Here is a 56,286-nt window from a genome sequence, read left to right on the forward strand (position 1 = left end):
CAGAATGCCCAGGTGGCGGCCGAGAAAGAAGGCAAGCAGATGGTTGTCGGGTACACCACGGTGGAAACCCTCAAGACCGTCGCCGGTACTTTGCTGACCAAACCGGGGGGCTATATTTCCAACGACCGTTTCCCGCCGGGCCTGTGGATGGACAACATGCCGAGCTGGGAATATGGCGTGCTGGTCCAGGTCCGCGACCTGAGTCGTGCGTTGCGTAAAGACTTCGCCCGCTCGCAGTCGCAGTCCGCCGAAGACGCCGACCTGGCCAAGGCCGAGCCGCGTTTCAACTTCGACAACAAAAGCTGGGTGCTGCCATCCAGTGAATCCGAGTACCTGGAAGGCATCAACTCCCTGAGCCGCTATCAGGCACGTCTGTCGGGGCCTGACCAGAAAAGTGCGCTGTTCTATGCCCGCGCCGACAACCTGAACAATTGGCTGGGTGATGTCGGAACCCGTCTGGGTTCGCTGTCGCAACGGCTGTCGGCCAGTGTTGGTCGGGTCAAGCTCAACACCGCGCTGAAAACCGAAGTGCCGGCGCTCGGTCAGGTGCCGCAAGTTGACGAAGAAGTCGTCGAAACCCCATGGCTGCAGATCGATAACGTGTTCTATGAGGCCCGCGGTCAGGCTTGGGCGTTGTCCCACCTGCTGCGCGCGATCGAAGTCGATTTCGCCGATGTGCTGGCGAAGAAAAACGCCACAGTCAGCGTGCGCCAGATCATTCGTGAGCTAGAGGCTTCGCAAGAGCCGGTCTGGAGCCCGATGATCCTCAACGGCAGCGGCTTCGGTGTGTTGGCCAACCATTCGCTGGTCATGGCCAATTACATTTCCCGGGCCAACGCCGCGGTGATCGATTTGCGTCAACTGCTCAATCAGGGCTGAGTCATGGTCGATAGTTCCGTTGATGACATGCGTGAGGCCGCCCATCGCGCGGCCTCCGATGCCGAACAGATCGCCTGGGTCGACGAGCAGGACAACCTGCTCGGCGCGCTGGTCCGCTCCGAGCTGCGCGAACGCGAGCTGATCGGGCGCGGCACCTACATCATGCTGTTCAATTCTGCCGGTGAACTGTGCGTGCACCGACGTACCCTGAGCAAAGCGATATACCCCGGTTACTGGGACGTGGCGGCCGGCGGCATGGTGCTGGCCACTGAGACTTACGCCGAATCGGCGGCCCGTGAGCTGGAAGAAGAGCTGGGCGTGAGCGGTGTGGAACTGACCGCCCATGATCACTTTTTCTTCGAGGACACCGGCAACCGACTCTGGTGTTCGGCGTTTTCGGCGGTGTGGGACGGCCCGTTGATCCTGCAACCGGAAGAAGTGCTTGAAGCGCGTTTCATCCCGATCGATCAGGTCCTGCTGGAAATCACGCAGAAGCCTTATTGCCCGGACTCTCTGGCGGCCTTGCAGCGCTATCTTCGCGCCCAAGGGAATAACGTCGCAAAAGAGCTATAAATTGGCGCCGATTGGCTCTTAGCAAGTCGGCTTTTTGCCGTTACACTGCGCGACCTTTTCAAGCTGAACCGGTAATGCTTGTTGTAGGAGCTGCCGCAGGCTGCGATCTTTTGACTTTAGCTTTTGAGTCAAAATCAAAAGATCGCAGCCTCGTTGCACTCGTCAGCTCCTACACCGGGTTTTCCGTTTCAGTAGCGCTGCCCCTGCCTGAGTGGGGCTTCGCGGTCGATGGCATCTGCCACGACCAGTCTTTGTCCTCCCAAGAGGATTGCCGGTGGCCAAAAAAGCCGCATCCTTCGCCGCCCTTGGTGGCCTGGTATTTTCCACCGACGCAGGTCGTCATTGCCCGGATTGCAGTCAACCGGTGGATGCCTGCATCTGCAAACAAACCGTTATCCCGGCCGGCGACGGCATCGCTCGCGTGCGTCGCGAAAGCAAGGGTCGTGGCGGCAAGACGGTGACCACCATCACCGGTGTGCCGTTGGCCGAAGACGCGCTCAAGGATCTGGCCACCACGTTGAAAAAACGTTGCGGGACCGGCGGGGCGTTGAAAGACGGAATCATCGAAATCCAGGGCGATCATGTCGAGCTACTCTTGGCCGAGCTGATCAAACACGGTTTCAAGGCGAAGAAGTCCGGCGGCTAGCAGCCTCTGTGAAAACCACCCGCGGCTTGATCCAGTCCCGATTTCATTCTGGTCTGGCGTCGTCTCCATGGTTTTCACAGAGCCTGTTCATGACCGGTTTCTAAACTCACTGCGGTCAGCGAGGTCTACCCCCTCGTTGACGAACCGTCATTTTCATACTTTAGACTGCGCCGGCCTGAACCCAGGCGACGCTCTATGACTTCTTTATAGGGGACTTCGATGTCCGTACGACGCACACGCAAAGACGATGGCAGCCAATGGACAGTTGCGGACAGCCGCAGTGTTTACGGGATTCGCCATTGGGGGGCCGGGTATTTCGCGATCAATGACGCCGGTCGCGTCGAAGTTCGTCCGAACGGCCCGACCAGTTCGCCTATCGACCTCTTCGAGCAAGTCGACCAACTGCGCAAAAGCGGTTTGTCCTTACCGTTGCTGGTGCGTTTTCCTGACATCCTGCAAGACCGCGTGCGTCAGCTGACGGGTGCGTTCGACGCCAACATCGAACGCCTGGAATACCAGAGCAAGTACACTGCTCTGTACCCGATCAAGGTCAACCAGCAAGAAGCGGTGATCGAAAACATCATCGCCACCCAGAACGTTTCCATCGGTCTGGAAGCCGGCTCCAAGCCGGAACTGCTGGCGGTACTGGCGCTGGCGCCGAAGGGCGGCACCATCGTCTGCAACGGTTACAAGGATCGCGAGTTCATCCGTCTGGCGCTGATGGGCCAGAAGCTTGGCCACAACGTATTCATCGTGATCGAGAAAGAATCCGAAGTCGGTCTGGTGATCGAAGAAGCGGCGGCGCTCAAGGTCAAGCCGCAGGTCGGCTTGCGCGTGCGTCTGTCGTCCCTGGCGTCGAGCAAGTGGGCAGACACCGGTGGTGAAAAATCCAAGTTCGGCCTGTCGGCGGCGCAACTGCTGTCGGTGGTCGAGCGTTTCCGCGCTGCCGGCCTGGATCAGGGCATTCGCCTGTTGCACTTCCACATGGGCTCGCAGATCGCCAACCTGGCGGACTACCAGCACGGCTTCAAGGAAGCGATCCGTTATTACGGCGAGCTGCGCAACCTTGGCCTGCCGGTGGATCACATCGACGTCGGCGGCGGTTTGGGCGTGGACTACGATGGTACTCACTCGCGTAACGCCAGTTCGATCAACTACGACATGGACGATTACGCCGGTGTCGTGGTCGGGATGCTCAAGGAGTTCTGCGACGCGCAGAGCCTGCCGCACCCGAACATCTTCTCTGAAAGCGGCCGTTCCCTGACCGCCCACCACGCCATGCTGGTGGTTCAGGTAACCGACGTCGAGAAACACAACGACGACGTGCCGAAAATCGATAACAAGGAAGAGCTGCCAGAAACCGTGCAGTGGCTGGTTGACCTGCTCGGCCCGACCGATATCGAAATGGTCACCGAAACCTACTGGCGCGCCACGCACTACATGAGCGATGTGGCCACTCAATACGCCGATGGCAAGCTGACCCTGGCGCAAAAAGCCCTGGCCGAGCAATGCTACTTTGCCGTTTGCCGCCGTCTGCACAACTCGTTGAAAGCCCGTCAGCGTTCCCACCGACAGGTGCTCGACGAACTCAACGACAAGCTGGCGGACAAGTACATCTGCAACTTCTCGGTATTCCAGAGCCTGCCGGATACCTGGGCCATCGGCCAGGTCCTGCCGATCCTGCCGCTGCACCGTCTCGATGAAGAGCCGCTGCGCCGTGCAGTGCTGCAAGACCTGACCTGCGACTCCGACGGCAAGATCAAGCAGTACGTCGACGAGCAGAGCATCGAGACCAGTTTGCCGGTGCACGGTTTGAACGAAGGCGAAGACTATCTGCTGGGTATCTTCCTGGTGGGTGCCTACCAGGAAATTCTCGGCGACATGCACAACCTGTTCGGTGACACCGACTCGGTGAACATCTACCAGAACGCCGACGGCAGCGTGTACCACGCCGGTATCGAAACCCACGACACCATCGAAGACATGCTGCGTTACGTGCACTTGTCGCCGGAAGAGCTGATGACCCACTACCGCGACAAATGCGCCAGTGCCCGCATCAGCGCCGCCGAGCGCACCCAGTTCCTCGATGCCTTGCGTCTGGGCCTGACCCGCTCGTCTTACCTGTCTTCTTGAGGTAAGGCACCGTTCTCATCGGGTTGTCTGAAAATTCTCCATACGTTGGGGAAATTTCAGATGACCTGGTGCGACACTTCTCTCTTTTCAAGCGAAATGACCCACAGACCGGGCTATCCAAGCGATGTGGTCTTCTTTTCACGTAGGTCATTTCCTAAGTTGTACTTCTGCACTCTACTCGGCCATGTCTCTCAGCGAGAATCCCCGGCCGCCCCTCCTGTAGAGAATCGCCGATGTTCGATCCAGTCCACGAGCCGTCATTTCGTCTGGATATAGCGGGTCTTCCCGACCCCTTTGAGGTCTTGGCGTTTACCGGTAGTGAAGCCATCAGCGAGCCTTTTGTGTTCGACGTGGATCTGCTGAACGACGACCCAAAGCTGGACCTCGCAAGCCTGCTGTATCGCTCGGCCTTTTTGCACTTCGGACCCTTGGGGCAGGGTATTCACGGGCAGTTGCTGGGCCTCGTTCAGCTCGGCCATGGCGGTGAGCCCGGGCTCTGTCGTGTCCGTCTGGGGCCGAGGCTGGCGTGTCTGGCTCAGCGCTTCAATCAGCGAGTCTTCAGCCAGTGCTCGGTGCCGGAGATTCTCGCTCAGGTGCTCAAGGAGCACGGTATTGCCGGCAAGGATCGGCGCTTCGACCTGAGCGGCTATTACCCGTCTCGTGATTTCTGCACGCAGTACCGGGAATCAGACCTGCAATTTCTCCAGCGTCTGTGCGCCCAGGAACGGCTTCATTACTACTTCGAACACCGCACACGCGGACACTGTCTGGTTTTCGGTGATGGCTTGGGGCAGTTTAGCCGTGGCGAAGAGAGCGTCTTCAAGGGTGAGAACGAACGACCAGGTGTGCATCAGTTCAAGCTTCACGGTTGTGGGCAGATCGCCCAAGGCCAGACGAATCTGGCGACCCTGCGCAGCGGCCAACTGATGCCGCTGTCTGGCCATCCGTGTGTGGACTGGAATCGTCTCTGGCTACTGACCCATGTCGAGCATCAGGGTGGGCAGGACCCCGGGCTTCCTTATAGCAACCAACTACGGGCCGTTGTGCAGGAAATGCCTTTCGTGGCACCTCATTCGGGCGTGAAACCCAGGATGCACAGCCTGCAGCGGGCGTGGGTGGTCGAGGTCGATGAGTCTCAACCGGATCTGTCCCGACCGGTTGCGGTGCAGTTCGACTGGCTTTACCAGGGGGAGGGCGCAGCGCCCAGCCACTGCTGGTTGCCGTTGGCTCCCGAACTGGAAGGCGCAGACACCCTGCCGTTGAGTGAAGGGGCGCAGGTGCTGGTGAGCTTTATCGAAGGCGATCCGGATCAGCCCTTGATCAGCGGATTTCTTCCCGGCGCAACGTCGAGCGCACAGCCAGTCACACCCGACCTGCAACCCTCCTTGACGACCGATGCGAGCCCGGTGCTCGACGGCTTGCTGGGCATGCTGCAATCCAGCGAACCCTTGGTGCTCCTGTGTCTGCTGCCCGGCGGCGGCAGTTTCAGTCATTGCGCGCAGTCCTTTTGTACCTGCCGGGCGGCGATGCAGTTCGGCCAGAGCGGTGCGGCATGATCACCGCTCAAGCGGTCGACCCGACCCCGCAATGGCTGTTGCTCGACGTGCCGGGCGTGCCTCAGGCCGGCGTGAGTTTGCGGCAACAGTTTGCTCATGCCCGATGGTTCCGCCTGTTCGAAGGCACCGAATTTCACCCGTTGCGTGAGCACGGGCCGGTGTTGGTGGACCTTCGCGAATGCCCGGCATTGGCCGAGCTGTGCCAAAGTGCGCCACATACCTGGGGCGGATTGCTGCTGGTCAGTGAAGCATCGCCATCGCGGCTGCTGGAGCATTTGCGACGCATGCTAACGGTCACTTTGGGTCTGCATCACCGGGCCTTGTTGAGTTACTACAACCCACACACGGCGAGTTATTTTTTCGATGCCTGCGATGCGCAGGAGTTGAGTCGCTGGCTAGGTCCGATCGATCAGTTGCGCTGGTTCGGCGGCACCTGGGCCGACCGGGCCATAGGCTGTCAAGGCTGGCAGCAGTTGTTCAATCCGCGGCTTGCCGTCCGGCCGCTGGCCATCGAAGAAAACCTCAGCCCGCGTCAGCGAGACACCTTGCAAACCTGCCTGCTGGAACAACACGCCTGGCACTGGAGCCGATCCACCGGCACCGACTACAACAGCTTGTGGGCTTACTTGCAGGAAGGGCTGGCGCTGGGTTTCAGCGAACGTCCGGTGCTCGATGGCTGGTTATGGTTGCGCTTGCAGCATCCCGACGCAGTGGCCGGGCAGCCGCTGTCTGGAGCCACCCAGCAGGAGCGTCTCGATAACCTGCGCAACCTGTGGCAGAACGATCAATCCTGAAGCTGACCCTCGTCATCCGTTGAGCCAGCTGTCTTGCTTGCGCAAGTACCAGGCGAATGCGCCAAGGGTCAGACTGCGCAGCAACATGAACAACAGGAAGGTTATCCACAGTCCATGGTTGCCCAAGCCTCGCAGTGCCCAGGCGAAAGGCAGCAGCAGGATCAATGTCAGCAGCATGCCGTTGCGCATTTCCCGGGCGCGGGTGGCGCCGATGAACAGGCCGTCGAGCAGGTAACTCCAGACAGCAATCAGCGGCAGCACCGCGAGGTAAGGCAGGTAAAGGAAGGCGGTGTCGCGCACGCTCTGGATGTCCGTCTGCATCTCGATGAACAGGTGCCCGGCGAACAGAAACAGCAAGGCAAACCCCACACTCGCCAGCAATGACCAACCGCACGCCACCACCAGTGAGCGGCGCAGGGCCTCTCGGTCGCGAGCACCGATGGCGTGTCCGCACAGTGCTTCTACGGCATGAGCCAGACCGTCCAGGGCGTGGGCGGTCAGCAGCAGACCGTTAAGCAGCAACGCATTGGCGGCGACCGTGGCATCGCCCAGCCGCGCGCCCTGCACGGTGATCAGGAAAAACACCGACTGCAACGCCAGGCTGCGGATGAAGATGTCGCGATTGACCGCCAATAATGGGCGCCAACTCTGCCACAACGCCAGCGCCGCCCAAGCGATATGACCGGGGTAGGCGCGCAGGGCTTTGCGGGTCATGAACAGGCCGATCAGTGCGCCGGTCCACTCGGCGATCACCGAGGCCCGGGCCGCGCCGACCACGCCCCAATCCAGGCCGAGCACGAACCACAGGTTCAGCGCGATATTGACCAGGTTGGTGCTCAGCAGAATCGCCAGCGGGGCCCGAGCGTTCTGGGTGCCGAGGAACCAGCCCACCAGCGCATAGCTGGCCAGGGCCGCCGGCAAGCCGAACAACCGTGTGTGGAAGAACTCGCGGGTGAGCTGATCCAGCTCCGCCGACGGTTGCATGAAGTGCAACGCGACCCCGCTCAACGGCACGCCCAGCGTCCCTAAAAGAATGGCCAGGCCCATGGCCAACAACAGACCCTGGAGCAAAATCTGCCGCAACGCTGCGCCATCCCCACGCCCGGCAGCCTGGGCGGCGAACCCGGTGGAGCCCATGCGCAGAAAGCCCATGGCCCAGGCAAGAAAGGTATACAGACTGGCGCCCACCGCGACGGCGCCGAGTTGATGAGCGTGGGGCAAATGGCCGACGACGGTACTGTCGACCAGCGCCACCAGCGGTACGGAAATATTGGAGAGAATCATCGGGGCGGCGAGCGACCAGACTCGACGATGGGTCGGACGGTCGCGCCAGTCGGCAATCAGGTTGGACATGCAGGCTCCTTGGGGGCGCCTGCATTGTAGCGGCAGATTGTGTTCAGTTAAGCGAACGCAATCTACAAAACATCAGAGATCTAATGTGGGCGCGGGCTTGCTCGCGAAGGTTTTCTTACATTCAACATGTCAGTCGACTGACACACCGCTTTCGCGAGCAAGCCCGCTCCCACATTAATTGGGCGCCGCTTTAGTGAACAATCCAGCTCAGCAACCACAACCCCAGCAGCAACCAGATAATCCCCATGATGATCGACGCGTTCATGAAGGCGCGGATTGCTGCCCACAGCAGCATCAACCCGATGATCAGCGTGATGATGCTGACGATCGAAGTGTCCATGCCCAGCGCCTGGGCCAACCCTTCGACAAAATTGCTGCCGGCGTTGCTCAACAGGTTGAACAGACCACTGAGGGCGTCGATGATGAACCGGATGGCCGAACCGATTATCTGGCCGAGCCATTCGAAAAAGCTTTCTACCTGCATGTGTACGTCCTGGTGGAGTGGTGGCGTGGTTGCCGGATCCGAGCGTTGGGCTATGGATCGTGCTGCCGAGTTCCCCACAAGCATAGAGGGTTGCATCCTGCCTCCCACAAAAATCGCTTCCTCCGCTCAACCGTTGTCACTTGCCTTCACCCGCCATCCCCCTGAAGCTATACGCCTTCAGGAGAGCCCGATGAACCTTGTTGAACTGACCGAACGCCTGCACGCCATTCGCGACCGCAATGACTGGCGGCAATTTCACAGCCCGAAAAACCTGGCCATGGCCGCAAGCGTGGAAATGTCCGAGCTGGTGGAGATTTTCCAGTGGCTGACCGAAGACCAGTCGCGTCAGTTGCCGGCAGACAAACTCGCCCATGCCGGGCAGGAAATCGGCGACATCGTGCTGTATCTACTGCTGCTGTGCAGCGAGTTGGGGTTGGACATGAATGAAGTGGTGCGCAGCAAACTCGCGGACAGCGAACGGCGGTTCAGCTGATGAGCGACCGTCATTTCGATCAACTGGCGACTCGCTTCGCCGAAAAAATCTACGGTGGCGCCAAAGGTGCGATCCGTCTCGCGGTGCTGCAAGCCGACCTGGCCGAAACCCTGCCGGACCGCCCGTTGCGCGTACTGGACATCGGCGCCGGCCTGGGCCACATGTCGTTGTGGCTGGCCGAGCGCGGTCATCAGGTGACCCTCGCCGAGCCCGCCGAACCGATGCTTGAAGGTGCCCGCCAGCGCTTCGCCGAAGCGGGGCAGACGGCGACATTCATTCAGGCGCCGTGGCAGGACCTGCTCGGTCAGCTCACCGAACCTTACGATCTGGTGCTGTGCCACGCCGTGCTGGAATGGCTGGCCGAACCCCATGCGATTTTGCCGGTGCTGCATCAGCTGACGAAGCCGGATGGCTGGTTGTCCCTGGCGTTCTACAACCGCGACGCGTTGATCTACCGCAACCTGCTCAAGGGCCATTTCCGCAAGATGCGCAAGAACGACATGGCCGGCGAGAAGCAGAGCCTGACTCCGCAGCAGCCACTGGATCCTCGGGAACTGGCGGCGCAACTTGAGAGCATGTGGCAGGTCGAAACCCAGAGTGGGGTGCGGGTTTTTTACGACTATATGCCGGTGGAATTCCAGGGCCGCGTCGAACTGCCGGACTTGCTGGAAATGGAACTGGCCCACCGCCGTCACCCAAGCTTCGCCGGGCTTGGGCGCTATTTGCACTGGATCTGTCGGCCGATCTGATCGGAGCGCGAAATGAAAAGTCGTTCAGGGTTGCTGGTGATCTGTCTCGGGTTGATGGCCTGTCAGGGCAGCAACCCTTATGTCGCGACCTCCAATCCCCTGCCACCGGCACCGCCCCAGGCCGCCACCACCTTCGACCGCAGCGCCTACCCGGCGCCGCCACGGGATTACGGACGCTATCGCAGCTGGGCCTGGCTCGACGGGCGCCTGCCACCGGGCACGGCCTGGGCCGACTCGGCGCAGGTGGCCGAAGCGGTCAGCAATGCCCTCGATCAACGCGGCTTGCGTCCACTGCACGACAACCGCCCGGCGGACCTGTTGGTCAGCGCCGATTTGCATCTGGAAACCCGCTTGCGTCAGGTCCAGGACGACTATGGTTACGGCGGGGGGTATTACGGCGGCGGTTATGGCGGTTACAACCGCTACGGCAGCGGTTACGGCATGTACAACACGGTGCCGGTCATCCGTACTTATCAGGTACAAGTCGTGGTGGTGCGAGTCGATCTGTTCGACGCGAGCACCGGCCAGCCGGTATGGAGTGCCAGTGCCGAAACCAGCAATCAGGGCAGCCAGAGCGAGCGTGCCGATGCCATTCGCGAAGCTGTCGAAAAGGCCATGTCGGCGTATCCTCCTAGTTAGCTTCCCGTAAAGGAAGCATCCCGCAGGTGCATGTCCTCTATCGGAGAAAAATCATGTTCCGCCGTCTCGTTTTACTGGCCATGGCCGCGCTGCTCACTGCTTGCGCCGGCAACCAGGTCAATCATGACTTCGATGCCAGCCGCGACTTTGCCGCCTATCGTAGCTGGAGCTGGAAAGAGCCCGCCGTGCAATACCGTCCCGATGATCCACGGATCAAGAGTGACCTGACCGAACAACGCATCCGCCAATCCGTTGCCGATCAGCTGGATCAGCGCGGTTTGCGTCCAGCCGCCGCCGGTGCCAGCTCGGACCTGAAGGTGCAGGCCTACCTGATCGTCGAAGATCGCCAGCAACAGGTGAGCACTAACTATGGCGGCGGTTATGGTGGCCCATGGTATGGCTACTGGGGCGGGCCGATGTACACCGAAACCCGCAACGTCAGCTATAAGGTAGCGACCATCCAGGTCGACCTGCTCGATGGCAAGGACGGCAAACTGGTGTGGCGCGGCAGCGACGAGCAGACGCTCAGCCGCACGACGAACCCGCAGGATCGCAGCAATAAAATCCACGAGACAGTCGGGCGGATATTGGCGAATTATCCACCGCGCTAAGCGCTGAACTATCTAACACCACAGATCTATTGTGGGAGCGGGCTTGCTCGCGAAGGCGGAGTGTCAGACGACATCAATGGCGACTGAAAGGCCGCCTTCGCGAGCAAGCCCGCTCCCACATAAACCCATTCCCCCATTGAGTTTTTGTTGTCTTGGATGGCGCGTTGCCAGCAATCTGGCGAACCCTTGTCTACACTGCTTCACATCGTTGGAGGTAGCCCTCGGCAGTGTGCCGGCAAAGGAGTGTGCCATGTCTCCCTGCTTGCAGTTTCGTAGCCCGGCCCGGCAACGGGGAGCGATCGGATTGATGGCGGTGCTGGCTCTGGGCATGGCCTTGGTGTTCCTGCTGCTCGTGGTCGACAGTGGCCGCCTGTACCTGGAAAAACGCAGCTTGCAACGGGTCGCGGATATGGCCGCGCTGGAGGCGGCCACGCGCAACGGTGATTGCGCCACGGGTGCCACCGCTATTGCCTATGCCACCGCCAGTGCAAACCGCAACAATTTCATCCTTCCTGACCCCACGCGCAGCCTGACGGTGGCCTGTGGCGCCTTGACTCTGGACGCCAATAATCTTCGGGTTTTTACGGCTAATCCGAGCAGCAGTGAAGCCATTAGGGTGACCGTCAGCCATTCGATCCTGCAGAGTTTCGCCGGGGGTATTGGTGCCGTGTTCGGCGGCCCTCCAGCCGGTGCGACCCTCAACCTGACCGCGACCGCCGTCGCAGCGTTGCCGCCACCGCTGGCATCGCTGACCATCCGCACTACGGTGCTGACTGTCGATACCAGCAAGTCGGCCACCCTCAATGCGCTGTTCGGTGGTTTGTTGGGCGGCAATCTGAACCTCTCCGTGGCGGGCTGGAACGGTTTGATGAGCACCAACATCAGCCTGCTCGGTTACCTCGATCGATTGAAGGTCGACCTCGGCCTCAACGCCGCCGGGTATAGCCAGGTGTTGGGTACTTCGGTGGCCGTCAGTCAGCTGATCCAGACTGCCGTCAATGTGCTGGACCCCGGCGGCACACTCGGCGCGACGGCGACTATCGTCGGTCTGCAAGCACTCAAGGTTGCCGCTGGCTCAACGACCGTGGTGCTGGGCAATATGCTGCACGTCGAGAACGGCAGCAATATGTCGGCGTTGGCGACGAACGTGAGTGTGTTCAACTTGATTGAAGGCATCGTGCAACTGGCCAACAAGAAAAACGGTCTGGTGGCAACGCTGCCGATCAATCTGGCAGGGCTGGCGCAAATCACGGCCCGGGTGCAGGTACTGGAGCCGCCGCAACTCTCGGCAATCGGCAACCCGAAAAACGCGGCGCTGGATCCACTGGGACCCAATCGGATCTACGTGAGAACTGCGCAGGTGCGCACATTGCTGTCGATTGACCTGCCGGCACTCGACGCCATTGTGGCGCTGGTCAATGCGGTGACCGATCTGGCAGGACCGCTGACCAACACCCTCAATGCCTTGCTCAATCTCAACCTGGTGGCGGTACTCAATTCACTGACCTGTGCCTTGGGCGTACCCTGCCAGACACCCGACATCATGGTGTTGCCAGGGCCGATACGGCTCGACGTGGCGCTGGAGGTCGCCAGTGCCAGCAGTTACGTCACGGCCTACAGCTGCGTGAGTAACACCAACAAAACCCTGACCACCAACACCAGTACGTCGCTGGTGAACCTGAAAATCGGCCGGATCGATGCGGCCAGCATGTTCGGCAGCAACACCACGCCGCCGGCGGTCACGGTGCAGCCATTGAAGGTGATCGATATCGGGATCAAAACCTGTCGCAGGATTCTCTTTCTGCCCATCACCTGCGATCCGCGTGTGCCCGGCGTCGGTGGCGGTATCGATATCGTTGCCGACACCAGCGTGGCGGCGAACACCAACATTTCCCATATCTATTCCGCACCACCCGCCAGCAGCCTGCCGGAAATCAACCAGCCACCGTTCTACTACTCGTTTACCACCAGCAGTATTGTCAGCAACCTGCTCAACGCCCCGCTTAACATTCACGTGGATATGTATGGCCCGTCAGGCAGTCTCGTCAGTGGTCTGGGGACGATCCTGAGCAGCGTCACCACCTTGCTGATCAGCGCGATCAACAGCGTGCTCAGTCCGTTGCTCGACAGCTTGATCAACACCTTGCTGTTAAGCCTCGGGATCGATTTGAACAAGGTCGACGTCGGCGCCAATCTCAGCTGTCACTCGGGGCGCGCGACGCTGGTGATCTGATCGTCTGCGACAATCGGCAACTCGATACAAAACCGCGCGCCCTCGGTCGAGTTTCTTACACTTAAGCATCCGCCCATGTTTGCGACGATGCCGTAACTGACAGACAACCCGAGGCCGGTGCCGACGCCGACCGGTTTGGTGGTGAAGAAGGGTTCGAAAATCCGCTCCAGCAGCCGAGGATCGATACCGCCGCCGTTGTCCTCGACCCACAGTCGCACCGAGTATTCATCACGCTCGGCGTACACCGAAATCCACGGTTTGAACTCCCGATCGGCTTCGCGTTTGCTCAACAATGCATCCCGCGCATTGACCATCAGATTGATCAGCACCTGTTCCAGCTGATCGACGTAGCCGCGCACCTGCACTTCGAATCCGGTCTCGCTGACCCGCAGTTCGACGCCTTTGCCGCGCATGCCTTCGGACAGCAGTGACAGCGTGCCCTCGATGGCTTGAGCCGGATTGAACGGGTGCTGCTCGATCTCCGAACGCCGACCGAACACCCGCATGTGATCCACCACCCGCGCCGCGCGCTGGACTTGCGCGTCGATGCGGTTGAGTTTGTCTGTCAGGTAATCGATTTGCGCATCGCCATTGCTCAGGCGCTTGAGCACATTGACGATGGCCATGCGCATCACGTTCAGCGGTTGATTGATTTCATGGGCCAGCCCGGTGGCCATTTCGCCGAGGGTGGCCATTTTTGCGCTTTGGGTGAGCTGTTGCTGGGCGCGCCGGACTTCGGTGTTATCGCGGCCCACAGCCTGAATCTCAAGCAAGCGACCCTGCTCGTCGAACACCCCGCGATCCGACCAGACCCACCAGGCGTGTTCCCGACCCGGCAGTTGCAGGTTGATTTCCGCGGTGCTGACCGGGAACTCCGGGCTCAGGTGACTGAGCCGCTGGAGGAACGATTCGCGCTGTTCCGGCGACATCCAACTACCCAGGTTCACTCCCGGCAGCTTCTCGGGCTGGCATTCCAGATAGGTCGCCAGCGGGCGGTTGCCGAAGGTCAACGTCAGGTCTGGAAGGTAGCGACAAATCATCGCCGGGGAATCTTCCACCAGGATCCGATAGCGCTCTTCACTCTGTTTTACTTTCTCGGCGGCCAGGGTCGCCTCGGTGATATCCAGCCACAGCCCCACGGCTTCCACCGGCAGCCCGAGGTCGTCGCGCAGCAGTTTGGCTTCGTCGAGCAGCCAGTGGTAATCGCCGCGACTGTCGCGCAGCCGATAACGGGCACGCACTGAACCTTCGCGCAGCAGTTGCCGGGTGCGCTCGAAATAGCCGTCGCGGTCTTCGGGGTGAACCCGTTCCACCAGCGCGCCGGCGGCACAATCGGCGAGCGACCAACCGAGCAGCGGCAACAGGCTGTCGCTGAAAAATGTCGGTTGCAGCGCACCTTCGACATAGCGCTGCACGTAGATCACCGCCGGTGAACTGGCGATCAGGTTGTCCAGCCGGGCATGGGCGGCAGCAGCGTTCTGCTCCTGATTTTTGATGTCACTGATGTCGAGCATGAAGCCCACCAGCCGCCGGTTTCTGCCGATGCCCAAGGCCTGACCTTGCAGTCGATACCAGATCGGCGTTTGCGCCGCGTCGGGGCGATGCAGGCGCACGCACAGCAGCAACGGCGCGCCTTCGTCCCGCAAGGTTTGCAGGCGAATCGTCAGCTCTTCACGGTCGGCGGGGTGGATCTGTTCGAGCCAGTCGTGCAGCGGCAAACGAGTGCTCGCAAGGTTCAGCATGCTTGCCAGCGACGGCGCCAATTGCACCTCGGCATCGTCGCTGAAAACCTCCCACCAGCCGGTGCCGAGCAATGCTTGCAGAGACTCCAGCCGCTCCAGTTGCAGATGGTGCTGATGCTCGCGCAAACGCTCAAGCAACGGGCCGGCCAAAGCGGCGGTGAGTTGCAACCAGTCGCGCTCGCTCAGGTCGGGGGCACGTTCTTGCACCGGGTAGAAACCACAGAGCAACCAGGCCACCACGCCCAGGGCATTGTGGTACGGCACCGCGAACCCTTCGGCATTGCCGAAGATGCCTTGCAGGCGCGGGTGTTCGCTGGGGGGCAGTTGTTGGGGGGCGGAGCCATTCAAACTGTCGAGCCCGGTGCCCAGGCGTTGGTCGATTTCCCACAAGCCGGGTGCATCGAAGGCCACGTAATGCTGGTGGATCAGCCAACCCTCTGCCTGTTCGTCGAGCAAGGCCATGGCGATGCATGGAATCTGAAAGCGCTGGGCCAGACCTTGCAGTTGCTCCGCCAGCACCTCAGGCAAGCGCGTCAGGCTGCACAGGCGCAACTGTTCGCTGATCTGCGCCGCAAGTAATTGACATTGTTCGCGGCTGCGCGCTTGTCGACGTTCGAGCAGCAGATCGCCGATGTCGATCAACTGCAACAGCCAGTTTTCGCCCAACGGCTGCACCCATCCCCGCAGATGCAGCGGTTGTTCACCGAGGCTGAAAAAATCCAGGTCCAGACTCTGCCCCTGCCACTCGGCAGGCGCGCCTTCGACCGACAGCTCGCTATGGGGCATGAGGTAATCGAGCAGATGCGGTGCCTGCGCGCCGGGCATTTGTTGCGCCAGCAGATGCCGCAGAGGGCCGGTCAGCTGAATCACCCGGCCCTCGTCATTCAGAAGCAGCTGCAAACCGAGACGTTGCACGCTCTGAGTGTCCGCACTGGTCGAGGGCTGCGGCGGTTGGCGGTTGAGCAGGCGCCCGAAGAGTCTGTCCCCGGAACTCAAAATTGCAGGCTCGATCGGGCGGTAAGGGTCGCCGGCAGATTGGGCACCGAGCCGATCCCCGGCAGCACCAGAAACGGCAGGACCTGATTCAGTTTACTGGTGGGGTAATTGATGGTGACCGTCAGCACGCCACCGATATAGGTGGCGCTGGCATCGGTGGCCACATTGAAGTTCAGCGCGGCAGGAATCCAGGCCAGCTGCCGGGTCAGTTCGGTGGTCGCTATGTTTTTGACGGCGGTGTCGTAATTGGCGGTGCTCGGGTCCAGCGCCACACTGCGGCGCACCGCTTCGGCCGTCGACTGATTGAACGATTGCATCAGCAACAGCGGCAGGCTGTAACTCACCAGCCCATAAAACACGGCGAAAAAGATGATGAACACCAAAGCGAACTCAATCGCCACGGCACCTTTTTGTTTGCGGGGGAGGCCTGTTTTCATGAGTGCGTCTACCCTGACCATCACGACGTAGTATCAGCATAGAATCATTCAGCCAAAACGGACGTTTTTTACCGGATGCAGAACTTTGTCCTACTTATCTGGCTGACGCTTTGCGCAGCACAGGATGTCCGAGAGCGGCACATCGCCAATGGCCTGACCCTTGGCGCGGGTGTACTGGCGCTGGCGTATCTGTTGTGGACGGGCACCACATGGTTGGGGGCCGAGGCGGTACAGGGCGGCTGGGCTTTGTTGTTGGCACTGGCCTTCACCTTGCCCGGTTATGCATTGAAACGTCTGGGGGCGGGCGACGTGAAACTGATGGCCACGCTGGGCCTTGCGACGGACGGTATGCACCTGCTTGGCGGTTTTATCGGCGCCGGATTGGCCAGTGCATTCTGGCTGCTGCTGGCGCCAAGACTCTGGCTGTATATGGGGCAAGGGCTTAGAGATCGTCTTCGTTACCTGGGACCTGGAACGTCAAAAAAGCAGCCCTTTGCACCGTTTGTGCTGGTGGGTATGTTGCTCACACTGGTCTGGATGCATTAGTCGCCGGGCGCCACTCGTTCTATGTACATAGTTGGAAAGTGCGTCTACTTTCAAAACAGTTGTTGTACAGCCTTTGGAAGTGGGTACAGGAACGGTCAAGCCTGGAGTGACACGTGAACAAGCTTATCTCGGCAATAAAAGTCCTTGTGGTCGATGACGAACCATTGATTGTCGAAGAACTTTGCGAGTTCATCGAGCGCAATGGTTATCGCTGTGTTCCTTGTCAGTCCGGCAAGCAGGCGATCGAGCGTTTCAATGAATATGAGGATATCGGCCTGGTGCTCTGTGATTTGCAGATGCCTGACATGGATGGCATTCAGCTAGTCCAGGCGCTGCGACGGTTGTCCGGCAAGCACCGGGCGTTCGAGGCGATCATGCTCACCGGTCGCGCAGACAAGCAGGATGTGATCAAGGCCTTGCGCGCGGGGTTTGCTGACTACTATCAGAAACCGATTGATCTGGATGAGTTGCTCGAAGGTTTGCAGCGCCAGGAAGTGGTCTTGCAGGAGCGGCAGAAAAACCTGCAGTTGGGGCATTTGAGTCAGAAGCTGCAGTACCTTTGTGAGTCGATCGACGAGTTGTATCAGGATTTGGATAAGGTTCGCCGGGGACCGTCTTCGGTGCCTTTATCTGATTCGGCTGACGGTGAGGCGGGGCGTTTGGAAATGCCGGCGGTTTTCAATCAGCTGTCGCCGCGGCAGTTGGAGGTGGCGCGGTTGGTGGGCAAGGGGCAGACCAACTATCAGATTGCCTGTGAGTTGGGGATTACCGAGAACACGGTGAAGCTTTATGTGTCGCAGGTGTTGCGGTTGACGCATATGCATAATCGCACGCAAGTGGCGTTGGCGTTGTCGCCTGGTAATGCTGGTGTGCGGCGGCTTACTGCGCACTGAGTTTTTTGAAGGCTTTTGATCTTGGCGGCCTTATAGCCGACCAATCTTTCTCTGATAGACACCGTTCAACTGTGGGAGCGGGCTTGCTCGCGAAGGCGGCCTGACAGCCGACCTGTATTTTGGTTGACTGAGTACATATCCATTTCTGCGGTAACGGCAGCTTATGGTTTCGCCCTTACGGCGAGTCCCTTTTGGCAAACGCCCCAAAAGGAACCAAAAGGTCTCGCCCCAAGCGTCCGGCCCCTCGCCTAGGCTCGGCGTTCCTTCGTTCCGGTATCCATCTGGGGGCATCGCCCTACGGTCTGCTTCGCTACGACCTACATGCGATGGGTTCGACTGCGTCGAACGGCGCTGCGCGCCAATCCCCAGATGAACACCTCCACTCAGCCTCCCGAAGGGGCGGGTGGATCAAAATCAAAAGCCAGATCAAAAGCGGCAGGCGAGCTAACGCTCGGCCTGTTGAGTGGTGAGGGGCGGGCGTACGCCGCTCCACTGTGGGAGCGGGCTTGCCCGCGATGGCGGCCTTACAGGCAACGATGTTTATCGATCAGTAAAAACATCAGAACCTTCCCACATGTTTTTCAGGTTGCCCGTCGGAAGCTGTGTCTCTAGCCTTTGTCCGTCGCTGACCATTCAGCGTCCGGGCGTCGCGGCTCGATTCTTGAGGCATAATCGCTCCACCAAACAACAGCACTTTTGGGTGTCTGTCGTTTCGTGTCATGGCGACTGTGCGCGGGATACCTTCGGGTATGCCGAGCTGCCTCGGGGATCGGTCCGCGAACCCGCGTACAGCTGCCACCCCAAATTGCATCGCGGCAATTTGGAAGTGGCTCCATTTCATCCCAGAGGTGTAATCATGTTCAAAGCAACCCCGAATCCCCCAGAAACCGACAACGTTTCCCCTTACGAATCTTCTGATTCAAAAAAATTCCACGACGCCGCTAACCGCGCGCTCGATCACTACCTCAATCCCACCCCAAACAAAACCGAAGGCCGCAAGCCAAGCAAGATGTTTATGGTTGCGCCGGATATGGATAACGAAAGCCTGTTAGCCCATGTCTGCGAGTCGCTGGCTTCTGCGAGCGTCATGACCAGCGACATTGCCGCGTATGTCGAAGCCCCGCAGCGGCATACGATCCTGGCGATTCAGCAGGTCATCATGCTGGCCGAGCTGGCGGTGAATCGGATGCTGGATAACGTCGACGTACCAAAACCCGCGCCACACAGCTGATCCCCTTGTGGGAGCGGGCTTGCTCGCGAAGACGATTTCACATTCGACATTGATGTCGACTGACACACCGCTTTCGCGAGCAAGCCCGCTCCCACAGGATCGCCGTTATCCTTGTGATAACGATGATTTTTCAACGACCAAAAGCCCGGGCCAAAGCGGTGAAGCTGGGCCCGGCCAGTACGATCAGCAATGCCGGGAAGAGAAACAACATCATCACGACGGACATTTTCGCGGACATCTTGGAGATGTATTCCTGCAAGCGTGTCAGGCGTCGGTCATCGAGCAGTAGCTTGAGCCCCAGTAGTGATTTCATGGCGCCGCCGCCCTGGTGGATCAATTGCTGAAGAATCACGCAGGTGTCGGTGAACTCGTCCACCGCCAGCAACTGGGTGGCCTTGTTCAGTTCTTCGCCCAGTTCCAGACCCGAGTCGACCCGGGTCAGTATCAGGCGCAGTTCGTGGGTCAGGGCCGGCAGTAATTGTTTGCCTTCGATGCTCAGCACTCGCAGCGACTGCTCGACCGCCATGCCGGATTCGAACAGGATGCGCAGCAGTGGAATGAAGGTCGAAATCTCGATCGCCAGTTGTCTTTGCCGACGGTACGCGGCGGCGGCCAGCAAGCGTTTGGGCAGCAAATAACCGAGGGCGGTGGCGAAGGCCGGAGTGATCCAGTGGTTGTTCACCTGCGGGAAGAACACGCTCTGGATCAACAGACTCAGGACCAACGCAAGCACCGGTATGCCGATCTGGCAGGCAGCGAACAGCGAGCGTTGCCGGGCGCTGCGCCAGCCGAGGCGGTTGAGCAGCATTTGGGTTTCGTTGTCCAGTTTGACCGAGCGCTGGCCGATGCGGCTGTCGCCCAGCACTTGCAACCAGTGACGGACGCGATGGTCGCTCAGTGGTTTGCCGTCCAGTCGTTGAGCCACTTGGCGAGCACGCCGATGTTGGTCCAGCAGCCCACTGAGCAGCAACAACGTGGCCCCGAGAAATAACAGTGCGCTGATCAGCAGGGCTATTTTCATACGCTACGCAACATGCGCCACAGCGCCAGGCAACCCACGACCTGCAGGCCGAACGCGGTCGCGAGCATCATTTGCCCCGAGTTGCTGTTCCACATGGCGAGCAGGTATTTCGGATTGGACAGCAAGAAGTAAGCGGCGAGCCCCACAGGCATCAGGGCCAACACCACCGCCGTGATGCGGGTTTCGCCCGTCATGGCGCGCAGTTGGCGCGCAGCCTGGTCGCGTTCACGGATCATTTTGATCAGGTTCTCAAACAGCTCACTGGCATTGCCGCCGTAGCGGTGATTGACCTTCAGACCCAGCGCAAACAAGCGAAACTCGTCCTTCTCGTACAGTTCGGCGAAGTCCGTGACAGCGTCAGGCAGGCTGACGCCCAAATGCACGTTGCGCTGAACCCGGCCCATGGCGTTTTTCAGTGGGTCTTCGGCGGCGTCGATGGCGACCAGCACCGCATCGGCCAGGGTGCGTCCGGACTTCAGACTGCGCACCGTGTGATCGAGCATTGGCGGCAGCTGTTCGATCATGCGCTTGAGCCGGCGCTGGTAGCACCAACTGATGTACAGCCGCAGAGCCAGAGGTGGCATCAGCAACAACGCCAGCAAACCGATCCAGCTCGCGAGGGCAAACCCCAGCAAGATGCCCAAGGCCCAGAGCAACAGCCACAACCCCAGGCGCTCGGTGGGACGGCCAAGGCCGGCGCGTAGAAAGGCCCGTTCCAGGCCAGCCCAGGACGATTTCGCCACCGCCAGTTGCGGTTGCCCCTGCATCAAGCGACCTAGGGTTCGATCGATGCCGGTCTGGCGCAGACCGTTGTAGAACAAACGGATCGACAGGCCCAGCAACGTCAGGCAAATCAGGATGAGCAGCGTCGGTTTGAGCATGCCATGACCCTTCAGTGCGATAAGGGAGAGAGCGCCGATTCACGACGCAATTTATCGCCGGCGGGGTTGACCGCCTCGCGCAGAAAACCGAAACCGGTGCGTCGGTCGAAGCGGAACAGCGTATTGGTCACGTAGATGTCATCACGAATACCCACGACCTCCACCACTTCGCTGACGCAGCGGCGGCCATCGGGCAGGCGCGTCAGTTGGATCACCACGTCCAGCGCCGCGCAGATCATTTGCCGCAGGGTCCGTTCAGCGATGGAGCGCCCGGTCAGACCTACCAACGTCTCCAGGCGCAACAGCGCATCCTGGGCATTGTTGGCGTGCACGGTGCTCATGGAGCCGTCGTGGCCGGTGTTCATCGCGGTGAGCACGTCGACCACTTCGACGCCGCGAATCTCGCCGAGGATGATCCGGTCCGGGCGCATCCGCAGCGCGTTGCGAATCAGATCGCTGGCCTTCACTTCGCCGTGGCCTTCGGCATTCGGTGGTCGGGTTTCCAGGCGCACCACGTGAGGATGGCCCAGTTGCAATTCGGCGACGTCTTCGATGGTGACCAGGCGTTCGTGAGGGGCGATCAACTGGCTGAGAATGTTCAGCAGCGTGGTCTTGCCGGTGCCGGTACCGCCGCTGACAAGGATGTTGCAGCGCTTGCCCACGGCCTCCTGAATAAATTCAAAGATCGCCTGATCGATGGTTTGCATCGCCATCAGGTCGGAGCTTTTGAGCATGTCTTTGCGGAATTTTCGAATCGACAGGCACGGGCCATCGAGGGCAATGGGCGGGATGATCGCGTTGACCCTGCTGCCATCGGGCAGGCGCGCATCGACCATCGGCGAAGACTCGTCGAGCCGTCGGCCCAGGGGCGCGAGAATCCGTTGCATCACCCGTTCGACGTGGTGGTCGTCGATGAATCGCAGGTCACTCAGGTGCAACACACCCTCGCGCTCGACGAACACCCGGTGCGGGCCGTTGACCAGGATCTCGGTCACCGAGGAGTCGCGCAGCAACACCTCCAGCGGGCCGAAACCGGTGAGCTCGTCGACGATTTCCTCAGCCAGCCGCTCCATCTCATAACGGGAAATCGCCAGGTGCAGACGGGCGATGTACTCGGCGACTTTGTCGATGACGAACTGCGACAGCATTGGCCGCGAACCTTCCAGCAGGTTTTTTCCGGACTCTTCGATGGCGTCGATGATGTAGCGGTGCAGCACCAGTTTCAGGCCATCGTGGTCGGTATTGCCGGCCGGCCCGTGGGAGGGCGCGCCGAAGAGTTTTTCCCCGCTCATTGCGCGCCCCTCAATCGGTCGAACCAGCCAGCCTTGGGTTTGTCCTGGTCTTCGGAGCGTTTGGCCAGTCGTTCGCCGAGGGCACGCAGGCTTTGGGTCAGGTTTTCGCGCGGGGCCAGTTCGAACAGGCTCACCCCCTGATTCTTGGCGTTGAGCCGTACTTCCGGGCTGTAGACAAGGACCGCCATAACTTCCATGCCGAAGCTTTTGCTCAAGGTGTCGGAGTCTGGCGCGACGTTGCGCAGATAGCGGTCCACCAGCAACCTGGCATGGTCGAGCTTGAGGCCTTTTTCGCGCCAGCGGCCGAGCACCTCAAGGTTGCGTCGGCAGTCGAGCACATTCTGATCGGTGTACCACAGCAACTTGTCGCAATGGCTGACGAAGGTGCGCAACGCCTCGCTGTCCGACTGGCCGGTGAGGTTCACCACGATGTGCTGGAAATGTTGACGCAAGGCGCTGAGCAGCATGTACAGCTCGGCGGCACTGGTCTGCTCCAGCGGTTCGTCGTTGCTGGCGTAGGCGAGAATCCGCAGCCCGGCGTCACAGGTGGTAAAGGCGCTGTCGATCAGCGTCGCGTCGAGGCGCCTCAGATGTCGCAACGCGTCGCCAAAATGAAACGAGCTCTCCAGCCCCAGCAACGCAAGGCTGTCGCCACGCGGCAGGCCCAGATCCAGCAACAGTGTCTGTTGACCGCTCTTTTGCACCACGTGCGCCAAGTGGTTAGCGAGCAACGCTCCGTCGGCATTGCTCTGCGCACCGTAAAGCACGGTCAGGCCACCCTGTTGACTCTGTTGCATGTTCGGCGCCACGGTCGGCAGGCGTTTACTCAGGCGGCGCACCAGGCCGGCAACTTCACTGGAACGCGAGCCGTAAGAGACGAAATCCCGCGCACCGGCACGCATGGCATTGAGCACGAGTTGGTTGTCCATGCCGTCGCCCAAGGCAACGATCGCCAGCATCGGTTTGGCTTCCAGGGCACCCTCGATCAACGCGCTCTGGGCCACCACATGCTCACGGTCCAGACCCACGAACACCAGGCTGGCGAAGGTCACGTCCACCAGCGTCAAAAGCTCATCGAGGTTGCCGCCACCGGCGCTGATCACTCGGCCCAAAGGGGCGAGCGCACCTTGCAGCCACTCGAAGTCGGTGCTGTTGCGCGTGATCGCGAGGAACGTCTGACTCAGGTTCTGGGGTTGGCTCATAGCGATAATCCGCCGCGTTTATCGACGTGGCCGTTTTCGAAGAAGTACCGCGTGAAGCGTCTGCGCATGGAGAAGCGTCCTCGCTCGATTCAGGGCGTTTGTTGGGTGACTTCATTGCCGCGGATGACTTCCACACTCGTCTTGCGCGGTGCTGCGCCGCCGGTGGCGGGTTTGGGTGTGCCGTCCAGGGCCAGTTGACTGAACTGCACCAGTTCGCGATTGGCACTGGCCAGGCTCGCCTTTGAATCGCGGTTGCCGGCCCAGTATTGGTTCAGGCGTTTTTCCTCGGCGCTGCGCACGGCCAGGCGCAAAACCCCGACCTGAGCCGCGAGCATCAGGCGACTCAATAGGGGTTCGGGGACGGCGAGCAAAACGGTGCGGGCGCTGGCGCGCTGCTGTTCCTGCTTGAGTCTTTCTTCGGTGCTGCGCGCCGGGTTGGCAGGCTGCCCATCGTTCATCAACCCCAACTGGTCGCCGACACCGAGCACCCGCAACGCCGGGACCACGACCTGGGCCGATTGCTGGAGGTTGTTGGTGTCCATGCGCAGAAACAGCAGAACATCGACATAGTCGCCTGGGCTCAGTTGACCGCCGACATTGATCACGTCATCCGCCGCCACAGCAAGGGCGCGCTCATCGGGGCGGATCATTCGCGCCAGCGCCCCGCCGGTTTCGAAACTTTCATCATTGAGCCAACTGCCGGCAGTCAGCGTGCGCCAAGGCGTACGGCCAATGGCTTGATCGAGACGAGACAGGCTGCCGGCCGGGGCGGTACGGAGTTTTTCCACGGTCACGTCGGCGGCGGTGATTTGTTGGAACGGTGCTATGTCACGCAGCAGCACAACCACCGGCTGGCGGGTCGGATCGTCCACCGACGCCAGTATCGGGGCCGATGATGTGCCGGGTTGCGCGATGGATTCGGGTGCCGGTTGGCGACTCAGCGCCAGCCCCCAATAACCGGCAATGATGGCGCCTACCAGAAACAGCCCGGCCAGGCCCATGGTGACGCGGCTGTTCATGACGGCTCTCCCTTTCCTGCTGCGTAACGCCCCCCAAGAGTTCTAACGAGATGACTTCGCAATCAGGCAGCTATGAACATGGAACTATTTCGCTATTTGACGGTAGCGCAGGTAGAGCAAAAAGCCATTACAGGGCGGTAAATATCTGACAAAAGTAACGGGTTGAAGCCAAAAGCGCTGTTTATTGACGGTTAATACTTAAGTATTAATAGGTTCTTACAGTTGTTGGTCTCGGGTTTGCCGACAATGCTGATGCTGGCATAGGGGAATCATGTTGCGGCCGTGCAACATCCGCTGTCATAGGAGACACGTCATGTCCTTTACTAAAGTTGTTCAGAAGATCAAAACTGAAATTATTTTGTTCAAACACCTGGCTAAAGATACGGAGGGTGCGTCGGGTATCGAATACGCGATCATTGCGGGCATGGCAGCGGTTGCGTTGGCGGTATTCATGACGCCTATCTCGGGTGCGATAACCGACATTTTTACCGTGATTCAGGAAGCGCTGGTGCCTCCTGCTTGATGCCGACAGCTTGCTAACCTGCCAGGGCGGTTCTAACGTCAACGCTTAGTCCATTGCAGGTGGTTTACCCATGAATGCTCCCGCGCTGCCACGCCAACAGCTTCTTCTGGTCGACGATGAGGAGGATGCGTTACTGGAACTGGCCGAGTTGCTGGAGGGCGAGGGCTTTACTTGTTTTACGGCAACGTCGGTCAAACTCGCCCTTCATCATTTGACTTGTCATCCTGATATCGCGCTGGTGATTACTGATTTGCGGATGCCGGAGGAGAGTGGCATGTCGTTGATCAAGCGGTTGCGTGAGCATACGTCTCGTCAGCATTTGCCGGTGATTGTGACGTCAGGCCATGCGGATATGGATGATGTGAGTGATATGTTGCGGTTGCAGGTGCTGGATTTGTTTCGCAAGCCGATTTATCACGTGCGGTTGTTGGAGACGTTGAATAATTTGTTTCCGGGGGTGGTTAGTTCCTGATCTATGGTGCCCATGTCCCAAGGTAAGCACTGAACTGTGGCGAGGGGGCAAGCCCCCTCGCCACAAAATCAGGCAACAGGCCGCCACTGCCCAACCATGTGTTCCAAATCCCCCGCACCCATCAACTGAAAATCCCCACTGGACCCCGCCGCGCTGGACATCAGCGTCACTTCACTGGGAAGGCGCACCGGTTTCCTGAACTGCACCGCAATGTCGACGTTTGCCGTCGGCAAATGATCGGTCAGGGCTGCCAGCGTACGTGCCTTGTTCCACAGGCCATGGGCGATGGCGCTAGGGAAACCGAAGAGTTTCGCGCTGATCGCACTCAGGTGGATCGGGTTGTAGTCCCCGGACACCTTGGCATATCGGCGGCCAATGTCCGCGGGCGCTTTCCAGTGGGCCACTTCGGTCAGCGACAGCGTCGATGCGAACGCTTCCTCGACCGGTTCGCCTTCCAGTTTGACGCCGCGACAGAGCATCTGGCTTTCCGCCTCCCATAGCGGCCCCAGCTGATCGTCGAGCGTTGTCACCAAATCGAACGTCGCTCCCTTGGCATGGGGTTGCAGGTTCTGCACGTTCACGCTGACCCGCACCCGGTGCACGCCACCCATGGGGCGCAAGATGCGGATGCGATTGCTCAAGTGAATCAGCCCCAGCAGCGGGAACGGAAAAGCTTTGGCAGTGAGCAATTGCATCTGCAAGGCAAACGCCAGGATGTGTGGATACGTCGGTGGTAGCAGCCCGTTGTCGGCGAAACCACAGACCTTGCGATAAGCCTCCAGGCGTTTCGGATCGACATTGACCCAGCAGTGATAACCCAGGTCAGGCAGCGTGGTGCCGGTGATTTTGCGGCGCGTTGCTGCCTTCACATACAGCGTTTGCAGCCCTGGTTCGCTGTCGAGTGTTTGCCAGTGGGTGGTCATGGTCAGGCTCCCAAAACGCTTTGCCCGCACACGCGCAACGCTTGCCCGGTAAACGCTCCGGTGCCCGGTTGTGCCAGCCAGGCCACGGCTTCGGCGACGTCTTGCGGCAGGCCGCCCTGGCCCAATGAACTCATGCGTCGCCCGGCTTCGCGCAAGCCGAAGGGCAGGTGCGCGGTCATTTGGGTTTCGATGAACCCTGGCGCTACGGCATTGATGCTGATGCCGCGCTCACTCAGCTGCGGCGCCCAGGCCTGGGCCAGGCCGATCAACCCGGCCTTGCTCGCCGCGTAATTGGTTTGCCCGCGATTGCCGGCGATGCCGCTGATGGACGCCAGCAGGATCACTCGGCCGTTGTCGCGCAAGGTGCCGCTGTCGAGCAAAGCCTTGGTCAATACTTGCGGCGCGTTGAGGTTGACCGCCAGCACCGCGTCCCAGAATTCCGGGGTCATATTGGCCAGGGTTTTGTCCCGGGTGATGCCCGCGTTGTGAACCACGATATCGACGCCGTCGGGCAAGTGTTCGATCAATTGTGCGGCGGCGTCTTCGGCGCAGATATCCAGGGTGATGCCGCGCCCGCCGAGGCGTGCGGCCAGGGCCTCGAGATCGTTTTTGGCCGGTGGCACGTCGAGCAGGATTACCTCGGCGCCGTCGCGGGCCAGGGTTTCGGCGATCGAGGCGCCGATGCCGCGCGCCGCGCCCGTCACCAATGCCTTGCGCCCTGACAAGGGGCGACTCCAGTCCATTACCTGCGCCTCACACGCCTTCACGCGAATGACTTGTCCGGAAATGAACGCACTTTTGGGCGAGAGGAAAAACCGCAATGGGCCTTCCAGTTGATCTTCGGCACCTTCGCCGACATAGATCAGCTGCAAAGTTCCGCCGCTGCGCAGTTCCTTGGCCAGCGAACGGCTGAAACCTTCCAGGGCGCGTTGGGCGCTGGCGGCGAACGGGTCGCTCAAGGTCTCAGGCGCCCGGCCAAGAATCACCAGGTGCGCATGGTGATCGAGGTTTTTCATCAGCGGCTGGAAGAACTCGCGCAGCTGTTTCAACTGATCGACCTGCACCAGATCACTGGCGTCGTACACCACGGCTTTGAGTTTCTGGCCGTGGCCGGGAATCCAAGCGGTGGCCAGGGTCGGATCGGTGCCGTAGCTGTAAATCGTGTCGGTCAGGCGGTTGGCGAGAGTGCTGACTTTTTCCGCCAACGGGCCACCGCCAATCAACAGCGCCCCCTCGATTGGCCGCAGCCGGCCTGCTTGCCAGCGTTCCAGTCGTACCGGCGACGGCAGACCCAGGGCACCGACCACACGATGGCCGATGGACGAATTGGCGAAGTCGATATAGCGATCAGACATGAATCACGCTCCAGCAGCTGGGGTTAAAAGTGTGGACCAGGAATTGCAATTAGTCGTTCGATCCACGAGATACGGCCTACGCTTGATCATTGCAGGTTAGTTTGAGATTGGGTTTAGCAGGACTTTCAGGAACTGGTTTGGTGTTCATCGTTGATTAAAAGGAGCGTTTTCATGACTCAGCTGCGTCGCGTCGCGATTATCGGTGGTAACCGTATCCCCTTTGCCCGGTCCAACGGGCCGTACGCCACTGCCAGTAACCAGGCGATGTTCACCGCAGCGCTGGAAGGCCTGATCGAGCGCTATAACCTGCACGGTGTGCGCATGGGTGAAGTGGCGGCAGGTGCACTGCTCAAGTATTTGCGCGATTACGGCCTGACCCGCGAATGCGTGCTGGGCTCGCGGTTGTCGCCGATGACGCCGGCCTACGACATCCAGCAAGCCTGCGGCACGGGGCTGGAAGCGACGCTGTTGGTGGCGAACAAAATCGCCCTGGGTCAAATCGAATGTGGCATTGCCGGTGGCGTCGATACAGCCTCGGATGTGCCGATCGGGGTCAACGAAAGCCTGCGCAAGATCCTCTTGCAAGCCAACCGCGCCCGAAGCACCGCCGACAAACTGAAAACCTTCCTGCAACTGCGTCCCCGCCACTTGATGCCCGACTTTCCAAGCATCGGCGAGCCGCGCACCAACCGGTCGATGGGCGAACACTGTGAAATGATGGCCCAGACCTGGAGCATCCCGCGTGACGAGCAGGATCAGCTGACCCAGCAAAGCCATCAGAAACTGGCCGCGTCCTACGCCGAAGGCTGGCACAACGATTTGATGACGCCGTTCCTCGGCCTGACCCGGGACAACAACCTGCGCCCGGATCTGACCCTGGAAAAACTCGCCTCACTGAAACCGGCCTTCGAGAAAAGCGCCAAGGGCACCCTGACCGCGGGCAATTCCACGCCACTCACCGATGGCGCGTCTGTGGTGTTGCTGGGGAGTGAAGAATGGGCGAAAGAGCGCGGCTTGCCGATTCTTGCCTATTGGCGTGACGGTGAAGCGGCGGCGGTGGATTTCGTCAATGGTGCCGAAGGGCTGCTGATGGCGCCGGCTTATGCCGTGCCGCGTTTACTGGCGCGCAATGGCCTGACCTTGCAGGACTTCGATTACTACGAAATCCACGAGGCGTTCGCCGCGCAAGTGCTCTGCACACTCAAGGCCTGGGAAGATCCGGAGTTCTGCAAAACCCGTCTCGGCCTCGACGCACCGTTGGGCTCCATCGACCGCAGCCGCCTCAACGTCAAGGGCAGTTCACTGGCCGCCGGGCATCCGTTTGCCGCCACCGGTGCGCGCATCGTTGCCAACCTGGCGAAGCTGCTGGACGCGGCAGGCAAAGGCCGAGGGTTGATCTCGATCTGCGCAGCGGGCGGTCAGGGCGTGACGGCGATTATCGAGCGCTGATTGCTGATTACTGGGGGTTGAGCACTGCCGCGCTTTGCTGCGCGGCCAGTTCCCGGTTGCGGTTGGCGTAACCCTCGGCCATCACCGAGCAGACGATCAGCTGCAACGGGTGATAGATCATGATCGGCAGCAGGATCAAGCCAAGGCCGGGGTTGGCGCCGAAGATCAACGCCGCCATCGGTGCACCGGCCGCCAGGGATTTTTTGCTGGCGCAGAACACCGCGGCAATCTCATCGGCAGGGCTGAACTTCAGCGCGCGAGCGGTGCGGGTGGTCATCCACAGGATGATTGCCAGCAGAATCGCACTGCCCAGCAGCGCAGTCAGAATCACGCTGTTGCCCTGTTGCTGCCACATCCCCGACACCATCGAATTGCAAAACGCCGAGTACACCAGCAGCAGAATCACCAGTTTGTCGGCGATGTTGGTATAGCGCTTGTGCCGAGCGAAAAACTTGCCCAGGAGCGGCCGCAGCAATTGCCCGAGCACCAGCGGCAACAGCAGCATGGCGCACAAATCGAGCAGGGTTGAGCCCAGATCGATGCCTCCCGCGCCGCTGCCAACCACGAAACTCACCAGCAGCGGTGTCAGAAAAATCCCCAGCACGCTGGACAGGCTCGCGTTGAGAATCGCTGCCGGCACGTTGCCGCCCGCGCTACCGGTCAGGGCCACGGACGAGGAAATGGTCGAGGGCAGGGCGCAGAGGTAGAGGAAGCCGAGCATCAGCAGTGAGGGGATGTGCGAACCCAGCAGTTTGTCGCTCAGCAGCCAGATCAATGGAAACACCGCAAAGGTGAAGGCTTGAACCATCACGTGCAGCTTCCAGTTTCTCAGCCCGTGGCGGATCTGCTCGCTGGAGAGATTGACCCCGTGCAGGAAGAACACCAGAAACACGCCGATGTTGATCACGTACTCCGCGTGCATCCCGCCGCCAGTGGCGCCGAAGGTCGGGAAAAAATACGCCAGCAGGGTGGCGATCAGCATGCCGCACAAGAACCAGTCGGTGACCACGCGTTTGAAGTGTTTGAAGGCATGCATGATGGGCACCGAATCCGTTTGTAAGAATTGATGACTTAGCCTAACGTCGGCTCCATCAGCCGTCTTGCGACATAAGGCCAATCAATGCCGACTAACGGACAACTTTCCCTCGAACGGACCATCCCGGCGCTGATGGCGTTGCCGCGTCCGTTGTATGCGCGGGCGGAAAGTCTGAACGCCGGTTCGTGGACGCCGCCGCATCGTCACGATTGGGTGCAGTTTTCCTACGCCATCAGCGGCGTTCTCGGTGTGCATACCGCCGAGGGCAGTTTCTTTGCGCCGCCGCAGTGGGGCATCTGGATTCCGGCGGATCTCGAGCATCAGGTCGTGACCTCGATGCGTGCCGAGATGCGCAGCCTGTACGTGCGCCGCGAGGACTGCCCATGGGCGGACGGGCGTTGCCGGGTGCTGGAAGTCACGCCATTGGCGCGGGAGCTGATCAAGCGTTTTTGCCTGTTTCCGGTGGAGTATCCACAGGGCGACAGCCAGGAGGCGCGATTGGTGGGCGTGCTGCTGGATCAGTTGGCGAGTCTGCCGGAGGTGGGGTTTTCCTTGCCGCTGCCCCGGCATGAACGGTTGCTGGGCTTGTGCAACGAGTTGATCGACAGCCCTGAACGCAATGCGACCTTGCAGGAATGGGCCGAGCGTTTGGGCACGTCGGAGAAAACCTTGATGCGCTTGTTCCAGCGTGAAACCGGCTTGAGCTTCCGCGGTTGGCGGCAGCGCATGCGGCTGCTGTCGTCGTTGAGTTTGCTGGAAGAGGGGAACAGCGTGACCCATGCCGCGCTGTCTTGCGGGTATGACTCGACGTCGGCGTTTATTGCGGCGTTCAAGGGGTTGTTCGGGTTTACCCCGGGGGAACTGTTTAGGCAGTAACACCACCGAACCAATGTGGGAGCGGGCTTGCTCGCGAAGAGGCCATCACATTCAACATCTCTGTTGGCTGACAGTCCGCTTTCGCGAGCAAGCCCGCTCCCACACTGGATCTGCGGTGTTCTTGGATATTAGGTTCTGAACCGCCGAACCAACCCATCCAGCTCATTCGACAACCCCGCCAGGCTCTGAGAATCCAGGCGCGCCGAGTTCGCCAGTTCCGCCACCAACTGCGCATCGCCATGAATCTGGCTGATGTGGCGATTGATGTCTTCCGCCACTTGATGCTGTTCCTCTGCCGCCGTGGCGATCTGAGTGTTCATGTCGCGAATCACATCCACCGATTCACGAATCTGCCCAAAACTGCTGCGTGCTTCACCGATACGGGTCACCGATTGCTGCGACACTTCCAGGCTCGCGTGCATCTGCTGCGTCACCTGGCTGGTGCGTTTGGCCAGGTTGCCCAGCAACCCGTCGATTTCCGCCGTAGAGTCGGCCGTCCGTTTGGCCAAGGCGCGAACTTCATCCGCCACCACCGCAAAACCACGACCCTGTTCACCCGCCCGGGCCGCTTCGATGGCGGCGTTCAGTGCCAGCAGGTTGGTCTGTTCGGCGATGGAACGAATGGTCCCGAGGATCGACTGAATGTCGTTGCTATCGCGCTCAAGCTGTTGCATCGATTGCGCCGATTGTTCGATTTCCTGGCTCAAACGATCAACACTGCTCACGGCGGCATCGATCTGCTGCTGACCTTCGCGCGCCTGGCGCTGGCCGCTGTCGGCCGACTCGGCGGCCTGGCTGCAGGAGCGTGCGACTTCGTTGGCGGTGGCGACCATTTCGTGGAACGCCGTGGACACCATGTCCACCGCTTCACGCTGGCGCCCGGCGGCTTCGGCCATGTCGCTGGACACCTGGGTCGAACTCTTGGAGGTGGCGAGGATCTTGGTCGCGGCGCCGCCGATGCTTTGGATCAGGTTGCGAATCGCCGCCAGAAACTGATTGAACCAGTTGGCCAATTGAGCCGTTTCGTCGCTGCCACGGATTTGGAGATTCTTGGTCAGGTCGCCTTCACCTTGGGCGATGCCTTCCAGACCGCTGGCCACGCTGCGGATCGGCCGCACGATCAGGCTGGCGAAACTGGCTCCGACGATGGCGAAGAATACCGCCAGTACCGCTGCAATGATCGCGATCAGCCAAGTCAATTGGGTGGCCGAGCTCATCACGTCGGTCTGCTTGATCAGGCCGATAAAGGTCCAGCCCAGTTGTTCCGACGGCCAGACGTTGGCCATGTAGCGCTCGCCATTGAGCTCGACTTCCACCAGCCCTTTGCCGGCCTTGGCCAGTTGCGCGTAGCCGTCGCCGAGACTGTTGAGGGCCTTGAAGTTGTGTTCCGGTTGCTTCGGATCGACCAGCACTTTGCCGGTGTTTTCCACCAGCATCAAATAGCCGGTTTCGCCGAGTTTGATCTGTTTGACGATTTCGGTGAGCTGCTTGAGCGTCACGTCGATGCTGACCACGCCGCCATTGCTGCCCAGTTTGTTGTCGATGGTGCGCACGGTGCTGACGTAAGTCGCGTCATCCTGAGCCCAGTAATAGGCCTCGGTGCGAAATGGTTTGCCGGGTTTGGCCTGCGCGGCTTTGTACCAAGGGCGCTGGCGCGGATCGTAATTGCTCAGTTTCGCATCGTCCGGCCAAGACACGTAACCGCCCGCCGCCGTACCGAGGATGGCATAGGCGTAGGCCGGGTGGCTGTTGCCCAGGTCCTGGAGGAGGGCGAAGACCTTTTTGTCCGACTCGCCTTGGGGAATGCTCTCGGCGTTGGCGCTCATGTAGGTCTTGAGGCTGTCGTCGGAGTCCTTGATCAGCGGTTGGGTGGCCAGGTAATCGACGTTCTGGCTGATGCCGTCAAAGAACAGCTGCATGGCATTGCTGACCTGACGAATCTCACGGCCGCTGCCGTCGACAAAATTATCCTTGGCGTCGCTGCGCAAGTTCAGCACCACGAGGGTGGCGACCAGCACCACGGGCAAGCAGGCGATGATTGCAAACGCCCAGGTCAACTTCTGTTTGATGTTCATCCGCGCTCCAGTTTTTTCTTGTAGGCCCACGCAGTGCAGATGACTCGCGGATTATTGGCAGCCGAAAATGTTCGATACCCCGATCCTTGAGTGCGCCCTCGTTATCATTGTCGGGGCGATTGTCGGACAATTCCTTTTCTCTCTAATGACTTCGGCTGACGAACGTGGAAATTTAGGCCTGTTGAGAAAAATCCGGCGAAGGGTAGGGGCTACATGTCAGATTCTGTCGCAAATGCCCCTGTAGCCCTTCGTCAACAAGTGGCGCAGGCTCAGCTATGATCCTGAGCGGTCAATGAGTTGTGCCCGTTTATCCGGCACATTGTGTGCTTCTTGATGTTCATGGGAACGTTCATAGGTCGGCAACCCCTCCCGCGAATGAGAGGATTGCCGTATAACGAATGACTTTCGCGTGTTTGGTAATAAAGGACCCACAATAAAAGCTGATGAAGACTCCAAAACGCATTGAACCCCTGATCGAGGACGGTCTGGTCGACGAGGTGCTGCGCCCACTCATGAGTGGTAAAGAAGCAGCTGTTTATGTGGTGCGCTGCGGCAACGAGCTGCGTTGTGCCAAGGTCTACAAGGAGGCGAATAAACGCAGTTTTCGTCAGGCGGCCGAGTATCAGGAAGGCCGTAAGGTGCGCAACAGCCGGCAGGCTCGAGCGATGGCCAAGGGCTCCAAGTTCGGCAAGAAAGAAACCGAAGACGCCTGGCAGAATGCCGAAGTGGCGGCGTTGTTCCGCCTGGCCGGTGCCGGCGTGCGCGTACCCAAGCCGTATGACTTCCTCGAAGGCGTGCTGCTGATGGAGCTGGTGGCCGACGAGTACGGTGATGCCGCGCCGCGTCTGAACGATGTGGTGCTGGAGCCGGACCAGGCGCGCGAATATCACGCGTTTCTGATTTCGCAGATCGTGCTGATGCTGTGTACCGGTTTGGTGCACGGTGACCTGTCCGAGTTCAACGTGCTGCTGACGCCGACCGGCCCCGTCATCATCGACTTGCCGCAAGCGGTGGATGCGGCGGGCAACAACCACGCGTTCAATATGCTGGAGCGGGACGTGGGCAACATGGCGTCGTACTTCGGTCGCTTTGCACCGGAGTTGAAACGCACCAAGTACGCCAAGGAAATGTGGGCGTTGTACGAAGCCGGCACTTTGCACCCGGCCAGTGTGTTGACCGGCGAGTTCGACGAGCCGGAAGAGCTGGCGGACGTCGGCGGGATCATGCGCGAGATCGAGGCGGCCCGTCTCGATGAAGAGCGTCGTCAAGCGGTTCGGGCGGCGGATGATGCGCCACCGAGCAAGGCCGAAGAACCGCCTCCGCCGTGGATGCAGTAATCGGTTGACCCAAAACCCGGCCTCGGCCGGGTTTTTTGTAGCTGCCTGCCCGAATCCCCCAAACACCGAAGAACCAATGTGGGAGCGGGCTTGCTCGCGAAAGCGGTAGATCAGTCGACATTGATGTTGAATGACACACTGCATTCGCGAGCAAGCCCGCTCCCACAATAGTTTTGCGCCAACACTAAATCTGCGCCCGGCACCGATTTATTGTGGGAGCGAGCCTGCTCGCGAAAGGGCCATCGCCTTCAACATAAAACCTCCTACATACTGCACCGCTCGAAACACCCCACACTCAAGGACTGAATGTGAACTCCACCCGCAATGCCCAATTGATCATCGCCGCCCGGCTGATTTCGGACTTCGGCGCTTTCCTCAACATGGTTGCCCTGGCCACCTACGTCTATCTACTCAGCAACAGCGCCATGAGCGTCGGCATCTTCCTCGCCAGCCGTGTAGCCGGGGGGATCTTTGCCAGCCTGATCGGCACCCGGTTCTATCGCCGCTGGGCTGGGCGCCTGCCGCTGATTGCCTTCGACCTGCTGCGCGCCGGGTTGCTGGGCTTGCTGCTGGTGTTGCCAGTCACCCAACAAGCGCTGCTGCTACCGTTGATCGCGTTCGGCCTGGGGTTCGGCAATTCGATGTTCGCCATTGGCCTCAACAGCCAATTACCGCACATGATCGATAAGGCGCAGCTACTCAAGACCAACGCCTGGATAACCTCGGCGTCATCTGCGGCGATGGTCGGCGGGAGTCTGGTGGCAGGTTTGTTGGTGGCCGGGTTTGGCTTTGAAACGGTGTTTGTCCTGAACGTGGTCACTTACCTGCTGGCGGCGTTGTTGATTGTGCCGCTGCGATTTCCCAGACCGACACTCAGTGACGAGCCCCTTCACCAACAAGGCGAATGGCCGGCCCTGCGTCAGGGTTTGCGCACGGCGCCAGTGCTGGCGGCGATGCTGGCCGTTGCCATGGCCGATACGCTGGGCAGCGCCGCACACAACGTCGGTTTACCGATCATTTCAAAACTGCTGACACCCGAGTCGGCCAGCACCACTCTGGGCCTGATGCTGGCGGTCTGGGCCATCGGGAAATTCATCGGCGCGCGAATCGCCAGTCGTCTGAAAGGTACGGACAACGCGCACCTTGAACGGCGATTTTTCTTCGGTGTGTTGCTGATGTCCTGTGGTTTCATCCTGATGTTCCAACAGCAAACCCTTTACGGCTTGCTGCTGTTTTCATTGCCCGCAGGCTTGGGCGATGGCTTCTCGGAAGTCGGCCTGATGTCGCGCCTGCAACGTGAACCGGACAACCTGCGCCTGCCGATTTTCAGCTTTCTGACGCTGCTGCAAATGACCGGGTTCGGCATCGGCATGTTGATCGCCGCGCCGTTCTATTCCTGGTGGACGCCCGGCTCGGTGGTGTTGTTGTTCCACGGTATTCCCCTCACCACGTTGCTGGTGGCGAAGGGGGTGGCGCTCAGGAGTGAGCGGGTTCGGCGCAGCAGCCCGACGCCAGCTCCTTGAGGATCGGGCAGTCCGGGCGGTGGTCGCCGTGGCAATGTTCTACCAGGTCTTGCAGGGTGTCGCGCAGTTGGCCGAGTTCGCGAATCTTCTGGTTCAACTCATCAATGTGCTGACGGGCCAGCGCCTTCACATCGGCACTGGCTCGCTGACGGTCTTGCCAGAGGGTCAGCAGTTTGCCGACCTCTTCCAGCGAGAAGCCCAAATCCCGAGAGCGCTTGATGAACGCCAGAGTGTGCAGATCGTCGTCGCCATAGACCCGGTAGCCACTGTCGGTGCGATGGGCTGCTTTGAGCAGGCCGATGGACTCGTAATAACGAATCATCTTCGCGCTCAGACCGCTCTGGCGGGCCGCTTGGCCAATGTTCATCGGTTGTCCTCCAGGTCTTTGGGTTTCCAGGTTTTCAACAGTAACGCATTGCTCACCACGCTGACGCTCGACAGCGCCATGGCCGCGCCGGCCAGCACCGGGTTGAGGAAGCCGAACGCCGCCAGTGGCAGGCCGATCAGGTTATAGACGAAGGCCCAGAACAGGTTTTGGCGAATCTTCGCGTAGGTCTTGCGGCTGATTTCCAGCGCCGCCGGCACCAGTCGTGGATCGCCGCGCATCAGGGTGATCCCGGCGGCGTGCATGGCGACGTCGGTACCGCCGCCCATGGCGATGCCGATGTCTGCCGCGGCAAGGGCCGGTGCGTCGTTGATGCCGTCGCCGACCATGGCCACAACACCGGTTTTTTTCAGTGCGGCGACGGTGGCGGCTTTGTCCGCCGGTAATACTTCGGCGTGGACATCGCTGATGCCCAGCGCCTCGGCGACCACCTTGGCGCTGCCGCGGTTATCGCCGGTTAGCAGGTGGCTGCTGATGTTCCGTGCGCTTAAGCGTTGCACCGCTTGCAAGGCGCCGGGTTTGAGCGTGTCACCGAAGGCGAACAGGCCGAGCACTCGCGGTTCAGGGCTTTGTTCGATCAGCCAGGACAAGGTCCGGCCTTCGGTTTCCCAAGTGGTTGCCGAGTCGGCCAATGGCCCGGCGCTCAGTCCGCTTTCTTCCAGCAGACGCCGATTGCCCAAAGCCAACCGTCGACCATCGAGACTGCCGGCAATGCCGCGCCCGGTCAGCGATTGACTGTTGCTGACATCAGCCACGGTCAAGCCGCGCTCGGTGCAGGCATCCAGCACAGCCTTGGCTAACGGGTGTTCACTGCCGCGTTGCAGCGCACCAGCCATTTGCAGCAGAGCAGCTTCATCACCTTCGATGGCACTCAGATGAGCGATGCGCGGCGTACCCGAAGTCAGCGTGCCGGTCTTGTCGAACACCACGGCGCTGACTTCATGGGCGCGCTCCAAAGCTTCGGCGTCCTTGATCAGAATCCCGTAGCGCGCTGCCACACCGGTGCCGGCCATGATTGCCGTCGGCGTGGCCAGCCCGAGTGCACAAGGGCAGGCGATCACCAACACCGCGACGGCGTTGATCAATGCGGTTTCCAGTGGCGCGCCGTACAGCCACCAACCGATCAAGGTCGCCAGCGCGATCAGCAGCACCGCCGGCACGAACACCTGGCTGACTTTATCCACCAGTTTCTGGATCGGTGCTTTCGCCGCCTGCGCGTCTTCGACCAGGCGGATGATCCGCGCCAGCACGGTTTCTGCACCGAGCGCCAAGGTCCGAACCAGCAGCCGACCTTCGCCATTGATGGCCCCGCCGGTGACCTGGTCACCCGGCTGTTTCGGTACTGGCAGGCTCTCGCCGCTGATCAGTGCTTCATCGGCGTGGCTCTGGCCTTCCACCACTTCGCCATCCACCGGGAAGCGTTCGCCGGGTTTGACCATGACCAGATCGTTGAGGCGCAAAGCGCTGATCGCAACGTCCTGCTCGCGGCCATCGATCACCTGAATGGCTCGCTCCGGACGCAAGGCTTCAAGGGCGCGGATGGCACTGGCGGTCTGGCGCTTGGCGCGACTTTCCAGGTATTTGCCCAGCAGTACCAGAGCGATCACCACCGCCGAGGCTTCGAAATACAGGTGCGGTAGGCGGCCGGTGGCGGTGGCCCACTCGTAAACGCTCAAGCCGTAGCCAGCGCTGGTACCCAGGGCCACCAGCAAATCCATGTTGCCGGCGCCGGCGCGCACGGCTTTCCATGCAGCGATATAGAAGCGTGCGCCGAAGATGAACTGCACCGGCGTCGCCAACGCAAACTGCACCCACGCCGGGAGCATCCAGTGCACGCCGAAAGGTTGCAGCACCATCGGCAGCACCAGCGGCAAAGCGAGGGCAATAGCCGCCAGCAAAGCCCAGCGTTCACGGTGTAGTCGTTGTTGTTGATTGTCGATTTGCGGGTGTTCGATTTCCCAGACGCTGGCGGAGTAACCGGCCTTGGTCACGGCGCCGATCAGGGTTTGCGGGTCGACCTGGCCGAGCAATTCGAGGTGGGCCCGTTCGTTGGCCAAGTTGACGCTGACGCTTTTGACCCCCGGCATCTTGGCCAGTGCCCGTTCGACGCGGCCAACGCAGGACGCGCAGGTCATGCCGTCGATGCTCAATTCCAGGGTCTGCTGCGGCACGCTGTAACCGGCCTGCTGCACGGCCTCCATCAAGGCCGGCAGGCTGTCACTGGGCGCTTGAACCCGGGCCTGTTCGGTGGCCAGGTTGACGCTGACGGCCGTGGCGCCGAGAACTTTGCTCAAGGCACGCTCGACACGCCCGGCGCAACTGGCGCAGGTCATGCCGGCAATCGGCAGATCGAAGGTGGTGGATTCGGACATCGGGCACGCTCCCTGTAGAAATTACCTACAGGATCAACCTTGCCATGCGGGCAAGGTCAAGCGCCACTCTGTAAATCGTTGCGACCCAAATCCTGGAAGGACAGGGAGACCATGTCGCGCCCTTCGCGAGCAAGCCCGCTCCCACAGGTCTTGCATAAATCCTGTGGGAGCGGGCTTGCTCGCGAAGAGGCCATAACATTCACCCACGAAGATGAGTCAGCCCCCATACGCTGGGTTTCAGTATTCGAGGGCGGCAGGCTTGAGGTACATCCCTTCCTGCGTCATCGCAATCCGGAACTTCAACACGTCCCCGGCCTTGAGCGTGATGTTCTGCGAGCCCGGCGCGAGCATGCCCGGGTTGCACCCCGGCGCCTGGCCCGGCAGCAGTTTGAGGCGCAGGGACACATTGCCCGGCGGCAGGTTGAACGAGGTGCTCTGTTCCTGGAACAGTCGCGCCGATAGCTGATCCTGGATGTACACGCCGATTTCACAGGAAGTCGACACTTCCAGGCGCTCGCGGGAAATGATCAGCACGCCGTAATCCTCCCCGGCGGCTTGGACCGAAGGTGTCGCGGCAAATAGGCTGAGGAAGCCAAACAGGCTGAGAGCTGACCAGCGCATGGCTGAATCTCCTGATGTCGAGTCATAGATGGACGCAGCTTGGCCGAGCACGGCGCCGATTGCCAGCCCGGCAGCTTGCTTCAGAACTTGACCTTGCCATGGTGGCAAGCTCGAGACTGCCCTCAACCCGTATTGAAGGGCCCCATTAAGGAGACGTCCCATGCAAGTGTTCAACGTTGAAGGCATGTCCTGCGGTCATTGCGTCAAGGCCATCACTCAGGCGCTGCAAACCAAGGATCCCGCGGCCAGCGTGCGCATTGATCTGGCGGCAAAAGAAGTCGGCGTTGAAAGTGCGCTGACGGCTGATCAGGTGATCGCTGCAATCAGCGAAGAGGGTTATGACGTCAAATTGGCCTGAGTTTTTTAATAGTTAGCGACCTAACGGAATGTTCAAGGCGTCCACGCCCGGCTAGACTGTTGGCCTGCCGATCCATGGCCAACCTGCATGCCTAACCTGGACGCCTGATGAACCTCCGTACAATCCTGATTCTCGGCGCCTTGAGCGCTTTCGGTCCGCTGGCGATCGATTTCTATCTGCCGGCATTCCCGGCGATGGCGCTCGCTTTCGGCACCGACGAAAAACACGTTCAACTGACCCTGGCGGCCTATTTCCTCGGTCTGTCCATTGGCCAACTGGCGTACGGCCCGGTGGCGGATCGCTTTGGACGGCGGATTCCCTTGCTGACAGGTCTCGGCTTATTCACCGCCGCTTCATTGGCCTGTGCCTATGCGCCGACTCTGGAGTGGCTGATTGGCGCACGTTTCGTCCAGGCGCTGGGTGGTTGCGCGGGCATGGTGATTTCGCGGGCGGTGGTCAGCGATAAATGCGATGCGGTGGGTTCGGCGAAGGTCTTTTCGCAGTTGATGCTGGTGATGGGCCTGGCGCCGATTCTTGCGCCGATGCTGGGCGGGTTGCTGGTCAACACGACTGGCTGGCAATCGATCTTTCTCGTGCTGACCGGTTTTAGTGCACTGGCAGGGTTGGCAGTGGCCCTCGGGCTGCCGGAAAGTCTGCCGGCCCATGTGCCGCGCCAACCGTTGTCGGGCGCGCTGCGTCAGTACGGTCGGTTGTTGGCGGACCCGATCTTCCTCGGCCATGCCCTGACTGGCGGTGTCGCCATCGCCGGGATGTTTGCCTACATCGCCGGTTCACCGTTCGTCTTCATCAAACTCTATGGCGTGCCCGCCGAGCATTTCGGCTGGCTGTTCGGCATTAACGCGGCGGGGTTCATTCTGGTGGCCCAGGTCAATGCCCGGATGCTGGCCAAGCGCGGTCCGGCCTTTTTACTGGCGCGTACCGTCTGGCTCTATCTGGCGGGCGGTCTGGCTCTGTTGGCGGTCAGCGCGTTGCACACCGCGCAGTTGTGGCCGTTGCTGATTCCGCTTTTCCTCTGCATCGCCAGCCTGGGTTGTATTGTGCCCAACGCCTCGGCCTGCGCCATGAACGGGCAGGGCGCGCGGGCGGGCAGTGCCTCGGCGATGCTCGGTTGCCTGCAGTTCAGCGTTGCCGCCGGGGCCGCAGCATTGGTGGGGGTTTTGCATGATGGCAGCGCCATGCCGATGGCCCAGGTCATCAGCCTGTGCGGGATTCTGGTGGTGAGCGCGGCAACGCTCACCCGACGTTTGCAAAATGCCCGGGCGCTGACGCAAGCCCAGGTCTGAGGACGGACTCAGCCAGCAGCGCGATGCTGACGGTCGGGAAACTGATGGGGCGCGTGCAAGCGCGCTTCAAGCGTTTTAGTGAAGGCCAGAGCTTCGGCCTCACTGCGGAACGTCACGGCGTGTTGATCCAGGCGGACCTGCCAGCGGGATGTTGCCACTTCTTTTATCAGGATCTTCATTGCTGACTCCTCTCGTAAAAGACATCACGTAAATGATTGTTCGCAGAGTTTTCGATTGTAGACCCGAATACGATCGCAATTGTGACAACGATCAATTCTCTGACTGACGGCAAAAGATCGCCGGCTCCAACGAAGGCTGCGATCTTTTGATCTTCAGGTCAGAACCCTTCAAGCACAATCTTGCCCTTGGACTTACCACTCTCAAGCAGCTCATGGGCACGCCGCAGGTTGGCCGCGTTGATGGTCCCGAAGTGCTCGCCGACCGTGGTTTTCAGCGTGCCTGCATCGATCAGCCCGGCGACGCGGTTGAGCAGTTTGTGTTGCTCGATCATGTCTGCGGTTTCGAACAGCGAGCGGGTGTACATGAATTCCCAGTGCAGCGACAGGCTCTTGCGCTTGAGCTTGGTCACGTCCAGCGACTTCGGATCATCGATCAGCGCCAGTTTGCCCTGCGGCGCCAATGCCTCCACCAATTGATCCAGGTGTTGGTCGGTCTGAGTCAGGCTGGCGACGTGGGTCACATACTCGAACCCCGCACGTTTGAGTTCGTCACTCAGCGGCTGGCTATGATCGATCACCTGATTGGCGCCCAAGTCACGCACCCAGCTCTGGGTTTGTGCACGGGAAGCGGTGCCGATGACCTTCAGCCCGGTGAGCTGGCTGGCCAATTGCGTGAGGATCGAACCCACACCGCCAGCGGCACCGACGATCAGCAGGCTCTGGCCCTCATCGGTTTTGCCTTCGCGCACTTGCAGGCGTTCGAACAGCAGTTCCCACGCAGTAATGGCGGTCAGCGGCAGGGCGGCGGCTTCGGCGAAACCGAGGGTTTTCGGCATATGGCCGACGATTCGTTCGTCCACCACATGCAACTCGCTATTGCCGCCGGCACGGGCGATGGAGCCGGCGTAGTACACCTTGTCGCCGGCCTTGAACAAGGTCACTTCGCTGCCGACGGCCTTGACCACACCGGCCACGTCCCAGCCCAGCACCTTTGCCGCGCCACCTTCAGGCTGGACGTTCTGGCGAATCTTGGTGTCCACCGGGTTGACCGAGATGGCTTTGACCTCCACCAACAGGTCGCGCGGGCCGGCGACCGGTTCTGGCAGTTCGATATCTTGCAGGGATTTTTCGTCGCTGATGGGCAGGGAGGCGTAGTAGGCGATGGCTTTCATGGTGGGTTCCTGAGCGGGAGTAATTTCGATGGGACAGATGATTGGTTATTTCCCGGCGAGATAAAACCCGCTAAAACAGCAGTCTCTTTCAATATTTTTTTGATAATCGGGGCTGACGATGTTGCGTTTCGATGACTTGCAGTTGTTCGTTCGGGCTGCGGACCTGGGCAGTCTGTCGGCGGCGGCGCGGGTGATGGATATGTCGGCGGCGGTGGCCAGTGCGGCGTTGAAGCGCATCGAACAGCAACTCGGCGCACGCTTGCTCACCCGTTCTACCCGTAGCCTGCGCTTGACCGCTGAAGGCGAGGGCTTTCTGGAATACGCCCGGGCAGCCTTGAGTAATCTCGATGAGGGTCGCCGCTTGCTGGCCAGCGGGCAGGATCAGGTCAGCGGTATTTTCCAACTGTCGGCGCCTTCGGATTTCGGTCGCAACCTGCTGTTGCCGTGGCTCGACGAGTTTCAGCGTGAGCATCCGAAACTCACGGTGCGGTTGCTGCTGGGCGACCGCATCGCCGACCTGTTCCGCCAACCGGTGGACATTGCCCTGCGTTATGGCGAGCCGGAAGACTCGAGTCTGGTGGCGCTACCCATTGCCCCGCAAAACCGTCGCGTGCTCTGTGCGGCGCCGAGTTACCTGGCCCGGCATGGCGAACCTCGGCATCTGGAGCAACTGGCTCAGCACAATTGCCTGTTGTTCATGCTCGGCGGCCGGGTCCACGATCACTGGAGTTTCCACGATGGAAAACGGGAAGTGAGCCTGACGGTCAGTGGCGATCGCTTCAGTGACGACGCCGATGTTGTGCGTCTGTGGGCCGTGGCAGGGGCGGGAATTGCGTATAAGTCTTGGCTCGATGTCGCTGCCGATGTATTGGCTGGCCGGTTGAAAGTGCTGATGCCGGAGTTACTTTGTGAGCGCGCACCGCTGAATTTGCTGTGCGCCCATCGCGCACAATTGAGTAAGCCGGTGAACCTTTTGCGGGAAATGCTTGCCAGCCGATGCGCTCGCATAAGCAGTCAATTTCCGACGAAATCGGATGTCAATCATTAGTCGCAGGAAAATAGCGAAATTTCTGTCAGGAACTATCACCACCAATGGATCCCCGAGGGCAGGAACCGGCGGTTAACCCGCTTATACTAGCGCTCGCCTCATGTACGCACCGTCGACCTCGCAATGGCGAGTTCAGGTTCGATTCGGTCATACCCGATGGTCATCACCGGACCTTCGTTGCGCCCGCGAAGCAATGGCCTGGGTGAGTGGGTGGCTTTGCCGGTTTATGGCGGTTTTCGCGTCTTGGCCGACGACACATTACTGGTCAAGATGTCTCTGAGCAGTAGACGAAACGATTCAACAGGGAGTGAATACATGGAACATGCACCTTGCATCAGCCAGATCGCCACATTGCTGGCTGACCCAAAGCGCAGCGCAATGATGTGGGCCTTGATGGACGGCTCGGCGCGGCAAACCGAAGAGCTGGCGTTGCTGGCCGGCCTGTCGCCGTCTTCGGCCAGTGCGCATTTAGGGCGTTTGTCCGCCGGAGGTCTGTTGAAAGTCGAAACCCGTGGACGCAAACGGTTTTTCCGGCTTGCCGCGCCCGAAGTCGGCGCCGCGATAGAGGCCCTGGCCAGCGCGACCCTGGCCAGTGCGCCTCGGGACATTCCAGAGGTTTTCAAACGCGCGAGCCCTATCGCCAAACCTCAGGCGGCTCCTTCGTCACTGCTGCGAGCCAGGCTCTGCGACGACCATCTGGGCGGCACCCTGGCCGCCGACCTCTACCAGCGTCTGCTGGATGCGGGGTGGATCGAGCAATTCGATCAGCGGGTCATGATCACCCACAAGGGCGCCACACAATTGGCAACGCGCGGTGTGTTCATCCAGGCGCTGGCTCATCGCAACAGCAGAGTCGCCTGCGCTTGCCCGGACTGGAGCGAAAGACGCCCGCACATGGGCGGTTCATTGGGTGCGGCGTTGTTGCAGCTGTTCATGCAATCCGGCTGGTTGAGCCTGCCCAACGATTCGCGAGCCTTGCAGATCACCGCTGCGGGGCAACGGGAAATCCACCGCTTCGCCAAGGAAACCGAGCTGGAAATGGCGCTTTAGACCATTGAGGTGCGACGTCCGGGATTTGTTTCAGGCGTCGTTCAGAGCTGTGGACAGGTCGCATCCAGCAATAATCCCCAGCCGCTATCGCGCACACTCGATCCGGGGATTTTCAGGATTGGGGGAATGAGGCATGGAAACACGAAGCTTCAGCGCGGCAGAACGATTGGAACGGCTGCCCATCAGCGGTTATCACCGCATCATTTTCATCATCATTGCCTTGGCGTTTTTCTTCGACTCCATGGACTTGGCGATGATGACCTTTCTGCTCGGCTCGATAAAAACCGAGTTCGGCTTGAGTACGGCGCAGGCCGGGTTGCTGGCCAGTTCGAGTTTTTTCGGCATGGTTCTGGGCGCATCGCTGTCCGGCATGCTGGCCGACCGCTTCGGGCGCAAACCAGTGTTCCAGTGGAGCATTGTGTTGTGGGGCATCGCCAGCTACCTGTGCTCCACGGCGCAGAACGTCGAAACGCTGACGCTGTTCCGAGTCTTGCTGGGAATCGGCATGGGCATGGAATTTCCGATTGCGCAGTCGATGCTGTCGGAGCTGATTCCGGCAAAGCGACGTGGGCGTTACATCGCATTGATGGATGGTTTTTGGCCCCTCGGTTTCGTCGCGGCCGGGGTGCTGTCGTACTTCCTGTTACCAGTGATTGGCTGGCGCGACATCTTTCTGGTGTTGGCGGTGCCGGCGGTGTTCGTCCTGGCGATTCGTTTTTTCATTCCCGAGTCACCGCGCTGGCTGGAGCAGGCCGGGCATCATGACGCGGCGGATAAGGTTTTGCGCGGCATCGAAGACCGGGTTCGGGCTTCACTGGGCCGTGCGGAGTTGCCTGCCCCGATTCGCCTGCCCCGGGTGGCGAGTCAACCGGGCACTTTCTTCTCTGCGCTACGAGAGATCTGGTCGGCGCAGTATCGCCAGCGCACGATGATGATCTGGAGCGTGTGGTTCTTCGCCTTGCTGGGTTTCTATGGCCTGACGTCCTGGCTCAGCGCACTGTTGCAACAATCGGGTTTTGCCGTGACCCAATCGGTGTATTACACGGTGGTGATTTCCCTCGGCGGAATTCCCGGTTTCCTCATGGCCGCCTGGCTGGTGGAGCGTTGGGGGCGTAAACCGGTGTGCGTCGTGACATTGCTCGGCGGTGGGGTCATGGCGTTTCTTTATGGCCAGAGTGCAGTGTTCGGTGGCAACGTCAGTCTGTTGATTACCTCGGGGCTGCTGATGCAGTTCTTTCTGTTCGGCATGTGGGCGGTGCTCTACACCTACACCCCTGAGTTGTACCCGACATCGGCACGCGCCACGGGCTCGGGGTTCGCGTCAGCCATCGGCCGCGTGGGGTCGTTGCTCGGGCCGTTGGTGACCGGGCTGGTGTTCCCGATGACCGGGCAGGGCGGAGTGTTTGCGCTGGGGGCGATGTGCTTTGCGATTGCGGCGGGGGTGGTGTGGATGTTCGGGATGGAGACCCGGGGCAAGACGTTGGAAGAGTTGAGTGAGCCGGTGATTATCAATTAATCACCGATTAAATGTGGGAGCGGGCTTGCTCGCGAAAGCGGTATGCCAGTCGACATCATCGTTGACTGACACGCCGCTTTTCGCGAGCAAGCCCGCTCCCACATGGGTTGTGCGGTAAACCTTACGGTTTCACCAACCGCGCATCCAGGCTGTTCTGCGCCAGGCGCTTGGCCTGATCCTGGGTCATGCCCAGATCGGTGTACAGCGCATGGAAGTTCTCGGTGACATACCCGCCGAAGTAGGCCGGGTCATCGGAGTTCACCGTGACCTTCACACCGCGCTCCAGCATGTCGAGGATGTTGTGTTGGGACATGTGATCGAACACACAGAGCTTGGTGTTCGACAATGGGCACACGGTCAGCGGGATCTGCTCGTCGATGATCCGCTGCATCAAGCGCTCGTCTTCGATGGCGCGCACGCCATGGTCGATGCGCTGGATTTTTAGCAGGTCGAGGGCTTCCCAGATGTACTCGGGCGGGCCTTCTTCACCGGCGTGGGCCACGGTCAGGAAGCCTTCGTTGCGCGCACGATCGAACACCCGCTGGAACTTGCTCGGCGGGTGGCCCATCTCCGAACTGTCCAGGCCCACGGCGACAAACGCATCGCGGAACGGCAATGCCTGGTCGAGGGTTTTCTGCGCTTCGTCTTCGCTCAAGTGACGCAGGAAACTGAGGATCAAACCACTGGTGATGCCCAGCTGCTGCTCGCCATCCTTCAGTGCGGCGGCGATGCCGTTGAGCACCACTTCGAACGGGATGCCACGGTCGGTGTGGGTTTGCGGGTCGAAGAACGGTTCGGTGTGAATCACGTTCTGCGCCTTGCAGCGCAACAGGTAGGCCCAGGTCAGGTCGTAGAAATCCTGAGACGTGCGCAACACATCGGCGCCCTGGTAATACAGGTCGAGAAACTCTTGCAGGTTATTGAAGGCGTAAGCCTTGCGCAGGGTTTCAACGTCGCTCCACGGCAGGGCTATCTTGTTGCGTTCGGCCAGGGCGAACAGCAGCTCAGGTTCCAGCGAACCTTCCAGGTGCAAGTGCAATTCTGCCTTGGGCAGGGCGTTCAGCCAGTCGTACATTTTTGAATTCTCATCAGGTGCAATGAGGGCATTCTACAGATGCCCGCAGAAACAATGAGCAAAACCTGACCAGCCGGTTCATTACACGGCTTCCTGTTCCCGTCGATAGGCGTAGGTATCGGCGAAACGCGACAGCAGGAATTCGGCGCAGGTGGTGGCCGGATACTTCGCCGGATGCCGTTCGTCCTGGCAACCGGGCAGGCATTCGATGGGCGTGTCGGGATGCGGTTCGGCAAAGAACGGCATCGAGTACCGATCCACCCCCAGCGGGCTGATCACCCGGTGCGGCGTCGACAGGTAACGGTCGTTACTCCAGCGCGCCATCATGTCGCCGAGATTCACCACGAAGGTGCCTTCTATCGGCGGCGCATCGATCCATTCGCCCTGTACGTTGCGCACTTGCAGACCGCCAGCGGCATCCTGGTAGAGCAGGGTGATGCAGCCGTAATCGGTGTGAGCGCCGGCACCTTGCTGATCTTCGGTGCTGGCAGTGTGGCGCGGCGGGTAGTGAATCATCCGCAGCACGCTGACCGGTTCGTTGAAACGTGTATCGAAGAAATCGCGCTCGATGCCCAGCGCCAGGGTCATGGCCCGCAACAGGGTTTGAGCGAGCGCCTGCATGTCGACGTAGTGTTGCTCCATCAGCGATTCCCAACCGGGCATCGACGGATGACGGTTGGGGCCGCGCAAAGGTTTTTCCGCAATAACCTCGGGATGATCGGCCGGCAGGTGCAGCCCCATGTCGAAGGTTTCTTTCAGATCGCTGGGTTTGCTCGGGTCGAGTTGTTCGGTGGCGATGGCGCCATAGCCGCGGTGGTGGCGGGTCTGGGTGATGTCGATCTTGAGTTTTTCAGCGGCAGGCAGGGCGAAGAAGCGTTGGGCATGGTCGAGCACGGCATCGATACGCGACGGGGCGATCGGGTGGCCCTTGATATAGAAAAAGCCCCATTCGCGGCAGGCATGGTCGATTTGTGTGGCGATCGATTGCCAGGCGTTTTGATCAGCGCTGTAGAGCGGGCTGATGTCGATGATCGGGAGTTGGTTCATGCGCAGTCCTGATAAATGCGATGTCTGAAACACAACCCAGCACACACCATAAATCCAGTGTGGGAGCGGGCTTGCTCGCGAAAGCGATGTGCCAGTCGATATCAATGTTGCATGACACACCGCTTTCGCGAGCAAGCCCGCTCCCACAGGGTTTCGTGTCTGCCTAAGTCACTTCGGTATCTCGGCCTTCATGCCTTCGACGTAATAGTTCATCGACGCCAGTTCCGCATTGGTTGCCGTCGCACCCGCCGGAATTTTCTCCACGCCGGCCTGGTCCTTGATCGGCCCGGTGAACGGATGCAACGCACCGCTCTTGATGTCGGCGATGATCTGCTCGGCTTCGGTTTTCACCGCGGCCGGTACCAGGTCGCTGATCGGCAGCTCAACCGTGCCTTCCTTCAGACCGCCCCAATAATCCTGGGATTTCCATGTGTGGTCGAGCACGCTTTGGGTCGCCTGAATGTAGTGCGGTCCCCAGTCGTTGACGATAGACGTCAGCACCGCTTTCGGCCCGAAATGCGCCATGTCCGACGCATAACCGACGGCGTACACGCCACGCCGTTCGGCCGCCTGGATCGGTGCCGGGCTGTCGGTGTGCTGGAACACCACGTCCACGCCCTGATCGATCAACGCATTGGCGGCGTCGGCTTCTTTACCCGGATCGAACCAGGAATTGACCCACACCACTTTGATCTCGGTGCCAGGGTTGTACTTGTTCAGGGCTAGCTGGATAGCGTTGATGTCGCGGATGACTTCCGGAATCGGGAACGAGGCGACGTAGCCGACTTTCTTGGTCTTGGTCATCTTCGCCGCGAGGAAACCGCCGACGTAGCGGCCCTCGTAAGTGCGCACCAGGTAAGTGCCAAGGTTCTTGTCTTGTTTATAGCCGGTGGCGTGTTCGAAGGTCACCTTGGGAAATTGCTTGGCAACTTTCAGGGTCGGGTTCATGTAGCCAAAGGATGTGGTGAAAATCAGGTCGTACTTGTCCTTGGCCATGTTGCGGATCACCCGCTCGGCATCGGCGCCCTCGGCGACGTTCTCCACGTAGTTGGTGGTGATTTGCTCACCGAACTTCTCAGCCAGCGCCTTGCGTCCCTGTTCATGCTGATACGTCCAGCCGTGGTCACCGATCGGACCGATATAGACGAAGCCGACTTTCAGCGGGTCGGCAGCACTGGCGGTCAGGCTGGCGCTCAGACCGATGGCTGCGGCGACAGCGCAAAGCAGCTGCTTCAACGGACGTTTATGCATGAACTGGAACTCCATTTTGTTGTGAGATGGAGGAGGGCAATGCAAATTGCTGACCAACAGGACAACAAATGGATCGAAATCGCGTAACGGCCATCGCGGGCAAGCCTGCTCCCACATGACCTGCGCAAATCCTGTGGGAGCGGGCTTGCCCGCGAAGAGACCCGTAAGGCCGATAAAAGTGCATGGCCAAGCGCAACTGCCATCCACTGGTGCGCTAAGGTGTAACGAAACGTTGGCGCCGCCCCGCAGTCAGTAGCTAATCACGCCGATTTCGCTCAGTTCGGCAAAAGGCCCGCGATGCTCACACTCATCAAGCAAGAAAAGTTTCTACTGCTGGCCCTGATCGCCGCCTTCGTCGCCTACCCGATGGAGCACTGGCTGCTGCACAGCGGCCAGACCATCGCCCTGACCGCCGGCCTGGTGCTGATCGCGTTCATCGTCGCCGCCTCGATGCGCGTTGCCCATCACGCGGAACTGCTCGCTGAAAAAGTCGGCGATCCCTACGGCACGATGATCCTGACCTTGGCAGCGGTGTTGGTGGAAGTGGTGATCCTGGCGATCATGATGAGCAACGAAGCCTCAAAAACACTGGTTCGCGACACGATTTATTCAGCGGTGATGCTCGACATCAACGGCATTCTCGGCCTGGCCGCGTTAATGGGCGGGCTCAAGCATGGCGAACAGTCTTACAACGACGACTCGGCGCGCAGCTACAGCGTGATGATCCTCACCGCCATGGGCGTTTCGATGGTGGTGCCGGAGTTCATTCCCGAGGCCAACTGGAAACTCTATTCAGCCTTCACCATCGGCGCGATGGTCGTGCTCTACGCCTTGTTCCTGCGCATGCAGGTCGGGCCTCATAGCTATTTTTTCAGCTACAGCTACCCGGAGAAACGTCGCAAGAAAGACCCCGTTGAAAACGAGCCCGCTCCCGTCAGTCTGACGCTCTCCATCGGTACGTTGATCTTCGGCGTGGTGGTGATCGGCGCATTGGCCGAGGTGATGTCCAAGACCCTCGATCTGGGCCTGGAAGGAACCGGAGCTCCGCCAGTGATTACGGCGATTCTGGTGGCGGCAATTTCCGCTGCGCCGGAGATTCTGACTGCGTTACGGGCGGCACTGGCCAATCGCATGCAGTCGGTGGTCAACATCGCCATGGGCGCGTCGCTGTCGACGGTGATTCTGACGGTGCCGGTGATGGAAGCGATGGCGCTCTACACCGGCCAGCCATTTCAGATGGCGATGACCCCGGTGCAGACCGTGATGATTTTTATCACCCTGATCGTCAGCGCGATCAACCTCAATGACGGAGAAACCAACGCCATCGAAGGCATGACCCACTTTGTGCTGTTTGCGACGTTCATCATGTTGTCGTTGTTGGGCCTTTAAATCACTGTCGAAACCGGATCAAAAATGTGGGAGCGGGCTTGCTCGCGAAAGCGGTTTTTCATTCAACATTGATGTCGACTGATACACCGCTTTCGCGAGCAAGCCCGCTCCCACATTAGATCGCTGTCGTATCAGACGCCGCTGATCAACTGCCGGGCCGCCTGGCTGTGATCGGCAATCAACCCTTTCAGATCCAGCCCCTCAACCTGCCCATCGATCACTCGCCACTTACCACCGACCATCACCCGGTCCGCCCGATCCGCACCGCACAGCAGCAGCGCAGACACCGGATCATGGCTGCCGGAGAAGCGCAGCTCATCCAGTTTGAACAGCGCCAGATCCGCCTGCTTGCCTACCGCCAGTTCACCAATATCACTGCGCCCGAGCAAACTCGCCGAGCCCTTGGTCGCCCAGCCCAGTACCAATTCCGGCGTAATCTTTTCGGCGCCATAACGCAGCCGCTGGATGTACAGCGCCTGACGGGTTTCGAGGATCATGTTCGACGCATCGTTGGACGCCGAACCGTCCACGCCCAGACCCAGCAGCGCACCCGCAGCGGTCAGGTCCAGCGTCGGGCAAATGCCGGAGGCCAGGCGCATGTTCGAACTCGGGCAATGGCAAATACCCGTGCCGGCCGCGCCGAGACGGGCGATTTCGTCGGGGTTGAAATGAATGCCGTGGGCCAGCCAGGTACGTGGCCCGAGCCAGCCGACACTGTCCAGATAATCCACGGTGCGAAGGCCAAAGCGTTGCAGGCAGAAGTCTTCTTCGTCGAGGGTTTCTGCCAAGTGCGTGTGCAGGCGCACGTCTAGGGAGTTCGCTAGTTCGGCGCTGGCGGACATGATTTCCGGGGTCACCGAGAACGGTGAACACGGTGCCAGGGCTATCTGAATCTGTGCCCCATCGCCGCGCTCGTGGTACGCGGCAATCAAGCGTTGGCTATCGTCGAGGATCACTTCACCTGCCTGGACGGTTTGCTGCGGTGGCAGGCCACCGTCTTTTTCGCCGAGACTCATGGAACCGCGAGTGAGCATGGCGCGCATGCCCAGTTCGCGAACACTCTCGACCTGCACATCGATCGCGTTTTCCAGACCTTCCGGAAACAGGTAATGGTGATCGGCCGCGGTGGTGCAACCGGACAGCAGCAACTCGGCCAACGCGACTTTGGTGGCGAGGGCAAGCTTTTCAGGGGTGAGGCGAGCCCAGACCGGATAGAGGGTTTTCAACCACGGGAACAACGGCTGATTAACCACCGGCGCCCAGGCACGGGTCAGGGTTTGATAGAAGTGGTGATGGGTGTTGATCAGCCCCGGCAGGATCACATGTTCGCGAGCATCGAAAACGTGGTCACAGGGCGCGGACGGTTGCTGGCCGGCGCTGAGCACTTCGACGATCAAGCCGTCTTGCACAACCAGACCGCCACGGGCATCGAGCGCGTTGGCCGTGAAAATGGCGAGGGGATTTTTTAACCAGGTACGGGTCGCAGGCATGGTGGCCGGCTCCTCTGAAAGTTGGGTTCAGGGTTGCCAGCTCAGTGTTGCCCTGTCTGCTGATCCAGGGTCGCCGCGGGGGCGAGGTGCGGAGTTTCGAACAAAAAAGCTTCGTGGGCAAGCCCGGCCCGATAGGACAACGCGAAACCCCTGTGGGAGCGGGCTTGCTCGCGAATGCGATATTACATTCAACATGGATGTCGCCTGACACACCGCCTTCGCGAGCAAGCCCGCTCCCACACTCGATCGGTGGTGTTACCAGGGAATGGTCTCACCCCTGTAGTTCACAAAATGATGCCCGCCCTTGCCGGCATACGCATTCACCTGATCGATCAACCCGCGGGTGCTGGTTTCCACATCAATGTCCGCGCCTTCACCGCCCATATCAGTCTTCACCCAACCCGGATGCAGCGACAGCACGGTGAGTTTCTGTTCGCCCAATTGGGTGACGAAGCTGTTGGTCATGGAGTTCAGCGCCGCTTTGCTGGCCTTGTACAGCGCCAGCTCCGGCGCGTCGGGCATGGTCACGCTGCCCAGCACCGAACTCATGAACGCCAGCACGCCGCTGTCTTCACGAATCTGCCCGACAAATCGCTGGGCCAGATTGATCGGCGCCACGGCGTTGGTGAAGAACAATTGACCGACCTCGGCCAATGTCGCGCCGCCTGGCGTCTGGACCTCCGGCCCTTTGACTCCGGCATTCACGAACAACAAGTCGAACACTTCACCCTTGAGTTGTTGGCTCAGGGCGATGACCGCTTGCTGATCGTCCATGTCGAGTTTTTCGACTCGCACCTTGCCTAACGCTTGCAAGGCTTCGGCGCTCTGCGGGTTGCGCACGGTGGCGGTGACTTGCCAACCGTCGCCCAGCAGGGTTTTCACTAGGCCGAGGCCCAAGCCTCGGGAGGCTCCGATGATGAGTGCGGTTTTTGCCGTAGACATGAATGGCTTCCTTGATGGATGAGAATCACGGATTTAAAGGACAACGTTGACCGAGCCGATGTTGCAGTTCCTGACGCAAGACATCGAGTTCGGCGATGCGGGTTTCGATCAGGTTCAGTTTGTCTTGCAGCAGCTGGGTAACGGCATTGGCTGGGTCGGGCGCCTGCCACAGCGCGGCGACGCTACTGCCGATCTCGCCGAGGGTAAAGCCCAGCCGTTGAGCGGTCTTGATGTACAGCACCAGTTGCACCATCTGCGCCGGATAGTCGCGATAACCATTGGCGCTACGTTGGGCGGCGATCAACCCGCGCTGCTCGTAAAAGCGCAACGTATCGCGGCTGACGGCGCTGGCCTGGGCTAATTCACCGATGCGCATCTTGATGTCTCGAGAGGGCTTGACCCTGGAGCATACTCCAGGCTTTAGCCTTGTTGCTCCCTGAATTTATGGAGCAATGCCGATGTGGACTTCAGCGCAATATCGTCAAGTGGTGCGTGGCAGTGCGTGGTACGACCTGATCGTGACCGCTGCTTTTGTAACGCCGTGGAGTTTTGCGGCGTTGCATGGCGTGTTGTTGAGCCTGAGTCAGACTTTCAATCTGCCTGGCGAGCTACCGCCGTTCGAGCCGATGCACATGCTGATGGCGAATTTGTTGGGTTCGATTGTGTGCGTCTGGGCGGTGCTGCGGATTCGTGATCCGCAGCAGGTGTTTGGGCGGTATGACGCAGTGGGGAGGTTTCTGTTTTCGGCTTGGCAGCTGTATGCCTTGCTCCACGGCGCCAGTTCATTGCTGGTTGTTTTCTTGGTCTTTGAATTGGCGTGGGGCGTTGTTCAAGTGTTGCCTGTTCGGGCCTCTTCGCGAGCAAGCCCGCTCCCACAGGGGGATTGTGTAAACCAATAATCCAAGGTTCACCCGGTCCAATGTGGGAGCGGGCTTGCTCGCGAAGAGGCCCGTGCAGGCAACCACTAATGCCCGGCCTGCCACGGCTGTCCCAACGAAACCGGCGCATACAACCTTGTGCGCACGGCATCCCGGGACAGCAGCACCAACACCACAATGGTCGCGACATACGGCAGCATCGCCAGCAGGCTTGACGGAATCGCCAGCCCCAACCCCTGCGCCACCAAATGCAGGATGCTGGCGAGACCGAACAGATACGCCCCGAGCAGCAATCGCCACACCCGCCAACTGGCAAACACCACCAGCGCCAAGGCAATCCAGCCACGACCGGCGCTCATGTTTTCCGCCCACATCGGCGTGTACGCCAGGGACAAATAAGCCCCGGCCAACCCCGCCATTGCCCCGCCAAACAGCACCGCCAGCGTACGCACGCGCAACACCGGCAAGCCCATGGCACTGGCGGCGTCCGGGTTTTCTCCGACTGCCTGAATAATCAACCCGACGCGACTTTTCAGAATCACCCAGGCCACTAACGTGAACAGCGCGAACGACAGATACACCAGCAAGTCCTGAGCAAATAGCATCCGCCCGATCAGCGGGATTTCACTCAACAACGGAATCGCCACCGGCTCAAAACCCGCCAACGGTTTACCAACCCACGCTGCGCCGACAAAGGTCGACAGGCCCACGCCGAAGATTGTCAACGCCAACCCGGTCGCCACCTGATTGGCATTGAACACCAGTGCCACCAGGGCAAACAGCGACGACAACAGCATCCCGGCGAGCATCGCCAGCAACACGCCAAGCCAGAGGTTGCCGCTGTTCAGCGCGACGATAAAACCGATCACCGCGCCAAACAGCATCATGCCTTCCTGTCCCAGATTGAGGACGCCGCTCTTCTCGCAGATCAGCTCGCCCAGCGCCACCAGCAACAACGGCGTACCGCAGCGAACCATGGCGTAGAAAATATTGCTCAGCAGATCGATATCCATCACAAGGCTCCTGCGTGTACGGCGGTGGTTGGTGCACGGCGAGCCCAGCGCAAGTTCAAACGCGGTCGGTAGAGAATCAGCACGTCACTGGCCAGCAGGAAAAACAGCATCATCCCCTGGAACAATTGAGTGATGGCTTGCGGCAGGTTCATGCTCATCTGCGCGCTTTCGCCACCGATGTACAGCAGCGCCATCAACAGGCTGGAAAACAGAATGCCGATGGGATTCAGTCGCCCGAGAAACGCCACAGTGATCGCCGCATAGCCGTAACCCGGTGAGACTTGCGGCACCAGTTGGCCGATCGGCCCGGTGACTTCGCACACGCCGGCCAATCCCGCCAAACCGCCGCTGATCAACAACGCCAGCCAGATCAGTCGCTTCTCGCGAAAGCCGACGAAACCAGCGGCGCGCTTGTCCAGCCCAAGCACTTTGATCTGGAAGCCGACAAAGCTTTTCTGCAGTAACACCCACACCGCCACCAGCGCGAGCAAGGCGAAATAGACCCCGGCGTGAACCCGGCCGTCCTCCATCAACAGCGGCAGCCGACTGGCATCGCCGAACATCGCTGACTCTGGAAAGTTGAACCCGGCCGGGTCCTTCAGCGGGCCGTGGACGCAGAACAGCAGCAGGTTCAGGGCGATGTAATTGAGCATGATGCTGGTGAGGATTTCATTGGCGTTGAAGCGCGTGCGCAACCATGCAGTCAACCCGGCCCACGCGGCGCCGGCCAAGGTGCCAGTGAGCAGGATCAACACCAGCGCCCAACGGCTTTGCACGCCAATGATGTTTACCGCCAGCGCACTGCCGGCGAGGGCGCCAAGCAGCAACTGACCTTCGGCGCCGATGTTCCAGATCCGCGCCTGATACGCCACCGCCAGGCCCAATGCGCAGAGCAGAATCGGCAACGCTTTGACCAACAATTCGGAAACGCCGTACAAGTCGCTGATCGGTGCAATCAGCAACGTGTGCAAGGTCAGCAACGGATCGTGACCCAGCGCGATAAACAGCAATGAGCCACAGCCCAGGGTCAACACGGCTGCCAGTAAAGGCGAGCACCACAACATCAGGCGTGATTGCTGGCCACGGGGTTCGAGAGAAAGCAGCATGTGAAACTCCGTTAAAGCGCTACGGCGGCAGGTGATTGAGGTGTGTCGAACTGGCCGGCCATCCAGCCGCCGACGTCGCTCAGATGGGTGTCGACGGTGGCCTGCAATGGCGACAGCC

The 56,286-nt window shown here is 60.2% G+C and carries 54 protein-coding genes and 1 pseudogene (2 of these 55 running past the window's edge); 27 read left to right on the forward strand and 28 right to left on the reverse strand.

Going from position 1 to position 56,286, the window contains the following annotated elements:
• The 6 genes from KVG95_RS08765 to KVG95_RS08790 all read left to right on the forward strand — a co-directional run.
• A protein-coding gene (locus tag KVG95_RS08765; RefSeq protein ID WP_048396187.1) for a DUF2333 family protein crosses the window boundary here: on the forward strand, positions 1-879 show its 3' portion. The gene continues 189 nt to the left of window position 1, outside the view; 879 of the gene's 1,068 nt are visible here — the last part of the coding sequence; its start codon lies beyond the left edge, outside the window; the stop codon is at positions 877-879.
• Positions 880-882: 3 nt separating this feature from the next.
• Complete coding sequence (locus KVG95_RS08770; RefSeq protein WP_007907443.1) at positions 883-1,452, forward strand: NUDIX hydrolase; 570 nt, start codon at positions 883-885, stop codon at positions 1,450-1,452.
• Positions 1,453-1,726: 274 nt separating this feature from the next.
• On the forward strand, positions 1,727-2,098 hold the full coding sequence (locus KVG95_RS08775; RefSeq protein WP_007907444.1) for a translation initiation factor Sui1: 372 nt from the start codon (positions 1,727-1,729) through the stop codon (positions 2,096-2,098).
• A 219-nt stretch (positions 2,099-2,317) separates the two neighbouring features.
• Entirely contained in the window at positions 2,318-4,231 is a 1,914-nt protein-coding gene (gene speA, locus KVG95_RS08780) for an arginine decarboxylase (protein ID WP_052965842.1), read from the forward strand.
• A gap of 233 nt (positions 4,232-4,464) precedes the next feature.
• The gene (locus KVG95_RS08785; protein WP_217855717.1) at positions 4,465-5,787 is read left to right on the forward strand and encodes a type VI secretion system Vgr family protein; all 1,323 of its coding nucleotides are present in this window, start codon (positions 4,465-4,467) and stop codon (positions 5,785-5,787) included.
• On the forward strand, positions 5,784-6,581 hold the full coding sequence (locus KVG95_RS08790; RefSeq protein ID WP_217855719.1) for a DUF4123 domain-containing protein: 798 nt from the start codon (positions 5,784-5,786) through the stop codon (positions 6,579-6,581). Before KVG95_RS08785 ends, KVG95_RS08790 begins: the two co-directional genes overlap by 4 nt.
• Positions 6,582-6,593: 12 nt before the next feature.
• On the opposite strand, the gene KVG95_RS08795 is transcribed toward KVG95_RS08790, so the two are convergent.
• Together KVG95_RS08795 and KVG95_RS08800 are read right to left on the reverse strand one after the other, a co-directional pair.
• Positions 6,594-7,934, reverse strand: a complete 1,341-nt coding sequence (locus KVG95_RS08795; protein WP_217855721.1) for an MATE family efflux transporter — start codon at positions 7,932-7,934, stop codon at positions 6,594-6,596.
• A 190-nt stretch (positions 7,935-8,124) separates the two neighbouring features.
• Positions 8,125-8,418 (reverse strand): hypothetical protein, encoded by a 294-nt coding sequence (locus KVG95_RS08800; protein ID WP_008011267.1) that lies wholly within the window; start codon positions 8,416-8,418, stop codon positions 8,125-8,127.
• A 190-nt stretch (positions 8,419-8,608) separates the two neighbouring features.
• Here KVG95_RS08800 and KVG95_RS08805 point away from each other — a divergent pair, with 190 nt between their 5' ends.
• The 5 genes from KVG95_RS08805 to KVG95_RS08825 all read left to right on the forward strand — a co-directional run bounded on the left by KVG95_RS08805 (position 8,609) and on the right by KVG95_RS08825 (position 13,143).
• Positions 8,609-8,911: a MazG-like family protein gene (locus KVG95_RS08805; RefSeq protein ID WP_008011269.1), complete on the forward strand. Its 303-nt coding sequence runs from the start codon at positions 8,609-8,611 to the stop codon at positions 8,909-8,911.
• Entirely contained in the window at positions 8,911-9,660 is a 750-nt protein-coding gene (locus KVG95_RS08810) for a methyltransferase domain-containing protein (protein ID WP_123500914.1), read from the forward strand. Before KVG95_RS08805 ends, KVG95_RS08810 begins: the two co-directional genes overlap by 1 nt.
• A gap of 12 nt (positions 9,661-9,672) precedes the next feature.
• Complete coding sequence (locus KVG95_RS08815) at positions 9,673-10,299, forward strand: DUF4136 domain-containing protein (protein WP_217855723.1); 627 nt, start codon at positions 9,673-9,675, stop codon at positions 10,297-10,299.
• A 53-nt stretch (positions 10,300-10,352) separates the two neighbouring features.
• Positions 10,353-10,910, forward strand: a complete 558-nt coding sequence (locus KVG95_RS08820; RefSeq protein WP_217855725.1) for a DUF4136 domain-containing protein — start codon at positions 10,353-10,355, stop codon at positions 10,908-10,910.
• A gap of 250 nt (positions 10,911-11,160) precedes the next feature.
• The gene (locus KVG95_RS08825; protein ID WP_217855727.1) at positions 11,161-13,143 is read left to right on the forward strand and encodes a pilus assembly protein TadG-related protein; all 1,983 of its coding nucleotides are present in this window, start codon (positions 11,161-11,163) and stop codon (positions 13,141-13,143) included.
• Here KVG95_RS08825 and KVG95_RS08830 read toward each other — a convergent pair.
• On the reverse strand, positions 13,113-15,881 hold the full coding sequence (locus KVG95_RS08830) for an ATP-binding protein (RefSeq protein WP_217855729.1): 2,769 nt from the start codon (positions 15,879-15,881) through the stop codon (positions 13,113-13,115). The two genes, KVG95_RS08825 and KVG95_RS08830, sit on opposite strands and share 31 nt — an antisense overlap.
• Positions 15,878-16,318, reverse strand: coding sequence for a TadE/TadG family type IV pilus assembly protein (locus KVG95_RS08835; RefSeq protein ID WP_201062566.1), 441 nt, complete (start codon positions 16,316-16,318; stop codon positions 15,878-15,880). Before KVG95_RS08835 ends, KVG95_RS08830 begins: the two co-directional genes overlap by 4 nt.
• Positions 16,319-16,393: 75 nt before the next feature.
• On the opposite strand from KVG95_RS08835, the gene KVG95_RS08840 reads away from it, so the two are divergent.
• From KVG95_RS08840 to KVG95_RS08850, 3 genes are all read left to right on the forward strand, one after another.
• Entirely contained in the window at positions 16,394-16,864 is a 471-nt protein-coding gene (locus KVG95_RS08840; RefSeq protein ID WP_217855731.1) for a prepilin peptidase, read from the forward strand.
• A gap of 113 nt (positions 16,865-16,977) precedes the next feature.
• The gene (locus KVG95_RS08845; RefSeq protein WP_217855733.1) at positions 16,978-17,757 is read left to right on the forward strand and encodes a response regulator; all 780 of its coding nucleotides are present in this window, start codon (positions 16,978-16,980) and stop codon (positions 17,755-17,757) included.
• An 856-nt stretch (positions 17,758-18,613) separates the two neighbouring features.
• Entirely contained in the window at positions 18,614-18,988 is a 375-nt protein-coding gene (locus KVG95_RS08850) for a DUF6124 family protein (protein WP_217855735.1), read from the forward strand.
• A 130-nt stretch (positions 18,989-19,118) separates the two neighbouring features.
• Here KVG95_RS08850 and KVG95_RS08855 read toward each other — a convergent pair whose 3' ends face one another.
• From KVG95_RS08855 to cpaB, 5 genes are all read right to left on the reverse strand, one after another.
• Positions 19,119-20,009 carry a type II secretion system F family protein gene (locus KVG95_RS08855; RefSeq protein WP_217855736.1) on the reverse strand — a complete coding sequence of 297 codons (891 nt, stop codon included), beginning with the start codon at positions 20,007-20,009 and terminating at the stop codon, positions 19,119-19,121.
• Entirely contained in the window at positions 20,006-20,890 is an 885-nt protein-coding gene (locus KVG95_RS08860) for a type II secretion system F family protein (protein WP_217855738.1), read from the reverse strand. Before KVG95_RS08860 ends, KVG95_RS08855 begins: the two co-directional genes overlap by 4 nt.
• 11 nt (positions 20,891-20,901) lie before the next feature.
• On the reverse strand, positions 20,902-22,182 hold the full coding sequence (locus tag KVG95_RS08865; RefSeq protein ID WP_217855740.1) for a TadA family conjugal transfer-associated ATPase: 1,281 nt from the start codon (positions 22,180-22,182) through the stop codon (positions 20,902-20,904).
• Positions 22,179-23,384 carry a CpaE/TadZ family protein gene (locus tag KVG95_RS08870; RefSeq protein ID WP_217855742.1) on the reverse strand — a complete coding sequence of 402 codons (1,206 nt, stop codon included), beginning with the start codon at positions 23,382-23,384 and terminating at the stop codon, positions 22,179-22,181. The genes KVG95_RS08865 and KVG95_RS08870 overlap by 4 nt, the downstream gene beginning before the upstream one ends.
• Before the next feature lie 89 nt (positions 23,385-23,473).
• Positions 23,474-24,403 (reverse strand): Flp pilus assembly protein CpaB, encoded by a 930-nt coding sequence (gene cpaB, locus KVG95_RS08875; RefSeq protein ID WP_217855744.1) that lies wholly within the window; start codon positions 24,401-24,403, stop codon positions 23,474-23,476.
• A 313-nt stretch (positions 24,404-24,716) separates the two neighbouring features.
• On the opposite strand from cpaB, the gene KVG95_RS08880 reads away from it, so the two are divergent.
• Both KVG95_RS08880 and KVG95_RS08885 read left to right on the forward strand, forming a co-directional pair.
• Positions 24,717-24,926 (forward strand): Flp family type IVb pilin, encoded by a 210-nt coding sequence (locus KVG95_RS08880; RefSeq protein WP_217855746.1) that lies wholly within the window; start codon positions 24,717-24,719, stop codon positions 24,924-24,926.
• A gap of 70 nt (positions 24,927-24,996) precedes the next feature.
• Positions 24,997-25,398: a response regulator gene (locus KVG95_RS08885; RefSeq protein ID WP_123718954.1), complete on the forward strand. Its 402-nt coding sequence runs from the start codon at positions 24,997-24,999 to the stop codon at positions 25,396-25,398.
• Between the two features lie 68 nt (positions 25,399-25,466).
• Here KVG95_RS08885 and KVG95_RS08890 read toward each other — a convergent pair whose 3' ends face one another.
• On the reverse strand, positions 25,467-26,321 hold the full coding sequence (locus tag KVG95_RS08890; RefSeq protein WP_217855748.1) for a MaoC family dehydratase: 855 nt from the start codon (positions 26,319-26,321) through the stop codon (positions 25,467-25,469).
• A gap of 2 nt (positions 26,322-26,323) precedes the next feature.
• Positions 26,324-27,676, reverse strand: coding sequence for a 3-oxoacyl-ACP reductase (locus KVG95_RS08895; RefSeq protein ID WP_217855750.1), 1,353 nt, complete (start codon positions 27,674-27,676; stop codon positions 26,324-26,326).
• A 171-nt stretch (positions 27,677-27,847) separates the two neighbouring features.
• Here KVG95_RS08895 and KVG95_RS08900 point away from each other — a divergent pair, with 171 nt between their 5' ends.
• A complete protein-coding gene (locus KVG95_RS08900) occupies positions 27,848-29,125 on the forward strand; it encodes an acetyl-CoA C-acetyltransferase (RefSeq protein WP_217855752.1) in 1,278 nt (425 codons plus the stop codon).
• A gap of 7 nt (positions 29,126-29,132) precedes the next feature.
• Here KVG95_RS08900 and KVG95_RS08905 read toward each other — a convergent pair whose 3' ends face one another.
• Positions 29,133-30,161, reverse strand: a complete 1,029-nt coding sequence (locus KVG95_RS08905; protein ID WP_217855755.1) for a bile acid:sodium symporter family protein — start codon at positions 30,159-30,161, stop codon at positions 29,133-29,135.
• Between the two features lie 84 nt (positions 30,162-30,245).
• Between KVG95_RS08905 and KVG95_RS08910 the strand changes: the two genes are divergently transcribed.
• Entirely contained in the window at positions 30,246-31,037 is a 792-nt protein-coding gene (locus KVG95_RS08910) for an AraC family transcriptional regulator (RefSeq protein WP_217855757.1), read from the forward strand.
• A 128-nt stretch (positions 31,038-31,165) separates the two neighbouring features.
• Here the strand turns inward: KVG95_RS08910 and KVG95_RS30345 are convergent, their stop codons facing one another.
• Positions 31,166-31,933 carry a methyl-accepting chemotaxis protein gene (locus KVG95_RS30345; RefSeq protein ID WP_370694472.1) on the reverse strand — a complete coding sequence of 256 codons (768 nt, stop codon included), beginning with the start codon at positions 31,931-31,933 and terminating at the stop codon, positions 31,166-31,168.
• A gap of 90 nt (positions 31,934-32,023) precedes the next feature.
• A pseudogene (locus KVG95_RS30350) lies at positions 32,024-33,112 on the reverse strand (cache domain-containing protein); the annotation flags it as partial.
• A gap of 443 nt (positions 33,113-33,555) precedes the next feature.
• Here KVG95_RS30350 and KVG95_RS08920 point away from each other — a divergent pair.
• Together KVG95_RS08920 and KVG95_RS08925 are read left to right on the forward strand one after the other, a co-directional pair.
• Positions 33,556-34,449, forward strand: a complete 894-nt coding sequence (locus KVG95_RS08920) for a PA4780 family RIO1-like protein kinase (protein WP_123358581.1) — start codon at positions 33,556-33,558, stop codon at positions 34,447-34,449.
• 308 nt (positions 34,450-34,757) lie between these two features.
• A complete protein-coding gene (locus KVG95_RS08925) occupies positions 34,758-35,972 on the forward strand; it encodes an MFS transporter (protein WP_217855761.1) in 1,215 nt (404 codons plus the stop codon).
• Here the strand turns inward: KVG95_RS08925 and cueR are convergent.
• The 3 genes from cueR to KVG95_RS08940 all read right to left on the reverse strand — a co-directional run bounded on the left by cueR (position 35,926) and on the right by KVG95_RS08940 (position 39,350).
• Entirely contained in the window at positions 35,926-36,339 is a 414-nt protein-coding gene (gene cueR / locus KVG95_RS08930; RefSeq protein ID WP_007907120.1) for a Cu(I)-responsive transcriptional regulator, read from the reverse strand. The genes KVG95_RS08925 and cueR overlap by 47 nt on opposite strands.
• Positions 36,336-38,729 (reverse strand): heavy metal translocating P-type ATPase, encoded by a 2,394-nt coding sequence (locus KVG95_RS08935; RefSeq protein WP_217855763.1) that lies wholly within the window; start codon positions 38,727-38,729, stop codon positions 36,336-36,338. Before KVG95_RS08935 ends, cueR begins: the two co-directional genes overlap by 4 nt.
• A gap of 237 nt (positions 38,730-38,966) precedes the next feature.
• Positions 38,967-39,350 carry a hypothetical protein gene (locus tag KVG95_RS08940; protein WP_048396201.1) on the reverse strand — a complete coding sequence of 128 codons (384 nt, stop codon included), beginning with the start codon at positions 39,348-39,350 and terminating at the stop codon, positions 38,967-38,969.
• 160 nt (positions 39,351-39,510) lie between these two features.
• Here KVG95_RS08940 and KVG95_RS08945 point away from each other — a divergent pair, with 160 nt between their 5' ends.
• Positions 39,511-39,708: a cation transporter gene (locus KVG95_RS08945; protein WP_217855765.1), complete on the forward strand. Its 198-nt coding sequence runs from the start codon at positions 39,511-39,513 to the stop codon at positions 39,706-39,708.
• A gap of 107 nt (positions 39,709-39,815) precedes the next feature.
• Positions 39,816-41,012, forward strand: a complete 1,197-nt coding sequence (locus tag KVG95_RS08950) for a multidrug effflux MFS transporter (RefSeq protein WP_217855767.1) — start codon at positions 39,816-39,818, stop codon at positions 41,010-41,012.
• Positions 41,013-41,020: 8 nt separating this feature from the next.
• Here KVG95_RS08950 and KVG95_RS08955 read toward each other — a convergent pair whose 3' ends face one another.
• Together KVG95_RS08955 and KVG95_RS08960 are read right to left on the reverse strand one after the other, a co-directional pair.
• A complete protein-coding gene (locus KVG95_RS08955) occupies positions 41,021-41,191 on the reverse strand; it encodes a hypothetical protein (protein ID WP_217855769.1) in 171 nt (56 codons plus the stop codon).
• Between the two features lie 158 nt (positions 41,192-41,349).
• Entirely contained in the window at positions 41,350-42,363 is a 1,014-nt protein-coding gene (locus KVG95_RS08960) for a zinc-binding alcohol dehydrogenase family protein (protein ID WP_217855771.1), read from the reverse strand.
• A gap of 118 nt (positions 42,364-42,481) precedes the next feature.
• Between KVG95_RS08960 and vimR the strand changes: the two genes are divergently transcribed.
• From vimR to KVG95_RS08975, 3 genes are all read left to right on the forward strand, one after another.
• Entirely contained in the window at positions 42,482-43,411 is a 930-nt protein-coding gene (gene vimR / locus KVG95_RS08965; protein ID WP_217855773.1) for a transcription regulator VimR, read from the forward strand.
• A gap of 315 nt (positions 43,412-43,726) precedes the next feature.
• On the forward strand, positions 43,727-44,461 hold the full coding sequence (locus tag KVG95_RS08970) for an ArsR/SmtB family transcription factor (RefSeq protein WP_217855775.1): 735 nt from the start codon (positions 43,727-43,729) through the stop codon (positions 44,459-44,461).
• 133 nt (positions 44,462-44,594) lie between these two features.
• Complete coding sequence (locus KVG95_RS08975; RefSeq protein WP_050681982.1) at positions 44,595-45,977, forward strand: MFS transporter; 1,383 nt, start codon at positions 44,595-44,597, stop codon at positions 45,975-45,977.
• A gap of 121 nt (positions 45,978-46,098) precedes the next feature.
• Here KVG95_RS08975 and KVG95_RS08980 read toward each other — a convergent pair whose 3' ends face one another.
• From KVG95_RS08980 to KVG95_RS08990, 3 genes are all read right to left on the reverse strand, one after another.
• Positions 46,099-47,052 (reverse strand): adenosine deaminase, encoded by a 954-nt coding sequence (locus KVG95_RS08980; RefSeq protein ID WP_038978824.1) that lies wholly within the window; start codon positions 47,050-47,052, stop codon positions 46,099-46,101.
• Positions 47,053-47,133: 81 nt separating this feature from the next.
• The gene (locus KVG95_RS08985; RefSeq protein WP_052966566.1) at positions 47,134-48,099 is read right to left on the reverse strand and encodes a 2-oxoglutarate and iron-dependent oxygenase domain-containing protein; all 966 of its coding nucleotides are present in this window, start codon (positions 48,097-48,099) and stop codon (positions 47,134-47,136) included.
• A gap of 168 nt (positions 48,100-48,267) precedes the next feature.
• The gene (locus KVG95_RS08990) at positions 48,268-49,350 is read right to left on the reverse strand and encodes a BMP family ABC transporter substrate-binding protein (RefSeq protein ID WP_217855777.1); all 1,083 of its coding nucleotides are present in this window, start codon (positions 49,348-49,350) and stop codon (positions 48,268-48,270) included.
• 297 nt (positions 49,351-49,647) lie between these two features.
• Here KVG95_RS08990 and KVG95_RS08995 point away from each other — a divergent pair, with 297 nt between their 5' ends.
• Positions 49,648-50,739 carry a calcium:cation antiporter gene (locus KVG95_RS08995; protein WP_217855779.1) on the forward strand — a complete coding sequence of 364 codons (1,092 nt, stop codon included), beginning with the start codon at positions 49,648-49,650 and terminating at the stop codon, positions 50,737-50,739.
• Between the two features lie 131 nt (positions 50,740-50,870).
• Here the strand turns inward: KVG95_RS08995 and KVG95_RS09000 are convergent, their stop codons facing one another.
• The 3 genes from KVG95_RS09000 to KVG95_RS09010 all read right to left on the reverse strand — a co-directional run bounded on the left by KVG95_RS09000 (position 50,871) and on the right by KVG95_RS09010 (position 53,547).
• Positions 50,871-52,229 (reverse strand): 8-oxoguanine deaminase, encoded by a 1,359-nt coding sequence (locus tag KVG95_RS09000; RefSeq protein WP_217855781.1) that lies wholly within the window; start codon positions 52,227-52,229, stop codon positions 50,871-50,873.
• 255 nt (positions 52,230-52,484) lie between these two features.
• Positions 52,485-53,171, reverse strand: coding sequence for an SDR family oxidoreductase (locus KVG95_RS09005; protein WP_217855783.1), 687 nt, complete (start codon positions 53,169-53,171; stop codon positions 52,485-52,487).
• A gap of 25 nt (positions 53,172-53,196) precedes the next feature.
• Positions 53,197-53,547, reverse strand: coding sequence for a MerR family transcriptional regulator (locus KVG95_RS09010; RefSeq protein WP_217855785.1), 351 nt, complete (start codon positions 53,545-53,547; stop codon positions 53,197-53,199).
• A gap of 82 nt (positions 53,548-53,629) precedes the next feature.
• On the opposite strand from KVG95_RS09010, the gene KVG95_RS09015 reads away from it, so the two are divergent.
• Positions 53,630-54,070: a hypothetical protein gene (locus KVG95_RS09015; protein ID WP_217855787.1), complete on the forward strand. Its 441-nt coding sequence runs from the start codon at positions 53,630-53,632 to the stop codon at positions 54,068-54,070.
• 65 nt (positions 54,071-54,135) lie between these two features.
• Here the strand turns inward: KVG95_RS09015 and KVG95_RS09020 are convergent, their stop codons facing one another.
• The 3 genes in view from KVG95_RS09020 to KVG95_RS09030 are tightly spaced (at most 11 nt apart) and all read right to left on the reverse strand, a layout consistent with a single transcriptional unit that may run on beyond the window.
• Complete coding sequence (locus KVG95_RS09020) at positions 54,136-55,062, reverse strand: ABC transporter permease (RefSeq protein WP_038978830.1); 927 nt, start codon at positions 55,060-55,062, stop codon at positions 54,136-54,138.
• Positions 55,062-56,168, reverse strand: a complete 1,107-nt coding sequence (locus tag KVG95_RS09025; protein WP_217855789.1) for an ABC transporter permease — start codon at positions 56,166-56,168, stop codon at positions 55,062-55,064. The genes KVG95_RS09020 and KVG95_RS09025 overlap by 1 nt, the downstream gene beginning before the upstream one ends.
• 11 nt (positions 56,169-56,179) lie before the next feature.
• A protein-coding gene (locus tag KVG95_RS09030) for an ABC transporter ATP-binding protein (RefSeq protein WP_217855791.1) crosses the window boundary here: on the reverse strand, positions 56,180-56,286 show its end. It continues 1,459 nt past the right edge of the window; the window shows 107 of its 1,566 coding nt (coding positions 1,460-1,566); its start codon lies beyond the right edge, outside the window; its stop codon occupies positions 56,180-56,182.

The sequence above is a fragment of the Pseudomonas farris genome (genome assembly GCF_019145235.1).
Lineage (GTDB): Bacteria > Pseudomonadota > Gammaproteobacteria > Pseudomonadales > Pseudomonadaceae > Aquipseudomonas > Aquipseudomonas farris.

Coding starts and splice junctions, on each gene's coding strand:
- KVG95_RS08935 (WP_217855763.1), bottom strand. CDS start 38,729: ATGTCCGAATCCACCACCTTCGATCTGCCGATTGCCGGCATGACCTGC.
- KVG95_RS08955 (WP_217855769.1), bottom strand. CDS start 41,191: ATGAAGATCCTGATAAAAGAAGTGGCAACATCCCGCTGGCAGGTCCGC.
- KVG95_RS08995 (WP_217855779.1), top strand. CDS start 49,648: ATGCTCACACTCATCAAGCAAGAAAAGTTTCTACTGCTGGCCCTGATC.
- KVG95_RS09015 (WP_217855787.1), top strand. CDS start 53,630: ATGTGGACTTCAGCGCAATATCGTCAAGTGGTGCGTGGCAGTGCGTGG.
- KVG95_RS08980 (WP_038978824.1), bottom strand. CDS start 47,052: ATGTACGACTGGCTGAACGCCCTGCCCAAGGCAGAATTGCACTTGCAC.
- KVG95_RS08865 (WP_217855740.1), bottom strand. CDS start 22,182: ATGAGCGGGGAAAAACTCTTCGGCGCGCCCTCCCACGGGCCGGCCGGC.
- KVG95_RS08880 (WP_217855746.1), top strand. CDS start 24,717: ATGTCCTTTACTAAAGTTGTTCAGAAGATCAAAACTGAAATTATTTTG.
- KVG95_RS09005 (WP_217855783.1), bottom strand. CDS start 53,171: ATGTCTACGGCAAAAACCGCACTCATCATCGGAGCCTCCCGAGGCTTG.
- KVG95_RS08825 (WP_217855727.1), top strand. CDS start 11,161: ATGTCTCCCTGCTTGCAGTTTCGTAGCCCGGCCCGGCAACGGGGAGCG.
- KVG95_RS08840 (WP_217855731.1), top strand. CDS start 16,394: ATGCAGAACTTTGTCCTACTTATCTGGCTGACGCTTTGCGCAGCACAG.
- cueR (WP_007907120.1), bottom strand. CDS start 36,339: ATGAACATTGGCCAAGCGGCCCGCCAGAGCGGTCTGAGCGCGAAGATG.
- speA (WP_052965842.1), top strand. CDS start 2,318: ATGTCCGTACGACGCACACGCAAAGACGATGGCAGCCAATGGACAGTT.
- KVG95_RS09010 (WP_217855785.1), bottom strand. CDS start 53,547: ATGCGCATCGGTGAATTAGCCCAGGCCAGCGCCGTCAGCCGCGATACG.
- KVG95_RS08945 (WP_217855765.1), top strand. CDS start 39,511: ATGCAAGTGTTCAACGTTGAAGGCATGTCCTGCGGTCATTGCGTCAAG.
- KVG95_RS08835 (WP_201062566.1), bottom strand. CDS start 16,318: ATGAAAACAGGCCTCCCCCGCAAACAAAAAGGTGCCGTGGCGATTGAG.
- KVG95_RS08770 (WP_007907443.1), top strand. CDS start 883: ATGGTCGATAGTTCCGTTGATGACATGCGTGAGGCCGCCCATCGCGCG.
- KVG95_RS08870 (WP_217855742.1), bottom strand. CDS start 23,384: ATGAGCCAACCCCAGAACCTGAGTCAGACGTTCCTCGCGATCACGCGC.
- KVG95_RS08960 (WP_217855771.1), bottom strand. CDS start 42,363: ATGAAAGCCATCGCCTACTACGCCTCCCTGCCCATCAGCGACGAAAAA.
- KVG95_RS08860 (WP_217855738.1), bottom strand. CDS start 20,890: ATGCTCAAACCGACGCTGCTCATCCTGATTTGCCTGACGTTGCTGGGC.
- KVG95_RS08900 (WP_217855752.1), top strand. CDS start 27,848: ATGACTCAGCTGCGTCGCGTCGCGATTATCGGTGGTAACCGTATCCCC.
- KVG95_RS08790 (WP_217855719.1), top strand. CDS start 5,784: ATGATCACCGCTCAAGCGGTCGACCCGACCCCGCAATGGCTGTTGCTC.
- KVG95_RS08970 (WP_217855775.1), top strand. CDS start 43,727: ATGGAACATGCACCTTGCATCAGCCAGATCGCCACATTGCTGGCTGAC.
- KVG95_RS08810 (WP_123500914.1), top strand. CDS start 8,911: ATGAGCGACCGTCATTTCGATCAACTGGCGACTCGCTTCGCCGAAAAA.
- cpaB (WP_217855744.1), bottom strand. CDS start 24,403: ATGAACAGCCGCGTCACCATGGGCCTGGCCGGGCTGTTTCTGGTAGGC.
- KVG95_RS08805 (WP_008011269.1), top strand. CDS start 8,609: ATGAACCTTGTTGAACTGACCGAACGCCTGCACGCCATTCGCGACCGC.
- KVG95_RS08795 (WP_217855721.1), bottom strand. CDS start 7,934: ATGTCCAACCTGATTGCCGACTGGCGCGACCGTCCGACCCATCGTCGA.
- KVG95_RS08910 (WP_217855757.1), top strand. CDS start 30,246: ATGCCGACTAACGGACAACTTTCCCTCGAACGGACCATCCCGGCGCTG.
- KVG95_RS08890 (WP_217855748.1), bottom strand. CDS start 26,321: ATGACCACCCACTGGCAAACACTCGACAGCGAACCAGGGCTGCAAACG.
- KVG95_RS08895 (WP_217855750.1), bottom strand. CDS start 27,676: ATGTCTGATCGCTATATCGACTTCGCCAATTCGTCCATCGGCCATCGT.
- KVG95_RS09000 (WP_217855781.1), bottom strand. CDS start 52,229: ATGCCTGCGACCCGTACCTGGTTAAAAAATCCCCTCGCCATTTTCACG.
- KVG95_RS08885 (WP_123718954.1), top strand. CDS start 24,997: ATGAATGCTCCCGCGCTGCCACGCCAACAGCTTCTTCTGGTCGACGAT.
- KVG95_RS08855 (WP_217855736.1), bottom strand. CDS start 20,009: ATGAAAATAGCCCTGCTGATCAGCGCACTGTTATTTCTCGGGGCCACG.
- KVG95_RS08950 (WP_217855767.1), top strand. CDS start 39,816: ATGAACCTCCGTACAATCCTGATTCTCGGCGCCTTGAGCGCTTTCGGT.
- KVG95_RS08815 (WP_217855723.1), top strand. CDS start 9,673: ATGAAAAGTCGTTCAGGGTTGCTGGTGATCTGTCTCGGGTTGATGGCC.
- KVG95_RS08905 (WP_217855755.1), bottom strand. CDS start 30,161: ATGCATGCCTTCAAACACTTCAAACGCGTGGTCACCGACTGGTTCTTG.
- vimR (WP_217855773.1), top strand. CDS start 42,482: ATGTTGCGTTTCGATGACTTGCAGTTGTTCGTTCGGGCTGCGGACCTG.
- KVG95_RS08990 (WP_217855777.1), bottom strand. CDS start 49,350: ATGCATAAACGTCCGTTGAAGCAGCTGCTTTGCGCTGTCGCCGCAGCC.
- KVG95_RS08920 (WP_123358581.1), top strand. CDS start 33,556: ATGAAGACTCCAAAACGCATTGAACCCCTGATCGAGGACGGTCTGGTC.
- KVG95_RS08975 (WP_050681982.1), top strand. CDS start 44,595: ATGGAAACACGAAGCTTCAGCGCGGCAGAACGATTGGAACGGCTGCCC.
- KVG95_RS08850 (WP_217855735.1), top strand. CDS start 18,614: ATGTTCAAAGCAACCCCGAATCCCCCAGAAACCGACAACGTTTCCCCT.
- KVG95_RS30345 (WP_370694472.1), bottom strand. CDS start 31,933: ATGGCCGAAGCCGCCGGGCGCCAGCGTGAAGCGGTGGACATGGTGTCC.
- KVG95_RS08785 (WP_217855717.1), top strand. CDS start 4,465: ATGTTCGATCCAGTCCACGAGCCGTCATTTCGTCTGGATATAGCGGGT.
- KVG95_RS08820 (WP_217855725.1), top strand. CDS start 10,353: ATGTTCCGCCGTCTCGTTTTACTGGCCATGGCCGCGCTGCTCACTGCT.
- KVG95_RS08940 (WP_048396201.1), bottom strand. CDS start 39,350: ATGCGCTGGTCAGCTCTCAGCCTGTTTGGCTTCCTCAGCCTATTTGCC.
- KVG95_RS09020 (WP_038978830.1), bottom strand. CDS start 55,062: ATGGATATCGATCTGCTGAGCAATATTTTCTACGCCATGGTTCGCTGC.
- KVG95_RS08800 (WP_008011267.1), bottom strand. CDS start 8,418: ATGCAGGTAGAAAGCTTTTTCGAATGGCTCGGCCAGATAATCGGTTCG.
- KVG95_RS09025 (WP_217855789.1), bottom strand. CDS start 56,168: ATGCTGCTTTCTCTCGAACCCCGTGGCCAGCAATCACGCCTGATGTTG.
- KVG95_RS08985 (WP_052966566.1), bottom strand. CDS start 48,099: ATGAACCAACTCCCGATCATCGACATCAGCCCGCTCTACAGCGCTGAT.